The sequence below is a fragment of the Janthinobacterium sp. GW823-FHT06H09 genome, assembly GCF_058794735.1.
Genome location: NZ_JBXAHC010000007.1, coordinates 1 through 56,920 on the forward strand (window position 1 = coordinate 1; position 56,920 = coordinate 56,920).

The window sequence follows — 56,920 nt, forward strand, 5'->3', positions numbered from 1 at the left end:
TTGCCCGTACGGCTTGTCCCTATAACCTTAGCAGGTACAGAGGATAAGACGGTACAACGTTGCGTGTGTGTTGATACACCAATTCATTACCCCAATCTTTGCTTCTTCCAGATTCATGGCTTTGTCGTCCAACAGGAGACAAACGCCGGTACAAGTTATGCCTGATGACCATAGCAAGTTGGTCCCACCCCTTCCCATCCCGAACAGGACCGTGAAACAACTTTGCGCCGATGATAGTGCTGCAACCAGTGTGAAAGTAGGTTATCGTCAGGCTTGTTATTTGAAGCAACAGCCTTTGGCTGTGGTTTCTTGAGAAAAACCCGATCAGCAATGGTCGGGTTTTTTTTCGTCTGTGCTTTTGTGTCGGTGGCTGTCGGCTTACGCGCGCGGCGCTAAGCCGACCTACGCCGACCCCCATGGCGACAGCACAAGCCCCTGAGTTTGCGGCATGGAGGGTCTGACCCCGGCTGTTCATCAGCTGCCAATGCAACAGACGAAAAAAAGGCAGCGCTGCGCGCTGCCTTTGTCATTTATCAAACCAATTAAAAGTGATAAGCGACTTTGACGTTCATGTAATTGACGCCGCTGTTCGGTTTCTTGTAGCCGCCGTTCGAGAAATGCTGGATTTTCGCAGCGACTTCCCATTTGTTATTGAAGACATACCCGATGCCGATATGGTCGCCGAACTGGAAGTGGGTCGACAGGCGGTTATCGTCGTTATCGTACAGCTTGGACAGCATGTGCACGCCAATGCCGCCTTCCGCGTAGAAGCCCAGTTTATTCGTGTTTTCAAAGCGGAAGACAGGAGTAAAGCCCAGATCCCACAGTTTTTGATGCTGGCCAGGGACGTTGCGATAGCTCTTGCCATCCCAGCCGCCGATGCTGGCATCCCAGTAGCCGCTCAGCTGCGTGCCATTCGATACAAACCAGGCCTTATCCCAGTTCGAGGTCACGCCAGCACGCAACATCTGTACTTTGACGCCCTTGGCATATTCGCCGTAGACGGAGTCGATCAGTTTGTCGTCGGCGGCAAAGCCGGCGTTGGCCGCCATCAGCGCGGTAACGGCGGCGATGGATTTGAGGAGATTCTTCTTGAAGAACATAGAGGCTTTCATCGTAAAATTGGCCGTTAGGCTTGTCTTGTTTGTACAGGCACCTTGCTTTGCATGCCGCTCTCGCCACTTGTTGATCTCAGGGGTTCAATTGACATTCTCTACAAAAATCGCATTTCTTGGTATCGGTCTGATGGGGGATCCGATGGTCCGGTGCCTGCTACGCGCTGGATATTCTGTCACAATTTGGAATCGCACGCACAGCAAGGCCGAAGTCCTGCGTGCGGCAGGGGCGCAGCCGGCCGTTTCCGTGGCTGAGGCGGTCAATGGTGCGGACGTGGTCATCTCGATGCTGGAAGCCGGCCCCATCGTGGCGCAGGTGCTGCAAGAAGCGCTGCCGGCCCTGGCAACTGGCGCGATCTGGATCGACATGAGCTCCACCAGACAATCAGAAGCCCAGCAATTTCATGCCACTGTGCACGCCGCTGGCCATGGCTTCATCGATGCGCCCGTGTCGGGCGGCGTCGGCGGAGCGCAGGCGGGTACCTTGGCTATCATGGCCGGCGCCAGCGCCAGCGATTACGCGCGGGTTGAGTCGATTCTGGCGGCCATGGGACGCCCGACTCTGGTGGGGCCGGCCGGCAGCGGCCAGGTTGCCAAGCTGTGCAATCAGCTGATCGTCGGCGCGACATTGACTATCGTGGCGGAAGCCTTGCTGCTGGCCCAGGCGGCCGGCGCCGATGCGAGCGCCGTACGCGCCGCTATTCGTGGCGGTTTTGCCGAGAGCAAGATTTTGGAGGTGCATGGCCAGCGCATGCTGGAGCGCAACTTTGTTGCCGGTGGCCAGGTGAAGAGCCAGATCAAGGATATGCACAACATCCTCGCCGCGGCCGAGGCGGCCCACGTCACCTTGCCGGTGACGCAACTGGTGACGCAGCGCTATGAAACCCTCGCCACCAGCCACCCGACGGCAGACCATGCGGCGGCCTTGCTGGCCCTGGAAGCGTTGAATCCGGGTCAGCGTTTGGGCACTGGTCCGGATAAGCTGAGCTGAATCAAGCGACGGGCAGGCTCGCTTCGGCCAGCTTGACCCAGAAACTGGCGCCGATCGGCAGCAGATTGTCGTTGAAGTCGTAGCTGCCATTGTGCAAAACGCACGGACCCAGGCCGTGGCCGCCATCGCGGTGCTCGCCATCGCCATTGCCGATGAAGATGTAGCAGCCAGCCTTTTCCTGCAGGAAAAAGGCGAAATCTTCCGCGCCCATCGTTGGTTCGACATGCGCGTTGACCTTGTCCGCGCCCACTACGCTTTTCATCACGTCGACGGCAAACGCCGTTTCCTTCGCATGGTTGACCAGCGGCGGATAGTTGCGCTTGAAGTGGAAATCGACTTCGGCGCCAAATGCGGCGGCCGTGTGCACGGCGATGTCGCGCATGCGCTCTTCGATCAGGTCCAGCACGGGCGTGGTAAAGGTGCGCACGGTGCCGACCAGGCTCGCGTCATCGGGAATCACATTGGTGGCGCTGCCCGCATGGATTTGCGTGATCGACAGCACGGCCGTGTCGAGCGGACTCTTGTTGCGCGTGATGACGGTTTGCCAGCTTTGCGCGATTTGCACGGCCACCATGACGGGATCGATGCCCTTGTGGGGCTGGGCCGCATGCGCGCCCTTGCCCTTGACGGTGACGTGGAATTCATTGCTGGACGCCATCATCGGGCCTTCCACCACGCTCAGGGTGCCCGTTTCCGCGCCCGGCCAGTTGTGCATGCCGTAGATGGCATCCATGGGAAAGCGGGTAAACAAGCCGTCTGCTATCATTTCGCGCGCGCCGGCGCCGCCTTCTTCCGCCGGCTGGAAGACGAGGTAGACCGTGCCGTCGAAGTTGCGGTGTTGCGCCAGGTAATGGGCCGCACCGAGCAGCATGGCCGTGTGGCCGTCGTGGCCGCAGGCGTGCATCTTGCCCGGGTGGCGCGAGGCATGCTCGAAGGTATTCATTTCCTGCATGGGCAAGGCATCCATGTCGGCGCGCAGGCCGATGGCGCGTGTCGACGTACCATTTTTGATGATGCCGACCACGCCAGTGCGGCCCAGGCCGCGTACCACGGGAATGCCCCATTCCGTCAGTTTGGCGGCGACCACGTCCGAGGTGCGCTGTTCTTCGTAGCACAGCTCGGGGTGCGCATGCAGGTCGCGGCGGATACCTTGCAGTTCGGATTGAAACGCCAAGATCGGATCAACTAGTTTCATGGGACTCTCCTGTGGATGCTGGCACGCAGCAATGTATGGCGCGCCGGACCGCGCTTGTTTGATCAAAAACAGACGCGGCTAATAATGCATTGTAGCCCTTGTTTGCGGGGTAAATCCAGCGCACGGACCAGCTTGCCCTGACGCCAACAGCAAGCGCGCGGAATGGTTTACAGTATCGCCTTCCCCCAACGTTTTTGGATTACCCGATGACCACCACCCAAGTGCGCGCCGCCTGCCCGCTCGATTGCCCCGATACCTGCGCCTTGCTGGTCACCGTGACCGATGGCGTGGCCACCGCCGTCAAGGGCGATCCCGACCACCCGACCACGGCTGGCGTGCTGTGCACCAAGGTATCGCGCTTCACGGAACGCACCTACCATGCGGACCGGCTGCTGCATCCGCTGCGCCGCGTGGGCAAGAAGGGGGAAGGCAAGTTCGAGCGCATCAGCTGGGAAGAAGCATTGCAGACCATCGCCGCCCGATTGAAACCGATCGCCGCACGCGATCCGCAGGCGATCTTGCCGTACAGCTACTGCGGCACCATGGGCCTGGTGCAGGGCGAATCGATGTCTTCGCGTTTCTTCAACCAGCTCGGCGCTTCCCTGCTGGACCGCACCATCTGCGCCTCGGCCGGCGCCACGGGCTACCGCTACACGGTGGGCGCCAGCATCGGTACGGACCTGGAGCAGTTCCAGAACGCGAAATTGATCATCATCTGGGGCGGCAATCCCATCGCCTCGAACCTGCACTTCTGGATGCGCGCGCAAGAGGCCAAGCGCAACGGCGCCACCCTGATCGCCATCGACCCTTACCGTTCGCTGACGGCAGAAAAATGCCATCAGCATATCGCTTTGCTGCCGGGCACCGATGCGGCCCTGGCGCTGGGTTTGATGCATGTCTTGATCACCGAAGACCTGGTCGACCATGATTACATCGAACGCTACACGGTCGGCTACGATGCCTTGAAACAGCGCGCTTTGGCGTGGCCGCCCGAGCGCGCGGCCGAGGTGTGCGGCATCACGGCCACGGAAGTGGTGGAACTGGCGCGCCTGTACGGCCATGCTTGCCGTTCCGGCGAGGGCGCCGCCATCCGTGCCAACTATGGCGTGCAGCGCGTGCATGGCGGCGGCATGGCCGTGCGCAATATCGCCTGCCTGCCGGCCCTGACGGGTGCCTGGCGCCATCCGGCCGGCGGCATGCAGCTGTCGAGCTCGGGTTCCTTCCCCGTCAACCGCAAGGCCTTGCAGCGCCCCGACTTATTGAAAGGCACGCCGCGCACCATCAACATGAGCACCATCGGCGACGATCTGCTGAAAACCACGTCGCCCGAGTTCGGCCCGCAAGTCGAGGCCGTGATCGTCTACAACTCGAATCCGCTGGCCGTGGCGCCCGATTCGTCGAAAGTGGCGCAGGGTTTTGCCCGCGAAGATTTGTTTACGGTCGTGCTCGAGCACTTCCAGACCGATACCGTCGATTACGCCGACATCGTGCTGCCCGCCACCACGCAGCTGGAACATGTCGATGCGCATTCCACCTACGGCCATTTGTACATGATGGCGAACAATGCGGCCGTGGCGCCGCTGGGCGAAGCGAAGGCGAATACGGAAATCTTCCGCCTGCTGGCCCAATACATGGGCTTTGATGACCCGTGCTTCCAGGAAAGCGACGATGCGCTGGCGGCCAAGGCCTTCGATGCGACGGATGCCCGTGCCGTGCATTTCGACTGGGAATCGCTGAAACGCACGGGCTGGCAAAAGCTGGCCATGCCCGAGGCGCCCTTTGCCGAGGGTGGTTTCCCCACGCCATCGGGCAAGTGCGAGTTGTATTCCAGCGCCATGGCGCAGGCGGGACTCGATCCCTTGCCGACCTACATTGCGCCGCACGAATCGCCAGCGAGCAATCCCGCGCTGGCGGCGCGTTTCCCGCTGGCCATGATTTCGCCGCCGGCGCGCAACTTCCTCAATTCCACTTTTGTGAACGTGAAAAGCCTGCGCGCGGCCGAGGGCGAGCCGCACCTCGATATCCACCCGGACGATTGTGCCGCGCGCGGCATCGCGGCCGGCGACATGGTGCGCATCTTCAATGACCGTGGCAGCTTTGTCGCCAAGGCCAGGGTCACGGACAAGGCGAGACGTGGCCTGGTGGTGGGCTTGTCCGTGTGGTGGAAAAAGCTCGCCAGCGACGGCAAGAACGCCAATGAAGTGACGAGCCAGCGCCTGACGGACATGGGCCGCGCGCCCACCTTTTATGACACGCTGGTCGAAGTGGAAAAGGTTGCCTGACATGGCCCGCTGGCCGGCCCGGCTGCTTGTCGGCATGCTGTGCCTGCCGCTGGGCGGCTGCACGCAGCTGCGCTACTACACGCAGGCGGCGCAGGGGCAATATGCGCTGTGGTCCGGCGCGCGCCCCATCGGTGACTGGCTCGATGACCCGGCCACCGAACCGCGCCTGAAAGTGCGCCTGGCCAAGGCGCAGCAGATCCGCCGCTTTGCCGTCAGCGAACTGGATTTGCCGGACAATGGCAGCTACAAGAATTACGCCGCCCTGCGGCGCCCGTTCGTGCTGTGGAACGTGGTGGCCACGCCGGAATTGTCGCTGCAGCCGCTGCAATGGTGTTTTCCCATCGCCGGCTGCGTCAGTTACCGCGGCTATTACAGCAAGGATGAGGCGCTCGCGTATGCCGACGAGCTGCGCGCCCAGCATTACGACGTGCAGGTGGGCGGCGTGCCCGCGTATTCCACCCTGGGCTGGTTCGACGATCCCCTGCTGTCGACCTTTATCAACTACAACGATGCGGAACTGGCGCGCCTGATCTTCCATGAACTGGCGCACCAGGTGGTGTATGTGCCCGGCGATTCGGCCTTCAACGAATCGTTTGCCAGCGCCGTGGAAGAGGCGGGCGTGCAGCGCTGGCTGGCGCGCGAGGGCAATGACGCGATGCGCGCGTCGTACGCCCAGTATGCGGCGCGGCGCCAGGATTTTCTGGCCCTGCTGCTGACATACCGGGGGGAACTGGACGCCGTGTATGCGAGCGACGCCAGCGATGCGGAGAAGCGCGCGCGCAAGGCGCAGGTGTTTGCAGCATTGAAAGACGCGTATCAGGTGCTCAAGCAAAACTGGGGCGGTTTTGCCGGTTACGACCGCTGGTTCGAGCAGCCATTGAGCAATGCGCACCTGGCTTCGGTGTCTACCTACAATGAATTTTTGCCTGCCTTCAAAAAATTGCTGGAAGAAAAAAAGAACTTTCGTGCTTTTTATGCTGCAGTGCACACAATGGCCCAGCTCAAGAAGCCCGAGCGCAGGCATGCGCTGGAACAATTGTCCAGCCCCTGACCCGTAAAGATTGTCCAGTACGCCGAGGCAAGCGATTCGGTAACAGCGTATTTATCGTGCTGCAATGCAGCATAAAAAGGCCTTAGAGTTGCTGCTCGAATACTGTTGAAAGCGCTTGCATGGAAGCGCGGCGCCCGATAGCATCGCATTAGTAGCATAGAGCAATTGCTCGTCAGAATGCTCAAACTGACTGCTGGACGACAGAATCCGCAGCGATGATCCGCGTCGGCAAGATGCGCCGGCTCCCCCACGATTATTCGAGACAAGAGGCACAGGATGGAAAAAATTTGGCTGAAGTCGTATCCTCCCGGCGTCCCCGCCGACATCGATCCTGATCAATATCGTTCGCTGGTGCATTTGCTGGAAGAAGCGTTTCAAAAATATGCGGATCGTAATGCCTATGTCTGCATGGACAAATTTCTCACCTATGCCGAACTCGATACCTATTCGCGCCAGCTGGGGGCCTTTCTGCAAAGCCGTGGGCTGAAGAAGGGGGCCAGGGTGGCCCTGATGATGCCGAACGTGCTCCAGTATCCGGTCGCGATCGCGGCCGTCCTGCGCGCCGGCTACACGGTGGTCAACGTCAACCCTTTATATACGCCGCGCGAACTTGAGCACCAGCTCAACGATTCGGGCAGCGAAGCGATCATCGTGCTGGAAAATTTTGCCCATACGGTCGAGCAAGTATTGAGCAAGACGGCCGTCAAGCACATCGTCGTCGCCAGCATGGGCGAAATGCTCGGTGGCTTGAAGGGCATGATCGTCAATTTTGTCGTGCGCAACGTCAAGAAAATGGTGCCTGCGTATTCCTTGCCGAACGCCATGCGTTTCAAGCAAGCGCTGGCGCTGGGCAGCCGCATGAAGCTCACGCCCGTCGAGCTGAGCATCAACGATCCCGCTTTCCTGCAATATACGGGCGGCACGACGGGCGTGTCGAAAGGCGCGACCTTGAGCCACCGCAATGTGATCGCCAATGTGCTGCAAAGCGAAGCGTGGTCGGGCGCGGCGCTCGACCAGAACAGCAAGGAACAGATGATCGTCGTCTGCGCCTTGCCGCTGTACCATATCTTTGCCCTGACGGCCTGCGCCATGTGGGGCACGCGCGTGGGCGCCCTGAATATCCTGATCCCGAATCCGCGCGATATCCCGGGCCTGATCAAGGAACTGGGCAAATACAAGTTCAATTTGTTGCCGGCGGTCAATACGCTGTATAACGCGCTGGTCAATCACCCCGATTTCGCCAAGCTCGATTTCTCGGGCTTGAAGATCGCCAATGGCGGCGGCATGGCGGTGCAGCAAGCCGTCAACGACAAGTGGCTGCAGGTGACGGGCGTGTCCATCATCGAAGGCTATGGCTTGTCGGAAACGTCGCCCGTCGCCACCTGCAACCGCGCCGACAGCACGGCGTTTTCCGGCACCATCGGCTTGCCCGTGCCATCGACCGATATCGCCATCCTCGACGATGACGGCAAGGAAGTGCCGCTGGGCCAGACGGGCGAGATCGCCATCCGTGGCCCGCAAGTGATGAGCGGCTACTGGAACCGTCCCGATGAAACGGCCAAGGTCATGACACCGGACGGCTATTTTAAATCGGGCGACGTGGGCATCATGGACGAGCGCGGCTACGTGAAGATCGTGGACCGTAAGAAAGATATGATTCTCGTCTCCGGCTTCAATGTGTATCCGAATGAAGTCGAAGCCGTCATCGCGGCCCATCCGGGCGTGCTCGAATGCGCGTGCGTGGGCGTGCCCGATGAACACTCGGGCGAAGCCGTGAAAGTATTTGTCGTGCGCAAGGACCCGAACCTGACCCAGGCCGTGCTGGCCGCGTATTGCAAGGAGCAGTTCACGGGCTACAAGCGGCCGAAATACATCGAATTCCGCGATGAACTGCCGAAGACCAACGTCGGCAAGATTTTGCGTCGCGCCTTGCGCGATGAAACGAAGATAGCAGCATAAACAGTGTGGATGCGCCAGGAGGCGCATCCCTTTTACAGATAAAGATGAGGCGAGATGGACAAGATTTGGTTGAAGTCGTACCCGGACAGCGTGCCCGCAGAGATTGATTGCACGCAATACCGTTCCGTCACGCATTTGCTGGAAGAGTCGTTCCAGAAATATGCGGACCGCAATGCTTTCGTGTGCATGGATAAATTCCTGACCTACCGCGAGCTCGACCAGTTGTCGCTGCAGATGGGCGCCTGGCTGCAAAGCAAGGGGCTGCAACGGGGCGCGCGCGTGGCGATCATGTTGCCGAACGTGCTGCAATATCCGGTGGCCATGGCGGCGATCCTGCGCGCCGGCTACACGGTGGTGAACGTCAATCCGCTGTACACGCCGCGCGAACTGCAGCACCAGCTGGTCGATTCGGGCAGCGAAGCGATCATCGTGCTGGAAAACTTTGCCACGACGGTCGAACAGGTGTTGCCGCATACCCAAGTCAAGCATGTGATCGTCGCCACCATGGGCGACTTGCTGGGCGGCTTGAAGGGCACCATCGTCAACTTCGTCGTGCGCAAGATCAAGAAAATGGTGCCTGCGTTCTCCCTGCCGAACGCCATCAGTTTCAACAAGATGCTGGCCGAGGGTGCACGCTTGAGCCTGACGCCGGTGCAGCAGGGGCATGACGATATCGTCTTCCTGCAATACACGGGCGGCACGACGGGCGTTTCAAAAGGCGCGATGCTGTTGCACCGTAATGTGATTGCCAACGTATTGCAAAACGAGGCGTGGATGGCGCCCGTGATGACCAAGGAAATGCGCGCCACCTCGATGGGATTCATGTGCGCCTTGCCCCTGTATCACATCTATTCGCTGACGGTCAGCGCTTTGATGGGCATGCGCGTGGGCGGCTTGAACGTGCTGATTCCCAACCCGCGCGACATCCCTGGTTTCGTCAAGGAATTGAGCAAGCACAAGATCGTCGTCTTCCCGGCCGTCAATACCTTGTACAACGCGCTGCTGAACAATGCGGACTTCGCCAAGCTCGATTTCTCCAGCTACAAAGTGTGCAATGGCGGCGGCATGGCCCTGCAACGCAACGTGGCCGAACGCTGGCTGAAACTGACGGGCTGCCCGCTGATCGAAGGCTATGGCATGTCGGAAACATCACCCGTGGTGACGGGCAACCGCGTCGATATCACGGAATTCACGGGCACCATCGGCTTGCCTTTCCCGTCGACGGAAGTGGCGATTCTGAATGATGACGGCGTGGAAGTGCCGCTGGGCGAGCCGGGCGAAATCGCCGTGCGCGGCCCGCAAGTGATGGCGGGATATTGGCAGCGTCCGGACGAGACGGCCAAGTCGATGACGGCCGACGGCTACTTCAAGACGGGCGACGTGGGCGTCATGGACGAGCGTGGCTATGTGAAGATTGTCGACCGCAAGAAAGACATGATCATCGTCTCTGGCTTCAATGTGTATCCGAACGAGGTGGAAGACGTGGTCGCGTCCTGCCCTGGTGTGCTCGAATGCGCCTGCATCGGCGTGCCGGACGCCAACGCGGGCGAAGCCGTGAAAGTGTTTGTTGTGCGCAAGGACCCGAACCTGACGGTGGAGCAGATCCGCGAGCATTGCAAACATGAATTGACGGCTTACAAGAAACCGAAATACATCGAGTTCCGCGATGAATTGCCGAAGACGAATGTCGGCAAGATATTGCGCCGTCAATTGCGCGACGAAAAGAAAGTAGCTTAATTCGCCGCCAAGGCCGTGTCCGCCGCCAGGTTTCGTCCTGGCTTGGCGGGCAGGCCGAAACAGGGGCGCAGCCAGTGCACCTTGCTGATCAGCAGCGACGTCCCCAGCCAGCAAGTCGCCACCGTGCCAGCCAGTATCAGCAGCGGTTCCAGCACGGGACCCAGCTTCAGCGGCACCAGCCAGTAAGCCAGCAGGATAATCGCGCTCTGGTGCAGTAGGTACCAGGGAAACACGGCCTGGCGCGCCCATGGCAGCCAGGCAAAAGGTTGATTCAGCAAGGTGTGCGACCAGCCCAGGATGGCGCAGATGGCCAGCCACATGTATAGATTGCGCATGGGCCAGGAGCCGAACGCGGCCCAGGTCAGCAGGTTCTCCGAATATATCTGGTCGAAAAACATATACACGGCAAACGCGCCCAGGCCCAGCCACAGCGTATGCCAGCGCAAGCGCGCCAGTTCCGCCCACAATCCCTTGTCATTGCCCAGCCACCAGCCATACAGGAACAGCGTGAAATACATGGCGTGCGCATACCAGTCGCGCACCAGCGCATGGGTTTCCGGATAGCGCATTTTGAGGAAGACCATGGCCGCCAAGGGTGGCAGGGCAGGCAGGACGAGCAGATGCCAGCCGCGCAAGCGCTGGAACCGGGGGCGCAGCGCCGTCAGCAGCGGTTGCAGCGCCACCAGTACGATGATGTACAGCAGCAAGTACACGAGATACCACAGGTGGTTCCAGGTAAAGCCATATTGCCAGCCATCGAAGGCGCCTGCCGGCCAGGCATGGCCGCCAAAGTAATGCAGCAGGAACTGCCCATATCCAGGCTCGACCAGGCCCTTGCTGACCCCTTCGCAATACGGCTGGATGGGAATGATGACGGCCATGCCGAACAGCAGCGGCGGCAGCAGCCGCTTGGTCCTGCGCCATAGGAAGGCGCCGCGCGAAGCCTGCGTCATCATGGCGCACGAGACGCCGGAGATGAGGAAGACGATTTCCATGCGCCAGCGGTTGAGGAAGATCAGCGGCATGTTCAAGGCATCGGTGGCGTAGCTGCTGTGCATGTGAAAGTGCCATCCATCCATGTACAGCAGGGCAGTGTGATAGACAATCAGCAGGCTGAAGACGAGAAAGCGCAAGGCGTCGATATCGTGACGGCGGGAGGCTATGGTCATGATCGTGGGCGAGTGGTGAAGGAAACCACAGCATAGGCAGCGACGGGGCAGCGTGCCAGCGAAATGGGACCAGCGGACGGCTGGCTGGGACGAATGGATCGCCTGGGACGGGTGTGGGACCTTACAATCATGTAACTCATTCAAGCCCCCAAACCATGCACATCGCTTCCACTGACCTGTTGCAACGTTATCAACGCTGGCGCCGCGTGGCCGAGCCGGGATTCTGGATCGTGCTGTATCCGCTGCAGGCCAGCGTCAACAGCTGGCTGGTCTGGCTGGACCTGCAGCGCGCTGGCGTCAATACGCCATTCTGGGAAGTGGCCGTGTGGGAGTGGAGCAGCAATCTGGTGCTGCTGGCGCTGGTGCCCGTGGTCGTGCTGGCGGGACAGTACCGGCCGCTGCACCTGGTGTTCCAGCGCCAGAACCTGCGCTGGCACCTGGCCGCGTCGGTCGCCTACAGCCTGGCGCACGTGGCGGCCATGGTGGCCTTGCGCAAGCTGGCGTACTGGAGCGCCGGCAGCGCTTACGATTTCGGTCATTGGTGGCGCGAGTTGCCGTATGAATACCTGAAAGATGTGCGTGCTTACTTCCTCGTCCTGCTGGCGGTGGGCTTTTACCAGTTGCTGCTGATGCGCTGGCAAGGCGAGGCGACCTTGCTGGGCGAGCCCGATGAAGGACCCGCCGTGGAACCGGTGCAGCAGCCGGAACGTTTCCTGGTGCGCAAGCTGGGCAAGGATTTTCTGTTGCCTGCTCTTGAGATCGAATGGATACAAGCTTGGGGCAACTATGTGAACCTGCATGTGCGCGGGCACGATTATCCGCTGCGTTCGACCATGGCCGCCATCGAGCGCCGCCTCGATGGCAAGCGCTTTGTGCGCGTGCACCGCAGCTATATCGTCAATCTGGATTTCGTGCAGGCCATCATACCGCTGGAATCGGGCGACGCGCGCGCCGTGCTGTCCACGGGCGGCGAAGTGCCCGTCAGCCGGCGCTACCGCGACGCCTTGAAAAGCGTAGCTTAGCTGCGTTGCAGGCCCACCTTGCCGTCCTGCACGGTGAAGCTGGCCAATGTCGCGATGCCGGATGTGTTGTCGCGTACATTTTCCAGGCCCTGGAACAGAGCCGTGCTTTTTTCTGGCGTGATCTCCAGCAACATATAGCCGCGCTTGTCGCTGCGTCCGTAGCGGATGTGCGGGTTCATCGCCACGTACTGGTCGGTGCGCGCCTGCGGGCGGGAACTCGACGTGATCGAAGTGCCGCAAAACTCGGTCGCCAGCACGGGATTATCCTTGCCGGCGGGCCGCATGGCGTTGCGGCTCAGTTCCGTCGCATAAAAAGTGTGCACGTCGCCCGACAACACCAGCGGGTTGCTGGCCTTGCTGCTGCGCAAGGCGTCGAGCAGATGCTGGCGCGCCATGGGATAGCCGTCCCAGCCATCAGTCCAGACGCGCTCGTCGCCGGGCCGCACGATGGGTACCTGACTCGATTGCGCCATCAGGGTTTGCTGGGCGAGGATATTCCAGCGCGCCGGGGAATCATCGAGACCGGTTTGCAGCCAGCGCTGCTGTTCCTCGCCCAGCATCGTGCGGTCGGGCTTGAGCAAGTCGGGACAGTTGCGCGTGGTGACGGAATTGGAGCCGCCACGGCCCGGTTTGGCGCAGGCGTGGTAGGCGCGGTATTGCCGGTCGTCCAGCACGTGGAAGCGCGCCAACCGGCCCCAGTCGTAGCGCTGGTAGATGCGCATGTCGACAAAGCCGCGCCGCCCCAGCGGCAGCAGGCGCAGCGGCATGTGCTCATAAAACGCCTGGTAGGCGGCCGCGCGGCGCTGCAGGAAGGTGGGCGTGAGCAACTCGTCGCGGTCGTTGCCGTAGTCGTTGGCCACTTCATGGTCGTCCCAGGTGACGATCCACGGCGCGGCCAGGTGCGCGCCCTGCAAGTCGCGGTCGCTCTTGTATTGCGCGTAGCGGGCGCGGTACTCGTCCAAGGTAAAACTTTCATGCGTGCGCACGGCCCGGTCCGGGTGCTGCAGCTGGTACGGCCCCCACTCATAAATGTAATCGCCGAGGAAGGCCACGAGGTCGGGCGCCGCCGCCGCGATGTGCCGGTGCGCCCCATACGCGCCGAATTCCCAGTGCTGGCACGAGGCGACGGCCAGTTTCAGCGAGGCAGGCATGGAGGCGGGTTCGGGCGCCGTGCGCGTGCGGCCCACGGGGCTGACGGCGTCGCCCAGCATGAAGCGGTACCAGTACCAGCGTCCGGGCGCCAGACCGCCCGCGTCGACGTGCACGCTGTGCGCGAGGGCGGGCATGGCCGTCGCTTGCCCCTTGGCGGCGATGCGCCGGAAAGCCTCGTCTTCGGCCACTTCCCAGCGCACGTTCAGGGCGATGGCGGGCGTGGCGGCTGCGTGCAGCGGGTCGTAGCAGATGCGCGTCCACAGCACGACGGCGTCGGGCAAGGGCGAGCCGGAAGCGACGCCGAGCGCAAACGGATAAGCCGTGCCGTTCAGGCGCGTGGCGGCGCCGGCGCTGGAACCGGACAGCACAGTGCCGGCCGCGGCCAGCGCCGTGATGCGCGCAGCGCTCAGCAAGAAGATGCGGCGCTGGCTATCCATGGTGTGGAATGATTACGACAATCAAGACGCCAATAAGGTCTCGATCGGCGGCACCTTGCGCGGCTTGCGGTCGGAGTCCGTCGCCACGTAGATCAGGGTCGCTTCCGTGACTTTCACGATGCAGGCCTGCAGGCGGTTGCGCTCGGCATACACCTCGACATTGACGGTGATCGAGGTATTGCCCACCTTGACGATGTCGGCGTAGAAGGACAGAAGATCGCCGACGAAGACGGGATTTTTGAAGACAAAGGAATTGACGGCGATGGTGGCCACACGGCCGTTGGCGCGCCGCGTGGCCGGCAGGGAGCCGGCGATATCGACTTGCGCCATGATCCAGCCGCCGAAGACGTCGCCGTACACATTGGCGTCGGACGGCGCGGGCATCATGCGCAATTCCGGCATTTTTCCGGCGGGCAGGCCGGAGGCGAGGCAGTTGTCGGGACGGTCTGGGGAGGTGCTCATCTTTTATTCTCATGAAAGGCTACAATTGCTGCGATTGAACCATAAAAAGCCGACCTTCGCCATGCGCCGTTCCCAGACTCCCCCTCCGCCCCGCTCGCCAGCTTCCGCCAGCCACAGCGATTTCGCCACCATCAAGACCTTGCTGCCCTACCTGTGGGTCTACAAATGGCGAGTATTGCTGGCGCTGCTATGCCTGGTGGGCGCCAAGCTCGCCAACGTGGGCGTGCCCCTGATCCTGAAAAAACTCGTCGACGCCATGACGATCACGGCCGCGCATCCGCAAGCGCTGCTGGTGCTGCCCGTGGGCTTGCTGGTGGCGTACGGCTTGCTGCGCCTGTCGACCACCTTGTTTACGGAACTGCGCGAATTCCTGTTCGCCCGGGTCACGCAGCGGGCCGTGCGCACCATCGCCCTGCAAGTGTTCCGCCACCTGCATGCGCTGTCCCTGCGGTTCCATTTGAACCGCCAGACGGGCGGCATGACGCGCGATATCGAACGGGGTACGCGCAGCGTCGGCTCGCTCATTTCCTACACCCTGTTCAACATCCTGCCGACCCTGGTGGAAATCACCCTCGTGCTCGGCTATTTGGTCTTGCATTACGACATCTGGTTCACCGTGATCACGGCGGTGGCGCTCGTGTCGTACATCGCGTTTACCGTGCTGGTGACGAACTGGCGCACGCATTTCCGTCGCACCATGAACGACCTCGACTCGAAGGCGAATACCAAGGCCATCGATTCGCTGATCAACTATGAAACCGTAAAATATTTCGGCAACGAGGATTACGAAGCGAAGCGCTACGACGAAGGCTTGCAGCGCTACGAGTCGGCCGCCGTGAAATCGCAGACCTCGCTATCCCTGCTCAATACCGGGCAGTCCTTGATCATCGCCACGGCCGTCACCTTGATTTTGTGGCGCGCCACCGTGGGCGTGATCGCCGGCACGATGACCCTGGGCGACCTGGTGCTGGTGAATGCCTTCATGATCCAGCTGTACATTCCCCTCAATTTCCTCGGCGTCATTTACCGCGAAATCAAGCAAAGCCTGGCCGACATGGAGCGATTGTTTTCCCTGCTGAACGAGAACCGCGAAATCGCCGATACGCCGGACGCCAAGCCGCTCGTCACGCGGGGTGCGGCCGTGCGTTTCGAGCACGTGAATTTCAGCTATGAAGCCAAGCGGCAAATCCTGTTCGACGTGGATTTCCAGATCCCCGCCGGCACGACGACAGCCGTGGTGGGCCACAGCGGCTCGGGCAAGTCGACCTTGTCGCGTTTGCTGTTCCGCTTCTATGAAGTCGATGGCGGCGGCATCACCATCGATGGCCAGGACCTGCGCAATATCACGCAGGATTCCCTGCGCGCGGCCATCGGCATCGTGCCGCAGGATACGGTGCTGTTCAACGACACCATCGAATACAACATTGCCTACGGCAAGCCGGGCGCCAGCAAGGAAGCCATCGTGGCGGCAGCCAAAGCTGCATCGATCCATGATTTTATTGAAAGCTTGCCAGATGGTTACAGCTCCATGGTGGGCGAGCGGGGCTTAAAACTGTCGGGCGGCGAAAAGCAGCGCGTGGCGATTGCCCGCACCCTGCTGAAAGACCCGGCCATCCTGATCTTCGATGAAGCCACTTCGGCACTCGACTCCAAGGCCGAACAGGCGATCCAGTCGCAGCTGAAGGAGATTGCCAAAAACCGCACCACTTTGGTCATTGCGCATCGTCTGTCGACGGTGGCCGATGCCCAGCAAATCCTCGTGCTCGACCATGGCCGCATCGTCGAGCGGGGCACGCATCCGCAATTGCTGGCGGCGGATGGCCTGTATGCGCAGATGTGGCAACGCCAGCAGGCGAATAGGGACGATGAGGCGGAAGAGGACGAGTTGGCGGGGTTGGCGCCGGCAAAATAAATCAGGAATGGGAAATCAGTAGGAAAAATGCTACAGCCGCGCCGATTCAGGCGCGCGTATAGCGCCTATTTGAGGGCAATCGCAGAAAACGGCTGGTCCGGCGCTGAAAATGAAATAAAATTAATTCCATTGGTGGCGTCTGCACCACAGTTGTTTCGTTCGGAATCGATTCCGTTTGTCCGCCCAGGAGAATTTATGAAATTGACCAAAATCATCGCCACGCTGCTCAGCGTCGGTGTCATCAGCAGCATGTCGCCAGTCCAGGCTCAGGAATTGACCGGCACCTTGGCCAAGATCAAGAAAGCCGGTTCCGTCACCCTCGGCGTGCGCGACGGCTCCGTGCCCTTCTCCTATCTCGATGACAAGCAGCAATACCAGGGTTATTCGATCGACCTGTGCATGAAAGTCGTCACGGCCCTGCAGAAACACCTGGGCATGAGCGAACTGAAAGTGGTGATGAGCCCCGTCACTTCGGCCAACCGCATCCCGCTGATGGCCAACGGCACCATCGACCTCGAATGCGGCTCGACGACGAACAATCTGGAGCGCCAGCAGCAGGTGGCGTTCGCCCCCACCATGTTCGTCATCGGCAACCGCGTGCTGTCGAAAAAATCCTCGAACATCAAGACCCTGGAAGACTTGCGCGGCAAGACCCTGGTCGCCACGGCCGGCACGTCGACCATCAAGCAGATGACGATTTTGAACAAGGAAAAGAACCTGGGCATGACGATTGCCGTCGGCAAGGATCATCCCGAGTCGTTCCTGATGCTGGAAACGGGTCGCGCGGTGGCCGAAGCCAACGACGACATCTTGCTGGCGTCGCAGGTGGCCAACTCGAAGAACCCGAACGACTACGAAATCACCAAGGAAGCGCTGTCTGTCGAACCGTACGGCATCATGCTGCGCAAGGGCGATCCGGCCTTCAAGAAAGTGGTCGACGATGCGCTGATCCGCCTGTACAAGAGCGACGACATCAACCGCATTTATGCGAAATGGTTTACCTCGCCGATCCCGCCGAAAAACATCAACCTGAAATTCCCGATGCCGCCGCAACTGAAGGCCGTGTTTGCCAATCCGACCGACTCCGGTGACCCGGCCGCATATGCGGCCGTACCGGAAGCGCAGAAGACTTCGGACAAACGGAAAAAGTAAAGATTGCGTAACAAACCGGGAGGCGCAAGCCTCCCGATTTATTTGCGGGACGGGTGGCCGGCTGGCCGCTGTCCTCGGGCTGCATGCGAAGGATGATCATGAATTACAACTGGAATTGGCGCATCTTCTGGGAGATTTCTCCCGATGGCGTGGGCACGTATATGGACACCTTGTGGTCCGGCCTGGTCTGGACCCTGGCCACGGCCGGTGCGGCATGGATCATGGCATTGATATTGGGCCTGGTGGTCGGCACCATCCGCACCCTGCCGAATAAATGGCTGGTGGGCATAGCCAATGCCTACGTTGAATTGTTCCGCAACGTGCCGCTGCTGGTGCAAATGTTCCTCTGGTATTTCGTCATGCCGGAATTGCTGCCGCCGGACCTGGGCGCCTGGGTCAAGTCGCTGCCGAATGCACCATTCGTCACGGCCGTGCTGTGCCTGGGATTCTTTACCTCCTCGCGCGTGGCCGTGCAGGTGACGACGGGCATCGAGGCGCTGCCGCGCGGGCAGAAACTGGCCGGCACGGCGCTGGGCCTGACCCTGCCGCAAACCTACCGTTTCATTTTGCTGCCGATGGCCGCGCGCGTCATCCTGCCGCCGCTGACCAGCGAATTTTTGAACATCATCAAGAACAGTTCCGTGGCGCTGACCATCGGCCTGATCGAGCTGACGGCCAGCGCGCGCGCCATCCAGGAGTTTTCCTTCCAGGTGTTCGAGGCGTTTTCGGCCGCCACCATCATCTACGTCGTCGTCAACCTGCTGGTCGTGGTGCTGATGCACCTGATCGAGAAAAAGGTCGCCATCCCCGGCTTCATCGTCGCCGGCGCCAAGACGGGAGGACACTGATATGTTCGGTAATTTCGATTTCGATGTCATCTCCCGCTCGTGGGTCTATCTGTTCCAGACCGGCATGGTGTTTACCCTGAAACTGACGGCGCTGGCCATGGTGGGCGGCATCGTGCTGGGCACCTTGCTGGCGCTGATGCGCTTGTCCAGCAACCGCATCATCTCCGGCGTGGCGTCGAGCTACGTCAACCTGATACGCTCGATCCCGCTGGTGCTGGTGATCTTCTGGTTCTACTTCCTGGTGCCGTATATCGCCGCCTGGATCATCGGCGCCAACGAGCCCGTAAAAGTGGGCGCGTTTTCTTCCGCGCTGATCACCTTCATCATGTTCGAGGCGGCCTATTATTGCGAGATCATGCGCAGCGGCATACAGTCGATTCCCCGCGGCCAGGTGTGGGCGGGACAGGCGCTGGGCATGAACTACCGGCAAACCATGGGCAGCATCGTGCTGCCGCAAGCGTTCCGCAACATGATCCCCGTGCTGCTGACGCAAACCATCGTGCTGTTCCAGGACGTGTCGCTCGTGTACGTGCTGTCGATCCCCGATTTCGTCGGCGCCGCCTCGAAAATCGCGCAGCGCGACGGCCGCCTGGTGGAAATGTACGTGTTTGTCGCCGTCGTGTATTTCGTGCTGTGCTATGCCTTGTCGTTCCTGGTAAAACGCCTGCAGAAACGCGTCGCCATCATTCGCTAACCGTAAAAGAAAGAACAAGATGATTGAACTCAATAACGTCAGCAAATGGTATGGCCAGTTCCAGGTACTGACCGATTGCACCACCAACGTCGCCAAGGGTGACGTGATGGTCATTTGCGGCCCGTCCGGCTCCGGCAAGTCGACCCTGATCAAGACCGTCAACGGCCTGGAACCGATCCAGCAGGGGCGGATCATCGTCGATGGCATCACCGTCAACGATCCGAAAACGAATCTGTCGAAACTGCGCGCGCGCATCGGCATGGTGTTCCAGAATTTTGAGCTGTTCCCGCATCTGTCGATCCGCGAAAACCTGACCATCGGCCAGATCAAGGTGCTGGGCCGCAGTGCCGACGAAGCCAATGCCAAGGGCTTGAAATACCTGGACCGCGTGGGCCTGCTGTCGCAGCAGGACAAGTTCCCCGGCCAGCTGTCGGGCGGCCAGCAGCAGCGCGTGGCCATCGCCCGCGCGTTGTCGATGGACCCGATCGCCATGCTGTTTGACGAGCCGACATCGGCGCTCGACCCGGAGATGATCAACGAAGTGCTCGACGTGATGGTGGGCCTGGCGCAGGAAGGCATGACGATGATGGTCGTCACGCACGAAATGGGTTTTGCCCGGCGCGTGGCGAACCGCATCGTCTTCATGGACCAGGGCAAGATCATCGAGGATTGCAGCAAGGATGACTTCTTCAACACGACGCGCTCGGACCGCGCGCGCGATTTCCTCGCCAAGATCATCCATTAACCTGCCATCACCTTGAAGTTGAGTACGCATGCCTGACATGAAACACATCGCCGGCGCCATGCTGGCGCTGGGCTTGCTGGCCCATGCCCACGCGGCCGACAAGATCGCCGTCGACATCGCCTTGCGCGACGCCACCCTGATCGACGTTGCCGCCGGTAGCAGCGTCAACGGCAAGACCGTGCTGCTCAAGGGCGACAGCATCGTCGCCGTCGTCGATGACGCGCAGCTGCGCAGCTACGCGCCGAAGCGGACCATCCGCCTGCCCGGCAAATATCTGATGCCGGGTCTGTGGGACACGCACGTGCATTTCGGCGGCGGCCCGGAACTGATCGACGAGAACAAGCAGCTGCTGCCTTTGTACCTGGCACACGGCATCACCACGGTGCGCGACTGTTCGGGCGACTTGCCCGACACGGTGCTGGCATGGCGCCGGCAGATCAACGCGGGCCAGCTGGAAGGTCCGACGATCTTTACCTCTGGCGCCAAGCTCGAAGGCCTCAAGCCGCTGTGGAAGGGCACCATTGAAGTGGGCACGCCGCAGGAAGTGACGCGCGCGCTGGACGGCCTGCAGGCGCAGCAAGTGGACTTCGTGAAGATCACGGAAAACACCCTGAAGCCGGAGCTGTACCTGGAAGCGCTGCGCCAGGCGCGCGAACGGGGCATGCGCACTTCGGGTCATATCCCCGTGCAGCTCACGTTGGAGCAGATGGCCGATGCGGGCCTGGGCACGATCGAACATCAATCCTACCTGCTGCGTGCCACCACGCCGCGCGAACAGGAGCTGACGGAGAAGGTGGCCGCCGGCACGATGACGGGCAAGGAGGCCATGCGCGAAAGCCTGCAAAGCTACGACGAGCCGACGGCGCGCAAGGCCTTCAGCTACCTGGCCGCGCGCGGCACGGCCATCGTGCCTACCCTGTGGGGTTCGCGCGTAACGGCGTATCTGGACCGCGAAGACCACACGCACGATCCTGCCCTGCAGTACATCGGCAAGGGCTTGCGCGCCACCTACGACTGGCGCGTGCAGCGCGCCGCCAAGGATGGCCCGGATGCGATCGCCCAGCGCCACGCGCAGTTCGAGCAATCGGCCAAGCTGCTGCCCATTTTGCAGCAGCAGGGCGTGAGCATCATCGCCGGCACCGATGCGGGCTTCTTGAATTCCTTCGACTATCCGGGCCAGGCCCTGCACGATGAAATCGGCCTGTATGTGCAGTACGGCCTGACGCCGCAGCAAGCCTTGCAGTCGGCCGTCATCAACGGTCCCCGCTTCCTGGGCAAGCTGGAGCGCTACGGCAGCGTGGCGGCCGGCAAGGCGGCCGATTTGCTGGTGCTCGACGCGAACCCGCTGCAGGACATCGGCGCCACGCGCCGGATCCGCCTGGTGGTCAGCCGTGGCCAGGTATACGACCGCGTCAAGCTGGACCAGATGCTGGCCGAGATCCGCGCCTGGGTGGCGAAGCAGGAGACGGCATCGGCCAAGTCCTGATGCTCTTCATTCTTTTAGTTAAAACGGCCGGGTGATACCGGCCGTTTTGCCGTTTCCCCGCCAGCATGCGCGGGCTCTCCCGGCCGGCGGGACGGTCCTGCGGCTGGTAAAATGGCGCTATCCGCAATGACCGCCTGAGAGCAGCCGCCATGTCCACACTCGATCACACCCCAGATTCCATCACCATCACCCGTCCAGACGACTGGCATTTGCACCTGCGCGACGGCGCCGTCATGGCCAGCGTGCTGCCGCACAGCGCGCGCCAGTTCGGCCGCGCCATCGTCATGCCGAACCTCAAACCCCCGGTTACCACCACGGCCGATGCCAGCGCCTACCGCGAGCGCATCCTGGCCGCCGTGCCGGAAGGCGTGAACTTCGATCCGCTGATGGTGCTGTACCTGACGAACAACACCTCGCCCGACGAAATCCGCCGCGCGCAGGACAGCGGCATCGTGCAAGCCGTGAAACTGTATCCGGCCGGCGCCACCACGAATTCCGACCTGGGCGTGACGGATTTGAAGAATTGCTACAAGGTGCTCGAAGTGATGCAGGAAGTGGGCATGCCCTTTCTCGTGCACGGCGAAGTGACGGATCCGGAAATCGACATTTTCGACCGCGAAGCCGTCTTCATCGAGCGCGTGATGCGCCCGCTGCGCAGCGCCTTCCCGGCACTGTCCGTCGTGTTCGAACACATCACCACCAAGGATGCGGCGCAGTACGTGGCCGAAGCGGAAGGCCCGATCGCCGCCACCATCACCGCGCACCATCTGCTGTACAACCGCAACGAGATTTTCAAGGGCGGCATCCGCCCCCATTACTACTGCCTGCCCATCCTCAAGCGCGAAGAGCACCGTTTGGCGCTGATGACGGCCGCCGCCAGCGGCGACGAGCGCTTCTTCCTCGGCACCGATTCGGCGCCGCACGCGCAAGGCGCCAAGGAAATGGCTTGCGGCTGCGCCGGTTGCTACACGGCCCTGCACGCGATGGAAATGTATGCGGAAGCGTTCGAACGGGCCGGCGCGCTGGATAAACTGGAAGCGTTCGCCAGCTTCCACGGACCGGCCTTCTACGGCGTGCCGCGCAACACGGACACCATCACCCTGCGTCGCGAAAGCTGGACCTTGCCGGCCTCGCTGCCGCTGGGCGACAGCCATGTGATTCCGCTCAACGCGGGCGAACAGATCAACTGGAAAATGGTCTAAGCGTTCATGCTGCCATCGATAGACTGGACCCGCCCCTGGTTTGCCACGGTGCTGCCGGCGCGACGGCAGCTGGACCTGCAGCGCGACACGGTGATCGCGGCGCTGAACGGACGGGCGCGGGCGCTGGACTTGCGCAATCCCACCGGCTTGCCGCTGGCCTTCGTGCCGCAAGCGGACCTGCCCGAAGGCGTGGCCTACGAGGAGTTCATCGGCGCCACGGGCGGCGTGCCCACGCGTGACAATCTGCACGACTTTTTCAATGCGCTCGTGTGGCTCACTTTCCCGCGCATCAAGCGGCAGTTGAATGCGCTGCAGGCGGCGCAGATCGCCCTGTCCGGCGTGGGAAAATCGCGCGGTCCCGCGCGCGACGGCGCGACGATTTTCGATGAAAATTCCGCCTTGCTGGTGCTGCGCGACAGCGATGCGGGGCGCGCGCTCGAAACGGCACTGCGCGGACATGACTGGCGCAGCGCATTTATCGCGCAGCGCGCGAAGTTTGGCGCGGGCGGCGACGCCGAAGTCTGGCTGTTCGGCCACGCGCTGATGGAAAAACTGGTGGCGCCGCGCAAGGCCATTACGGCGCACACGCGCGTGATCTTTGCCGGCGACGCCTATTTCACGCTGGACGATGTCGCACGCCGCGCCTGGCTCGACGAGCGGGTGGCGCAAGACCTGGCGCAGCAAGGCCTCACGACGGCCGACTTCACGCCGCTGCCGGTGCTTGGTTTGCCCGGCTGGTGCGAAGGCCAGGACGACGATTTTTACAATGACGCGGCGGTGTTCCGCCCGAAGCGCAAGGCAGCAGGCGCAGAAAGAGAGTAGAGCATGGAGCATACCGTCCGCTGGGGCATCCTCGGCACCGGCAAGATCGCCCTCGCGATGGCCAATGGCTTGCGCGACGCGCCTGGTGCGCAGCTGGTGGCGGTCGCCTCGCGCAGCAGCGCCGGCGCGCAAGCATTCGGCGCCGAATTCGGCATCGAGCGCTGCCACGGCTCCTACCAGGCGCTGGCGGACGATCCTGGCGTGGACGTGATCTACATCGCTACGCCGCACACCCTGCATGCGGAAAATGCCCTGATGTGCCTGGCCGCCGGCAAGCACGTCGTGTGCGAAAAGCCGTTCACGATGAACGCGCGCGAAGCGCAGGCCGTGGTCGATATGGCGCGCGAGAAAAAACTTTTCTTGATGGAAGCGATGTGGAGCCGCTTTCTGCCCGCCGTGCAGGAAGCCAAACGCATCATCGCCAGCGGCGAAATCGGCGTGCTGCGGCAGGTGCAGGCCGATATCGGCTTCGTTGCCCATTTCCCGCCCGAGCACCGCATGTTCAATCCCGAACTCGGCGGCGGCGCGCTGCTCGACGTGGGCATCTATCCGCTGTCGATGGCGGCCTTCTTCCTCGGCCCGGTATCGCAGGTGCAGGCGCTGGCCGAGATGGGCGCCACCGGCGTCGATGAACAGGTGGTGTTTTCGCTGCTGCACGCGGGCGGCGGCACCTCGTCCTGTGCCTGCAGCCTGCGCGCGCAGACGCCGACGGAAATGACGATTTCCGGCAGCCTGGGCCGCATCCGCCTGCCCAGCCGTTTTTACAAGCCCGACCACCTGATCTTCGAAGCGATGGATGGCGCACGCCGCGTCGTCGCCGCACCGCACCTGGGCAACGGCTACGCGCACGAGGCCATCGAAGCGATGCGCTGCATCCGCGCCGGCCTGCTGGAAAGCCCCGTCATGCCGCACGCCGACAGCGTGGCGCTGATGCACAACCTCGACACCATGCGCGGCCAGATCGGCCTCGTCTACCAAGCCGACCAGGCGAGAACAGGAACCCCATGACATCGCACGCATCGCGTCCCAGCCTGAAAACCGTCCTCATCGCCAGCGGCGTCGTGCTGACCCTGGCGATGGGCGTGCGCCACGGCCTGGGCTTCTGGATGCAGCCGATCTCGCAAGCGAACGGCTGGACGCGCGAAACGTATTCGCTGGCGCTGGCCATGCAAAACCTGATGTGGGGCGTCTTCGGCCCGTTCGCCGGCATGGCGGCCGACCGTTTCGGCACCATGCGCGTCGTCATCGTCGGCGCCATCAGCTACATGGCCGGCCTCGTGTGGATGGCGCTCGTGACGCAGCCCACGCTGTTCATCGTCGGCTCGGGCATCTTCATCGGCCTGGCGCTGGCCTGCACGGCCTTTGGCGCCATCAGCGGCATCATCGGCCGCAGCGCGCCGCCCGAGCAGCGCTCGTGGGCCTTCGGCATTTCGTCGGCGGCCGGCTCGTTCGGCCAGTTCCTGATGATGCCGGTGGAGCAGCAGCTGATCTCCGCCGTAGGCTGGCAAAACGCCTTTTATGTGCTCGCCGCGCTGGTGCTGCTGGCCATGATCCCGATGGCCTTCTACCTGCGCGAGCCGCCCGTCTCGCACGCCAGCGGCCCGCAGCAAAGCATCGGTGCCGCCTTCAGCGAAGCCATCGCCAGCCGTTCGTTCTGGCTGCTGCTGGCCGGCTATTTTGTTTGCGGTTTCCAGCTGGTCTTCATCGGCGTGCACTTGCCGGCCTACCTGAAGGACCAGGGCCTGATGAACCCGAACATCGCCGTCACGGCGCTGGCCCTGATCGGCCTGTTCAATATCGTCGGCTCCTACTACGCGGGCAAACTCGGTGGCAAGATCGCCAAGCGCTACCTGCTGTCTGCCATCTACGTGACGCGCGCCGTGGTCATCACCGTGTTCCTGCTGGCGCCATTGTCGGCATGGTCCGTGTACCTGTTCGCCGCCGGCATGGGCGTGCTGTGGCTGTCGACCGTGCCGCTGACGAACGGCATCATCGCCGGCATCTTCGGCGTGAAGCATCTATCGATGCTGGCCGGGATGGTGTTCTTCTCGCACCAGGTGGGCAGTTTCCTCGGCGCGTGGCTGGGCGGCTACCTGTACGAGCACCAGGGCAGTTACCACGTCGTGTGGATGATCACCATCGGCCTGGGCTTGCTGGCCGCGTTGATCAACCTGCCCATCGACGAGCGCGCCGTCAAGCGCGTGGCGGTGGCCGCGTAATGGCCAGCTGGCGCACATGGCTGTGGCGCCTGGCTGGCGCCGCGCTGCTGGCCATCGTCTTCCTGGCCTATCTGCGCCCCGACTTCATGCTCGACCTGGCAAACCGCTTCTGGATGTGCATGTAGGCTGCGCGGGCGCAAGGCCGATTGCGAAAAGCGGGATTACGCTGGAAGTCGGATTACGCTACGCTAATCCGACCTACCCGACTTATTGCGGTGCTTTTTCGCGTAGGTCGGATTAGGCCGAAGGCCGTAATCCGACAACACCCGAAAATAAACAATACCAACGGCGCTTAGGCCGAAGGCCGTAATCCGGCAACACCTTGAAACCATGCGATACCGACGCGCATCCCAGCCTGGCGGCAGTTTTTTCTTCACGGTGGTGACGGCATGCCGCCGGCCCGTCTTTACTTCGGAAATTGCCGTGGCTTTGCTCAGGGACGCTTTCCGCGCCGTGCGCCAGAAGCGGCCATTCGCTATCGACGCCATCGTCATCTTGCCCGATCACCTGCACTGTATCTGGACCTTGCCTGAAAACGATGCCGATTTCATGACGCGCTGGCGATTGATCAAGACGAGGTTCAGCAAGCGCTGCGATCTTGAAAATGTCTGGCAGCAGCGGTATTGGGAGCATGTCTTGCGCGATGAGCGCGACTTCGCCAAGCATGTCGATTACATCCATTACAACCCCGTCAAGCATGGTCTTGTGAGCAAAGCCATCGATTGGCCGTATTCCAGTTTTCACCGGTATGTAAAGCAGGGATGGTGTGCTGCGGATTGGGGCGGCGATGGTGTGGATGTGGCGGGTGTTGGGCGGGAGTAGGCGGGGTCAACAATGTTGTCGGATTACGCTACGCTAATCCGACCTACCGTTTGCGTCATGAGTAGGTCGGATTAGCGCAAAGCGCGTAATCCGACATGCAATGTAAGACCTACACCTTCAAAAATTCCTCTTTCCCACCCAGCCAGCGCGCCAGGTGCGCTTCCACGGTGGCTGCGGCGGCCGCCGTGGTGGCGTGCAGCAGGTCGTGCGCCACGTCGCGGGCCTGGTCGACCAGCCATTGGTCCGTTTCCAGGTCGGCGAAGCGCAGCATGGCCTGGCCGGACTGGCGCGCGCCGAGGAATTCTCCGGGTCCGCGGATTTCCAGGTCGCGGCGGGCAATTTCAAAACCGTCCGTCGTCTCGCGCATGGTCATCAAGCGCTGGCGCGCCACGCCGCCCAGCGGTCCCTGGTACAGCAGCAGGCAGACGCTGGCTGCCGAGCCGCGGCCCACGCGGCCGCGCAGCTGGTGCAGCTGCGACAGGCCGAAACGCTCGGCGTGCTCGATCACCATCAGCGAAGCGTTCGGCACGTCGACGCCCACCTCGATGACGGTGGTGGCCACCAGCACGTGGATATGGCCGGCGATGAAAGCGTCCATCACTTCCTGCTTTTCCGCCGGTTTCAGGCGGCCGTGCACGAGGCCCACCTGCAGCGCGGGCAGGGCTTCGGCCAGCATCATGTAGGTATCGGTGGCCGTCTGCAGCTGCAGCGCTTCCGATTCCTCGATCAGCGGGCAGACCCAGTACACCTGCCGGCCTTCCAGCGCGGCCGCGTAGACGCGGGCGATGACTTCGTCGCGCCGGTTCTGGTCGATGGCGCGCGTGACGATCGGGCTGCGGCCGGGCGGCAGCTCGTCGATCACCGACACTTCCAGGTCGGCGTAATACGTCATGGCCAGGGTGCGCGGGATGGGCGTGGCCGACATCATCAGCTGGTGCGGCACGGCCGCGCTGTCGCCCTTGTTGCGCAGGGTCAGGCGCTGGCCCACGCCGAAGCGGTGCTGCTCGTCGACGATCACCAGGCCCAGTTTCGCAAACAGCACGTTATCCTGGATCAGCGCATGCGTGCCGATCACCAGCTGCGCTTCGCCTGATTCGATCAGGGCCAGCGCCGCCGTTTTTTCCTTTTTCTTCAGGCTGCCCGTCAGCCACGCCACCTTCACGCCCAGCGGCTCCATCCAGGCGGCGATCTTGCGGAAGTGCTGCTCGGCCAGAATCTCCGTGGGCGCCATCAGCGCGGCCTGGTAGCCGCTGTCGATCGCCTGCGTGGCGGACAGGGCCGCCACGACCGTCTTGCCGCTGCCGACGTCGCCCTGCAACAAGCGCTGCATCGGATACGGCTGGCGCAGGTCGGCGCGGATTTCCTCGAGCACGCGCGCCTGCGCGCCCGTCAGCTTGAAGGGCAGGGCGGCGCCGAAGGCTTCCGACAAGGTGCCGACGATGGGCAAGGACGCCGCGCCTTTCGAGCGGCGCGCGCGCTGGGCGCGTTTGAGCGACAGTTGCTGCGCCAGCAGTTCATCGAACTTCATGCGCACCCAGGCCGGGTGCGAGCGGTCCATCAGCGCGCTTTCATCGATGTCCTGCGGCGGATAGTGCAGCAGGTGCACGGCGGCGCGGAATGGCGACAGCTGCATCTGGCGCAACAAATCGTCCGGTAAGGTGTCCTGCCAGTCGATGCGGCGCATGGCGTCCGCGATTTCGCGGCGCAGCACGTGCTGCGACAGGCCTTCGCCGGACGGATACACGGGCGTGAGCGCCGTGGGCAGCGGTGCGCCTTCGTTGACCACCTTGTACGTCGGGTGCACCATCTCGGCGCCGAAAAAGCCGTGCTTGAGTTCGGCGCGCGCGCGCACCCGCGTGCCTTCGGTCAACTGTTTGACCTGGCTGCCGTAGAAATTCATGAAGCGCAGCAGCAAATTGCCCGTTTCGTCGGCGATTGTCACCAGCAATTGCTTGCGCGGCTTGAAATTGACTTCGCACTTGGTGACGATGCCTTCCACTTGCCACGACTCGCCGCCGCGCAGGCAGGCGTCGCGTATCGTGTAGACCTTGGTTTCGTCCTCGTAGCGCATCGGCAGGTGCAGCACCAGGTCCATATCCGTGCGCAAGCCCAGTTTGGCCAGCCGGCTTTCCGTGCTGACCACTTTTTTGGCGGCTTTCGGCTTCGCGGCCGGCTTGGCTGAGGGCGGAAGATCGGGCTTGGGTTCGGACATATCGGAGATTTTTGTGCCGCTAGCGTAAAATAGAGGGTTGTCCGGCACACCCTGTGCGTACCGCAGTCGTAGTTGTTGCGGCGGATTATTGTAATGCCTGTATAGGCGCACAGTATAGTGCCAGATGTTCCATTGCGCACTCCTAATCATTTTTGACGTACTTTTGAAGCAAAACGCATGTATTCGCTTTCCGATTTCGATTTTAATTTGCCGCAAGAAAACATTGCGCAAACTCCGTTGGCCGAGCGCAGCGCCTCGCGCCTGTTGCATCTGGACGGCGAGACCGTGGTCGACCGCCAGTTCGCCGACATCGTAGGACAGCTAGCCGCGGGCGACCTGCTGGTGATGAACGATACGCGCGTGCTCAAGGCGCGCTTTTTTGGCGTCAAGGAAAGCGGCGGCAAGATCGAGGCGCTGGTCGAGCGCGTGCTCGACGACCGCACCGTACTGGCCCAGGTGCGCGCGTCGAAGTCGCCGCCGCCCGGTTGCCGCATCCGCCTGGCCGACGCCTTCGACGTGACGGTCGGCCAGCGCGCCGGCGAATTCTTTACCTTGCACTTCGAGGCCGACGTGTTCGAGCTGATCGAGGCGCATGGCCGCTTGCCGCTGCCGCCCTACATCGAGCACGATGCGGACGAATTCGACGAAACGCGCTACCAGACGGTCTTCAACAAGGTGCCGGGCGCTGTCGCCGCGCCGACGGCGGGCCTGCATTTCGACCAGGCCCTGCTCGACCAACTGAAGGCCAAGGGCGTCAACTTTGCCTATGTCACCCTGCACGTGGGCGCCGGCACCTTTCAGCCCGTGCGCACGGAAGTGCTGGCCGAACACAAGATGCATACCGAGTGGTACACCATGCCGCAGGAAACCGTCGACGCCGTGCGCGCCGCGCAGCAGGCCGGGCGCGACGTGGTGGCCGTCGGCACGACCAGCCTGCGCGCGCTGGAATCGGCCTCGCAAAGCGGCCAGCTGGTGGCGGGCAGCGCCGATACGGCCCTGTTCATCACGCCCGGCTATGCGTTTAAAACGGTGACGCGCCTGATCACCAACTTCCATTTGCCGAAGTCGACCCTGCTGATGCTGGTGTCGGCCTTTGCCGGCTATGAGCCGATCCGCAACGCCTACGCGCATGCGATCGCGCAGAACTACCGTTTCTTCAGCTATGGCGATGCGATGCTGCTCACCACGCAATCGCGCGCCGCACTGAACCTTGATACTCCCGTGAAAGACTGACCATGCTGGAATTTACATTACTCAAGACCGACACGAGCGGCCTGACCAAGGCACGCCGCGGCACCTTGAAACTCAACCATGGTGTCGTGCAGACGCCGATCTTCATGCCAGTGGGCACTTACGGCTCGGTGAAAGCCATGTCGCCGCTGGAACTCAACGAGATCGACGCGCAGATTATCCTGGGCAACACTTTTCACCTGTGGTTGCGTCCAGGCAACACCGTCATGGAAAAATTCGGCGGCTTGCACGGTTTCATGGGCTGGAACAAGCCGATCCTGACGGATTCGGGCGGCTTCCAGGTGTTTTCGCTGGGCGCCATGCGCAAGATCACGGAAGAGGGCGTGCATTTCAATTCGCCCATCAACGGCGATAAGCTGTTCCTCTCGCCGGAAGTGTCGATGCAGGTGCAGCGCGTCTTGAATTCCGATATCGTCATGCAGTTCGACGAATGCACGCCGTACGAAATTCAGGGCCGCCCGGCCACCATCGAGGAAGCGGCCAAGTCGATGCGCATGTCCTTGCGCTGGGCGCAGCGCTCGAAGGACGAGTTCCACCGCGGCGAAAACCCGAATGCGCTGTTCGGCATCGTGCAGGGCGGCATGTTCGAGATGCTGCGCGACGAGTCGCTGGCCAAGCTCGAAGAGATCGACTTCCCCGGCATCGCCATCGGCGGCCTGTCCGTCGGCGAACCGAAGGAAGACATGATGCGCATGCTGGCCCACGTGGGCCCGCGCCTGCCGGCCCACAAGCCCCATTACCTGATGGGCGTGGGCACGCCGGAAGACCTGGTGGCGGGCGTGTCGAACGGCATCGACATGTTCGACTGCGTCATGCCGACGCGTAACGCCCGCAATGGCTGGCTGTTCACCCGTTTTGGCGACATCAAGATCAAGAATGCCAAGTACAAGGAAGACCAGGCGCCGCTGGACGAAACCTGCAGCTGCTACGCCTGCCGCAACTTCTCGCGCGCCTACCTGCACCATTTGCACCGCTCCAAGGAAATCCTCGGCGCGCGCCTCAATACCATCCACAACCTGCATTACTACCTGGACCTGATGCGCCAGATGCGCGAAGCGCTGGACGAAGACCGTTTCCACGCGTTTACGCTGCAATTCCACGCGGAACGCGCAAGCGGAACTTAAGAAAACCTTAGCTTGCGCTCTGGCGGCAGCATGGCCGGAAGTTTTGTGTATTGGTGCTTGGACGGGGGCGAGAAAGCATTGCATAATGCCTTTTTAGCCCCATTTGAAGCTGCCATGCCTGCAATTGGGGGCTTGGCGGATTGCCAATGCTAGAATACAGCGCTATTTTTTCAAACTGATTAGAACTGGAGTCACCGTGTTTTTCATTTCCAACGCTTATGCGCAAGCCCCAACCGAAGCCCTGGGCCTCGGCGGCAACCTGACCAGCTTCCTGCCGCTGGTATTGATGTTCGTGGTCATGTATTTCCTGATGATCCGTCCACAGCAAAAACGCGCCAAAGAACAACGGGCGATGATGGACGCGCTGGCCAAGGGTGACGAAGTCGTCACCGCCGGCGGCATGCTGGGCCTTGTTGTCAAGGTAGTGGACGCTTACGTCACCATCGAAGTGGCGACCGGCACCGAAATCACGGTGCAAAAGAGCTCCATTACCACCTTGCTGCCTAAAGGCACCCTGAAGGCGCTGTAATTCCTCGCTGTCATTGCCAAAGCAATGATTGAACGGGGCGGCTACCCGCCGCCCCTCGCGACGCCTCCGACGCTCAACACTGAACGCTGAATCAATATGAATCGCTATCCTGCCTGGAAATACATCATCATCGTCGTCGCCTTATTGCTGGGCGCACTCTATACGGCACCCAATTATTTCGGTGAGTCACCGGCGCTGCAAGTAACCAGCGGCAAGTCGACCGTCAAGGTGACGGGCGAGCTGATGACGCAAGTCGAGCAAATATTGACGAAAGAGAACGTCAAGTCGGAAGGTGTCACCATGGATGGCGCCGGCAACCTCGCCTCCGTGCGCGTGCGTTTCGCCGATCCCGATACCCAGTTCAAGGCGAAACTGGTGCTGGAAAAGGACCTCAATCCCGATGCCAGCGATCCCGCGTACATCGTGACGGTCAACCTGCAAGCCAATACCCCGATGTGGATGCAAAAATTGCATGCCTTGCCCATGTTCCTGGGCCTGGACTTGCGCGGCGGCGTGCACTTCCTGATGCAGGTCGATGCAAAAGCAGTACTGAACAAGAAAGTCCAGGGCGTCCAGTCCGCCGCGCGTAGCGTGTTGCGCGACAAAAATATCCGCCATGCGGGCATCGAGCGCGTGGGCGACAGCGTGCAGATCAACTTCCGCGACGCGGAAACGCGCCTGAAGGCCAAGAATGTGCTGTCCGACCAGATGTCGGAACTGGCTTTCGCCGATGCGGGCGAAGGCAGCGATTTGAAATTGAACATCACCCTGAAGCCGGCCGCCCTGAAGGCGACCATCGACGAAGGCGTGAAACAGAATATCTCCACCCTGTCCAAGCGCGTCAACGAGCTGGGCGTGGCCGAGCCGCTGATCCAGCAGCAAGGTCCCGACCGCATCGTGGTGCAATTGCCTGGCGTGCAGGACGTGGCCCGCGCGAAAGCCATCATCGGCCGCACGGCGACGCTGGAAGTGCGCCTGGTCGATGAAACCATCGTGCCTGGCACCGAACTGTCGAGCGCCATCCCGTTCAACTCGGAACTGTTCACCGTCGGCAAGGGCGTACCTGTCGTGCTGGCGAAAGACGTGATCCTGACGGGCGACTATATCTCCAGCGCCACGGCCAGCTTCGACCAGAACCAGCAAGCGGCCGTGTCGATCGACCTGAACGGCGACGGCGGACGCAAGATGCGCGAAGCGACGCGCGAACGCGTGGGCAAGCGCATGGCCATCGTGCTGTTTGAAAAGGGCAAGCCGGAAGTGCTGTCGGTGGCGACCATCCAGCAGGAACTCGGTTCGCGCTTCCAGATCACGGGCATGGGCGGCGCGGAAAACGCGAATGAACTGGCGCTGCTGCTGCGCTCGGGCGCCCTGTCCGCACCGATGACCGTCATCGAGGAACGCACGATTGGACCGCAGCTGGGCGCGGAAAACATCGCCAAGGGCTTCCACTCGACCTTGTACGGCTTCATCGCCATCGCCATCTTCATGATCGCCTACTACATGCTGTTCGGCGCCTTCAGCGTGCTGGCCCTGGCCACCAACCTGCTATTGCTGGTCGGCTTGCTGTCGATGATCCAGGTGACCTTGACCTTGCCAGGTATCGCCGCTATCGCGCTGGCGCTGGGCATGGCGATTGACGCCAACGTGCTGATCAATGAACGTATCCGTGAAGAGCTGCGTGCCGGCAATACGCCGCAAGCGGCGATCGCCGCCGGCTTCGACCGCGCCTGGGCCACGATTCTGGACTCGAACGTGACGACCCTGATCGTCGGCCTGGCGCTGCTGGCTTTCGGCAGCGGTCCCGTGCGCGGCTTCGCTGTCGTGCATTGCCTGGGCATCCTGACCTCGATGTTCTCCTCCGTGTTCGTGTCGCGCGGCGTGGTCAACCTCTGGTATGGCCGCAAGAAAAAGCTGACGACCTTGTCGATCGGCACGGTGTGGGTGCCGGGCACCAGCAAATAAGCGACGGCCCAGCCTTACCCAATAGCGACAACAGCGATCGCGTCCGGTGGCCCAGCCGCCGGACGCACAGAATAGAACTCAGAGGATTTCATGGAATTTTTCCGGATCAAAAAAGATATTCCCTTCATGCGCCATGCGTTGATTTTCAACGTGATTTCGGCCGTGACCTTCCTTGCCGCCGTCTTCTTCCTGGTGCACAAGGGCTTGCACCTGTCCGTCGAATTCAAGGGCGGCACGCTGATGGAGGTGAAATACCCGAAGGCGGCCAATCTTGAAGGCATACGCGGCACCCTGATCGCCATGGGCTATGAAGAGCCGGGCGTGACCAGCTTCGATACGGCGCGCGACGTGATGATCCGCCTGCCGGTGGAAAATGGCGTCAGCGCCGCGAACACCTCGCAGCGCGTGTTCGAATCGCTGTGCAAGGCCGAGCAGGGCACGACCAAGGCCATCGACACCGTCACCGCCAAGGGCGAACATGTGCTCAAGAGCGCGTGCATGGACACCGCCGGCAATGAAGCGGTGGTACTGCAGAAGGTTGAATTCGTCGGCCCGCAAGTGGGCGAGGAACTGGCGCAGAACGGCTTGAACGCGCTGGTGGTGGTGATTATCGGCGTGATGATCTACCTGGCCATCCGCTTCGAATGGAAATACGCTGTCTCGGCCATTATCGCCAACTTGCATGACGTGGTGATCATCCTGGGCTTCTTCGCCTTCTTCGAATGGGAATTCTCGCTGACGGTACTGGCGGCGATCCTGGCGGTGCTCGGCTATTCCGTCAACGAATCGGTGGTGATCTTTGACCGTATCCGCGAAAACTTCCGCAAGCAGCGCAAGGCTTCCGTGCATGAAGTGATCGACAACGCGATCACCAGCACCATTTCACGTACCATCATCACCCACGGCTCGACCCAGATGATGGTGCTGTCGATGCTGGTCTTCGGCGGCCAGACCCTGCACCACTTTGCACTGGCGCTGACCATCGGTATCTGCTTCGGTATTTATTCGTCCGTGTTCGTCGCTGCCTCGATCGCCATGTGGCTGGGCGTCAAGCGCGAAGACTTGATCAAGCCGATCAAGGAAAAAGACGAAACCGACGGCGCCGTGGTGTAAGCACAGGTTTTTTGCAGGTCGAATGAGGAACGATCACCGTTTGCGGTGGTCGTTTTTTTTATGGTGGATGACAATGAAGCGTTTGATAGTGATGGGCATCATGGCAGGCATCGGCACCTTGGCCAGTGCCGCGCAATTGAGCCGCGCGGATAGCGGCGCCATCGCCCTGCGCGGCCCGATTGCCGAGGGCGACGTGGACAAGCTGCGGCTGCTGGCCGTGCCGGGGACGACGCTGTTGCGCGTCAATAGCGACGCAGGCGAGCCGCGGTCGGCCATGTTGCTGGGACGCCTGGTGCGCCAGCTACGGCTCGATATTGCCATCGACACGGTGTGCGCGGGCAGCTGCGCCCTGTATGTTTTCCCGGCAGCTTACCGCAAGCACATTCCCGCAGACGCCGTGCTGGCGCTGCAGGAATCGGCATTCCAGCGTGCGCAGGCGAGCCCGGCACAGATGCGCCGCACCCTGGCCGAGGCGGGCGTGGCGGCTGAGGACATCGGCAGTGAAACGGCGGCACTGGCGGCCCGATTGGCCGACACGGCGGCGCAGGAAGCGGCGTTTGCCGCGGAACTGGGCATTGCTCCCGCCTTTTACCGCGATTTTCCGCAAGTGGCGGCGCAGGCCGAGAGCGTGCGCCGGCGCTTTCCCGACCAGGAGGCCGCCGTCCACTGGTGGCCGGCCGCCGCCCGCCTGCAGCGCTGCTACGGCATCGCCGGCGTGGACGAGGGGCCGCGCGCGGTTCGCCTGGCGCCCGACGGTTATCTGTACGTGCCGGCCCTGTCGGCCCTCGTCATGGGCGACCAGGCCTTGCAGGACTGTCCATGAGCCGCAGCGGCCGCTTGTTCCTGCTGATGGACGCCATGCGCGCCAGGCGCGTGCCCGTCACGGCGGCCCAGCTGGCGCAGCAGCTCGGTGTTTCCGAGCGCACGATCTACCGCGATATCCAGACCCTGGCCGAACTGGGCGCGCCCCTGCAGGGCGAGGCGGGCATCGGCTATGTGCTGCGCCGCGGCGCCTTCTTGCCGCCGCTGATGTTCGGTGCCGATGAGCTGGAAGCGCTGGTGCTGGGCGCGCGCTGGGTGCGCCGGCAGGGCGATGCGGGCCTGGCGCAGGCGGCCAGCAATGCCCTGGCCAAGATCGCGGCCGCCTCGCCGCGCGATTTGCGCGACAGCATGGCCGAGACCAGCCTGTGGGTGCCGCTGGGCCGTCCCGCCGATGGCACGCAGCCGGCCGACCCGGCCGACCGGTATGTGCAGCCCGTGCGCGAGGCGATCCGCTACGAACAGAAACTCACGCTCGCCTATCAGGATGAGTATGGCAGCGCCACCTCGCGCACGGTGTGGCCGTTTGCCCTGGCCTTTTTCGAAGGTAAGCGTCTGCTGGCCGCCTGGTGCGAGCTGCGCGGCGATTACCGGCATTTCCGCATCGACCGCATCGCCAGCGTGCAGCAGCATGAGGAGCGCTATCCCACGCGCCGCCACGCCTTGCTCGATACCTGGCGCAAGGCCCACGATATCGATCCCGAATCCTGATATTCGCTCCTGACAAAAACTGTCAGTGCCCGGCCCTACGATGGTGGCTTCTTCACTCACCGGAGCCATTTATCATGCGCCTGTACCACCACCCCATGTCTTCGAATGCCCGCCGTGCCCTGATGACGGCGATCCACCTCGGCCTGTCTCTGGAGCTGGCCGAAGTCGACCTGATGAATGCGGACGACCGCCGCCGCCTGGCCGAACTGAACCCGAACGGCAAGGTGCCCGTGCTGGCCGATGGCGCTTTCCTGCTGTGGGAATCGTGCGCCATCATGCAATACCTGGCCGAGCAGGTGCCGGGCCAGACGCTTTATCCGCAGGCGCCGCAAGCGCGCGCTGACGTCAACCGCTGGCTGTTCTGGGCCGCGCAGCACTTCGCGCCCGCCATCAGCGTGCTGGCCTGGGAGCGCGCCTGGAAAGGCATGACGGGCAATGGTCCGGCGGACCCGCTGGAAGAGGCGCGCGGCGAGCGCGATCTGCATGAATGCGCCGTCGTGCTGGACGCGCATCTGGCGGCGCGCAATTGGCTCAGCGGAGACGATGTGACCCTGGCCGATTTCGCCGTGGCCGCGCCCCTGATGTACAGCGAGGCCGTGCGGCTGCCGCTGGCGCAGTACCGGCATATCGAGGCGTGGTTCGCCCGCGTGCGGCAGCTGCGTGCCTGGCAGGAAACGGAGGTGGAACTGGTGCCGGGATAATGTGCGCGCTAAGTGTGTCAACGCACGGAGCCCGCGCGGCGTACCGCATAAGATAGGGCTGTCTCTTTCAGGACATCCCTAGCTTTGGACTTTACCCGCTTTCGAGCGGGTTTTTTTTTGAATAGCGGCTTGATAAATTGATAATCGCTGCACAGATGGGGCGCATCCCACTTCCAGCAGGTACGCCATGTTCATGCCACGCCATCCGAAACCCCTGTTGAGTACGAAGGCGGTTGCCACGCAGGTCGTCCAGCAGAAGCAGGGGACGCAGCCCATGGACAAGCATGTGCTGATCGTCGAGACGGTCAAGCCGGCGGCACCGCCGCCAGCGGGCAAGAAGCCTGCAGGCTAGTGCACGAGCACCTTCAGCAGCGACTGCACTTCATCGTCCGATTCTTCCATGATGCTCGACAAGGTCGCATCGTCGCCGATCAGGCAATCGATGCTGCGCGCGGCGCGCGCTGCCCGTACTGCAATGGCGGCCGGGCTTTCGTTGAGGGGCGACGAGACGGGCGCCAGATCATTTGCCAGCAGCAGGGTGTCGCCCAATGATTCGGGCGGGATGGCGCGCAAGCCCTCCCACAGCGCATCGATGGCGCCCCGCACCGCTTCCGGCACCTTCAGTTTGGCCAGGACGCCGTGGCCGATGGCCTGTTCGCCATGTTCGACCCAGTCCTCGGGTTCGCCATCGAGGATGCCGGGGAATTCGGCCGCGCGCGACAGCAGATAAAACCCGCCCACTTCATGCATGATGCCGGCAAACAGGGCCGTATCGGGATCGACCCTGGTGACGCGGCGGGCCAGCACCTGCGACAGGGCCGCCACATGGGCCGTATGTTCCCATAGCTGGTTGGCCTTCGCCTGCAGCGCGGGATCGGTGATGGTGCTGCCCAGCTGGCGCACGATCAGCGATGCCACCACCGATTGCAAGGTACGCACGCCGAGCCGCTGCACGGCGTTGCGCACGCTGGTGATTTCATTGCCGGAACGGTTGAACGCCGCCGAATTGGCAATGGCCACCGTGCGCGCGGCCAGCAGCGGGTCTGCCTGCACCAGCTTGGCGGCGGCCTCGATATGGCAGTCGGGATCGGACAGCGCCTCTTGCAGCTTGAGCGAAGCGTCCACATTGGCAGGAAAGGTCAGCTCGCCACGAGCGGCTTGTGCGGCGATGCTTTTAAAGGCGTCGAGTCTGTTCATTGAAAAAATTATACTCGCAATATTTCCGTACGGAACTTTTTAACCATGATCTTTTCGCAAACAGCTTAGCAAAAGGCAAGCAAAGCCCCGTAAACGCAAAATGGGCACGCGTACAGTCGACGCGTGCCCATTTTGAACGACGAAATTCCGAACGCTTAACAAAACCATTGCGAGCGGATGGGATTTGTGGCTAAGAAGCGCAACCGTACTTTAGTACGGGGGCGCCGAGCCGGTGAGCATCGCAGGCCGCAAAGCGCACCGCGCAGCAGGTTTTGTTACGCGTTGTTAGAGAGATTCGCTGAAGATCGCGTCGCAGCCTTCCACCAGCTCGTCGCTGTCTTCCAGTTCATCGGTCAAGCCCAGGTCGAACAGTTCTTCGACGGCATTCATGAAGCTGTTGTGCTTGGTGGCGCCGATCAGGCGGTAGATTTCGCCGTCTTCGTTGCGCACGCCGATGATCAGTTTTTCCTGGCGCACCAGTTCCGGCGTGCTGGCGTTGAGCAGCAGGTTGCCGATGATGTGTTTATCGAAATGTGCGGGCTTTTTGCCTTCGAGCAGTGTGGTTTTCAACTTGGTTTCCTTTGTCTTGTTTGAATGTCTGTGCTTGGTGAATGGTCAGCCGTGGCCGTTGGCGATGGCGTGCTTCAAGCCCGCCAGGGTAGTTTCCAACCGCATGAAATCGTCTTCGGTATAGCCGTCGAATAGCTGTTGGCCCTGCTTGGTCAGCTTGGGGAACACGTCATGGAACACCTGTTCGCCCTCGCAGCTCAGGCGCACATAATAGGAACGCTTGTCGCGTGGACAACGTTCGCGTATCACCAGCCCCTTTTGTTCCAGCCGGTCCACCACGCCCGTCAAAGTCCCCTTGGTAATCAGGGTTTTCTGGCCCAGTTCCTTGTAGGACATGCCGCAGGTGTTGCCGAGCGTGGCAATGATGTCGAATTGCGCATGCGTCAAGCCGTACTGGCGCACGAAGTCGCTAGAAAACCGCTCGAAGCCTTGCATGCATTCGGCCAGCAGCCGGATACTTTTTAAATATCGTTCACCCATGGCAGTGATTATATCCTTCCGCTCCGCTTTTTTCCGCCGCGCCAGGATGCGCCCTTGCATGAGGGGCTCGATGGGGCGGAAGTCCGGTATCATGTGGGCAACTCAGCCCTTGCCCCGATCCCGCCCGCCGATGTCCTTCGCTAATCTTTCCCGTATCGGCCTCGACAAACCGTTGCGTTTGCTGCTGGTGCATGCCGGCGATGCCGAGTCGATCACGTGGGCCGGCCTGGTGCAGCCGCTGCGCCTGTGCGCGCGGGCGCTGGGGCCGCAGGCGTTCCAGCTGGACGTGCGCACGCCGGAACAGGTGGCGGCGCAGGGCGGCCACTGGCATATCGCGCTGCTGGTGGCCGATGAAACGCAGGCGCCGCTGCGCAACGAGCTGTGCCGGGCCGTGATCGAGCGCTGCCGCTCGGCGCCGTTCTGGGGCGGCGTGGGGGCGGCCGTGCTGTGGCTGGCCGACGCGGGCGTCATGGATGGCGTGCGCATCGCCTTGCCGTGGGCCTTGTATGCCGATGCGGAAGCGAAGGCGGAACGGGCCATCCTGACGCCGCATTTGTTCGACATCGACGGCCCGCACCTCACCTGCTGCGGCGGCGCGGCCAGCATCGACTTTTCGCTGACCCTGATCGAAACCATCTTTGGCGCCGACGTGCAGGCGCTCGTCAAGGAAGCCTTGTGCGTGGACAAGGTGCGCGGCAAGGAAGAACGCCAGCGCGTTGCCCTGCAGGCGCGCTTCGGCGTGTTGCAGCCGAAACTGTCCGAAGCGGTGACCTTGATGGAAGCCAATATCGAGGAGCCGCTGTCGACGGACGACATCGCCAGCCTGGTGGGCCTGTCGCGGCGCCAGCTGGAGCGGCTGTTCAAGCAATACCTGGGCAGCCTGCCGTCGCGCTACTACCTGGAGCTGCGCCTGCAGCGCTCACGGCAACTGTTGCTTGATACACATTATTCCATCGTGCAAGTAGGCCTGATGTGCGGCTTTTCCTCCGGTTCGCACTTTTCCACGGCGTTCGGCACCCTGTTTGGCAATACACCGCGCGAAGAGCGGCAAAGAAAGCTCATGCCCCCGGTTTGATTAAGGCAAGCCCGGCTGTGATGAATTGTGAAAATCCTTGTCGCAGATTCAAAAGAGTTTTAGCATCCCGCTTTTTATAATGCAGTACACACGTAGCTGTCGTAGCTGCGGAGTACCTAACATATTGATGGGGAAATGCTATGAATGCCAAGCTTGATTCGACCGTAACGGCTCGTCCAGTCACCCGGGAAACCTTTGACCAGGTCCTCGTTCCTACCTACGCTCCTGCAGCCATGGTGCCCGTGCGCGGTTCCGGACTGGATCTGTGGGACCAGTCAGGCAAGCATTACCTCGACTTCACCTCCGGCATTGCCGTCAACAGCCTGGGCCACTGCCATCCGGCCCTGGTCGACGTGCTGACCAAGCAAATCAATAATTTGTGGCATTTGGGCAACGGCTATACGAACGAGCCTGTGCTGCGCCTGGCGCTGGCCCTGACGGAAGCGACCTTCGCCGACCGCGCCTTCTTCTGCAACTCGGGCGCGGAAGCCAACGAAGCGGCCCTGAAGCTGGCGCGCAAGTACGCGCACACCAAGTTCGGCGCGCACAAGTCGCGCATCATCTCGTGCTTCAGCTCTTTCCACGGCCGCACCCTGTTTACGGTGTCCGTCGGCGGCCAGGCCAAGTACACGGAAGGCTTCGAGCCGCTGCCGCCGTCGATCGACCACATCGCCTACAACGACATCGAAGCGGCGCGCGCCGCCATCGGCGATGACGTGTGCGCCGTGATCGTCGAGCCGGTACAAGGCGAAGGCGGCGTGGTGCCGGGCAATCCGGAATTCCTCAAGGAGCTGCGCGCCCTGTGCGACAAGACCGGCGCCCTCTTGATTTTCGACGAAGTCCAGAGCGGCATGGGCCGCACTGGCGCGTTGTTCGCCTACATGGGCTACGGCGTCACGCCGGATATTCTGACGGCCGCCAAGGCGCTGGGCAACGGCTACCCGATCGGTGCCATGCTGACCACGAATGAACTGGCGCAAACGCTGGCCGTCGGCACCCACGGCACCACCTACGGCGGCAATCCGCTGGCCGCCACCGTGGCCCTGACCGTGCTCGACACGATCAACACGCCAGCGTTCCTGGCGCGCGTGAAAGAAGCGAGCGTCAACACCATCGCTATGCTGCAAGGCTTGATTACGGATTACCCGCAAGTGTTCTCCATCGTGCGCGGCAGCGGCTTGCTGCTGGGCCTGGTCGTCAGCGATGCCTTCAAGGGCCGCGCGAAAGACATCCAGAAAGCGGCCGAAGCGCAAGGCTTGATGGTGCTGATCGCCGGCATGGACGTGGTGCGCCTGGCACCGGCCCTGATCGTCTCGGACGAGCAGATCGCCGAAGCGGGCCGCTTGCTGCGCGCCGCCATCGACGGCATGCTGAAAGCCTGAGGCTAGCCTCGCTCCCTGTTTGATCACCGGCCCGCCGCTTTGCTGCGGGCCGGCTTGGTTCTGCCCCCAGCATCGTCAGCATTGAAGGAGTACCCATGTATGTTGTCCGTCCGGTAGAAATTGCGGATATTGCAGCCCTCGAAGCGCTGGCCGCGGTAACCATGCCGGGTGTCCATACCCTGCCGAAGACGCGCGAGAAAATCGCCGCCTCCGTCGAGCGCTCCATTGCCTCGTTTGCCGCCCATGTCGACATCCCCAGCGAAGAGTCGTACCTCTTCGTGCTTGAATCCCTGCTCGACAAGAGCATTGCCGGCACGGCCGCCATCTTCGCCTCGGCCGGCTCGAACGGCACCTATTTTTCCTTTCGCAACGACGTCATCCAGCAAGTCTCGCGCGACCTGAACATCAGCCACAGCGTGCATGCGCTGACCCTGTGCTCGGAGCTGACGGCGTACTCGCAGCTGTCCGGCTTCTTTGTGCGCAATATGGAGCAGGCGGGCCTGGAAGCGGCCCTGCTGTCGCGCGCGCGGCTGCTGTTCGCCGTGCTGGCGCCGCACCGCTTCGGTGACCGCTTCTTCGTGCCGCTGGCCGGCATCACCGACGCCAACGGCCAGTCGCCGTTCTGGGATGCGCTGGGCCGCAAGTTCTTCCAGATGGATTTCCTCGATGCCGAAAAAGTCATCGGCGGTGCGCGCAACCGCACCCTGATCGTCGAACTGATGCCGCACTACCCCGTGTACGTGCCGCTGCTGCCCGGCGACGCGCAGGCGGCCATGGGCCAGATCCACCCGAGCGGCGAACTGGCGTTCAATCTGCTGACGGAAGAAGGCTTTGAAGCCGACGATTACATCGACATCTTCGATGGCGGCCCGATCCTGCAGGCGCACAAGCATGCGCTGCGCTCGTTTACGGGCTCGCTCACGCGCCGCGTCGTCGCAGGCGTCACGCCCAGCCGCACGGGCCTGAAAGTCAATTACGCGGTCGCCTCCGGCGCCGAGCGCAATTTCCGCGCCGTGACCTTTGCCTGCGATGCGCTCGAAGCGCAGGACAGCATTGGCTTGCCGGCCGACCTGCTCGAGGCGCTGGCCGTGGCCGAAGGCGACAGCGTCATTTGCGTGCGTATCTAAGGGAGTTAATTTTATGCTAGTAGTACGCGCCATCAACGCCAATGACCTCGATGCCCTGTATGGCCTGGCCAGCCAGGTCGGCACGGGCATGACCACCCTCAAGCCGGACATGAAAATGCTGGGCGACCGCCTGGCGATTGCCTGCGCCTCGTTCGCCGAAACCATCGCGCCCGAAAAGCGCGACTACATGTTCGTCATGGAGGATACGGATACGGGCCGCCTGGCCGGCGTATGCGCCATCAAGGGCGCCGTGGGCCTGGACGAACCGTTCTATAACTACCGCATCGGCACCCTGGTCCATTCCAGCCGCGAACTCGATGTGTTTACGCGCATGGAAACCTTGTACCTGTCGAACGACCTGACGGGCAGCACGGAACTGTGCTCGCTGTTCCTGCACCCCGATTATCGCAGCGGCAACAACGGCAAGCTGCTGTCGAAAAGCCGGTTTCTGTTCATCGCCCAGTTCCCGCACCTGTTTACGGAAAAGCTGATCGCCGAAATGCGCGGCTACCAGGCGCCGGACGGCAGCTCGCCGTTCTACGAAGGCCTGGGCCGCCACTTCTTCAAGATGGATTTCCACCACGTCGACGATCTGACGAGCCTCGGTAAAAAATCCTTCATCGCCGAACTGATGCCGCGCCAGCCCATGTACGTGGCCTACCTGCCCGACGAGGCGCAGGAAGTCATTGGCAAGGTGCATCTGAGCACGGCGCCCGCGCGCCGTTTGCTGGAACAGGAAGGCCTGCACTTCGAGGGCTATGTCGACATCTTCGACGCCGGTCCCGTGCTGCAGGCGCGCGTGTCCGAACTGCGCGCCATGCGCGACAGCATGCCGGCCGTGCTCGACGCCGGGGCTGCGCCGGAAGCGTGCGGCGACGCCGCCCAGGACGAGCCTTACCTGGTGTCGAACACCGACCTGAAAGATTTCCGCATGATCGTCACCAGCGCCAACCCGCACAGCGGCAAGATCGCGCTCGATGACGCTGAACTGCATCTGCTGCGCTGCCGCAACGGCGACACCGTGCGCACCTTGTCACTCAACCCGAGGAAGCATCCCCATGTCTAATGTGAATACCACGCAATCGAACTTCATCAACGGCGCCTGGCTGCCGGGCACGGGCCGCGAACTCGTCACCATCGATCCGTCGAACGGCAAGCAGACCTGGGCCAGCCTGGAAGCGACGCCAACACAGGTCGAAGAGGCTTGCCAGGCCGCCCGCGCCGCCTTCGAAGCATGGGCCGATACGCCCGTCGAGGAACGCATCGCCATCTGCGTGCGCTTCCGCGAACTGCTGAAAGTTCATGCCGAAGCGCTGGCGCTCTTGATCTCGGAAGAAGTGGGCAAGCCGCTGTGGGAGTCGCGCACGGAAGTGGCCACGATGGCCAACAAGATCGATATCTCGGTGCAGTCGTACCACGCGCGCACGGGCATCACGCAAAGCAGGATCGCCGATGGCGACGCCGTGCTGCGCCACCGTCCGCATGGCGTGTTCGGCGTCTTCGGCCCATACAATTTCCCCGGCCACCTGCCGAACGGCCATATCGTGCCGGCCCTGATCGCCGGTAACACCATCGTCTTCAAGCCCAGCGAATATGCGCCGCGCACGGCCATCAAAACCGTGCAGCTGTGGCAGCAGGCCGGCTTGCCGAATGGCGTCGTCAACCTCGTCAACGGCGGGCGCGACACGGGCGTGGCGCTGGGCGCCAATGCCTTGCTCGACGGCGTACTGTTTACGGGTTCCTGCCAGACGGGCATCAGCCTGCACCGCCAGTTCGGCGGCCAGCCGGGCAAGATGCTGGCGCTGGAAATGGGCGGCAACAACGCCCTGGTCGTATGGGATGTGAAGGACGTGGACGCCGCCGTGCACCACGCGATCTTCTCCGCCTTTGTCTCGGCCGGCCAGCGCTGCACCTGCGCGCGCCGCCTGGTGGTGCAGGATAATGCCGCCGGTGTTGCCTTCGTCGCGCGCCTGGTGGAAGTGGCCGCGAAACTGGGCATCGGCGCATCCGACGCCCAGCCGCAGCCGTTCATGGGTCCAGTGGTGTCCAGTGCCGTGGCCGCGCGCCTGGTGCAGGCGCAGGCCGACATGGTGGCCAAGGGCGGCACGGCCCTGCTGCAGATGCGCCAGTTGAATCCCGAGGCGGGCTTTGTCACGGCCGGCATCGTCGACGTCACCGCTGCCGTCGGCATCCCCGACGAGGAATGGTTCGGCCCTCTGCTGCAGGTGATCCGCGTGGCCGATTTCGATGCGGCCCTGAAGGTTGCCAACGCCACCGAATTTGGCCTGGCCGCGGCGCTCTTGTCCGACGATGCGGCCCTGTGGCAAACGTTCCAGACGCGCGCGCGCGCCGGCATCATCAACTGGAACCGTCCGACCACGGGCGCGGCCAGCACGGCGCCGTTCGGCGGCATCGGCAAGTCGGGCAACCACCGTCCGAGCGCCTATTACGCGGCCGATTACTGCGCCTATCCGGTCGCGTCGATCGAGAACAGCGTATTGGAACTGCCGGCCAAGCTGTCGCCCGGCCTGAATTTCTAAATTTTAAGGACATGCCTCCCATGCACAGCACGCGCGAATACAATTTTGACGGCCTGGTCGGGCCATCGCATAACTATGCCGGACTCTCGTTCGGCAACGTGGCCTCGTTCAGCAATGTGAAAAGCGCCTCGAATCCGAAGCAGGCCGCCTTGCAGGGCCTGGCCAAGATGCGTGCGCTGGCCGCGCGCGGCTTTGCGCAAGCCTTGCTGCCGCCGCAGGACCGGCCGAATTTCCGCCTGCTGCGCTCCATCGGTTTCACGGGCACGGACGCCGAGGTGCTGGCGCGCGCCTACCAGGAGTCGCCCGTCATCCTGGCCTGCGCGTACTCCGCCTCGCCCATGTGGACGGCGAACGCCGCCACGGTCAGCCCGTCGGCCGATACGCACGATGGGAGCGTGCATTTTACGGCCGCCAATCTGAATAACAAGCTGCACCGCGCCTTCGAGCACGCGCAGTCGGCGCGCAGCCTGCGCGCCATTTTCAGCGACGAGCAGCACTTCGCCGTGCACGACGCGCTGCCGTCGACGCCCGCCTTCGGCGACGAGGGCGCGGCCAACCACACGCGTTTGGGCGCCAGCCACGGCGCGCCGTCCGTTGAATTGTTCGTGTATGGTCGCGTGGAGTTCGATCCTTCCGCGCCGTCGCCGAAGCGCTATCCGGCACGCCAGACCCTGGAAGCGTCGCAAGCCGTGGCGCGATTGCACGGCCTCGACGCGAAGCGCACCGTGTACGTGCAGCAGAATCCGGAAGTGATCGACCAGGGCGTGTTCCATAACGATGTCATCGCCGTCGGCAATGGCAACGTGCTGTTCTATCACGAACAGGCGTTTGCCGATGAAGAGGAAAGCCTGTCGCAGCTGCGCCGCGCCGTTGCCGCCACGGGGGCGGAACTGCAAGCCTTGCGGGTGGACACGGGCCAGGTGCCGATCGCGGACGCCGTCAGCAGCTATCTGTTCAACAGCCAGCTGCTGACGAAAGAGGGCGGCAAGATGGCGCTGGTGATCCCGCAGGAATGCCAGGAAAACCGCGCCGTGTCGCGCTACCTGGAAGGCCTGGTGGCGGGCGGTGGACCGATTGATGAACTGATTCATTTCGACCTGCGCCAGAGCATGCGCAACGGCGGCGGGCCCGCCTGCCTGCGTTTGCGCGTGGCCCTGACGCAAACCGAGGCGCGCGCCATGCACCAGGGCGTGATCATGACGGAAACGCTGTACCATCGGCTGGTGCAGTGGGTGGAAAAGCACTACCGCGACCATCTGGAGCCGGGCGACCTGGCCGACCCGCAGCTGGCGCTGGAAGTGCATGCGGCGCTTGAAGAATTGACGATCATCCTCAACTTACCTGGATTGTACGACTTGTAGGCGATAGAAAAACACACAGAAAAAATCCGAGACAAACTATCCGTAGCACAGAATTGGACGGGCGACCCCCGTCTCTTGACACCGCTGCCGCCCAGCCACAAGCCCGAACGACAGCGTTGGACATTCACATTACCGTAATGGAGATGCAAGATGAATCACACGCCACAAGATTTGCGTACACAAACGCTGGAGCTGATTAACGCGGCAGGCAATGCGGGCAAGGCGGCAGCGCCTGTCGTGCAGCTGGTGCAGGCATGGCTCGACTCGCTCGACGCCGAAGACCTGGCTGACATCGCGCCCGGCAGCCTGGCGCCCGTGCTGGTCGACGGCTTCACGCAAGCGGCCAAGCGCACCGGCAGCGGCTGTCAAATCGCCACCCTGCGTTATGCGGATGGCCGTGGCGGCATGGCGAGCGCCTTGCTGATCCTGAACGAAGACATGCCTTACCTGGTCGACTCCATCGTTATGGCCATGCGCCGCCAGCACCTGGCCGTGCGCGGCGTGATGAATACCGTGCTGCCGGTGCGCCGCGCTCTTGATGGCAGCGTCGAAGCGGTGCGCCAGCCGGGCGATCCGCTCGAATCGTATGTGCTGGTGCTGCTCGACGAAGAGCTGGCGCCGGAAGCCCTGGCCGCGCTGGTCGCCGCCCTGGAGACGGTCGCGCGTGACGCTGCCGTCGTGCGCCGCGATGCCGCCGCCATGAGCGAGCGCCTGGCCGCCGTCGCCACGGCCGCAGCGCAGCATGGCGAAGAGGGCGCGGAAGTGGCCGCCTTCCTGGAATGGGCCCGCAGCGGCGGCTTTGAAGTGTTCGGCTATGCCTACTACCGCGTCAAGCCGGGCGTGCGCGAACTGGAACGCGACATCCCGAGCCGTGTCGGCGTGCTGCAGGATACGGCGCACCCGGTCTACGGCACCTGCCTGGCGAATATCCCCGGCGACTTCGACACCCTGGCCAAGCGCGACTCGGCGCTGTCCATCGTCAAGGCCGACGTGGCGGGCACTTTGCACCGCGACCAGCAGCTCGACTTCATCGGCGTGCGCGACATGGATGCGCAAGGCGCGATCCTGGGCGAGCATTGCTTCGTCGGCCTGTTCACCCGTGCCGGCAATTCCACCCCGCTGGCGGCGCTGCCGTTTGCGCGCGGCCGCGTGGCCAAGGTACTGAGCCTGGCCGGCGTGCGCCAGCAAGGCTTCCGTGCCGAGAAATTCCGCGAAATCCTCGAATCGCTGCCGCGCACGGAAGCGCTGGAAGCGGACCTCGACTGGCTGGCGCAAGTGTGCGGTTCCGTCGTTTCGCTGTACAAGCAGCCGCGCACCAAGGTCTTCGCGCGCCGCGACGTGTACGCGCGCCACCTGAACGTGCTGGTCTACCTGCCGCGCGAGCGCTACAGCGCCAGCGTCGCATCGAGCCTGGCAAAAGCCCTGCAAGCCAGTTCCGGCGCCACGCACGTGAGCACGCAGACCCTGGTGGCCGACGGCCCGCTGGCGCGCGTCTACCTGATCGCCCACGCCGCGCGCTACCCGCTGGACCTGGAAACGGATATCGAACAGCCGCTGCTGGGCGTGCTCGATGGCTGGCATAACGGCTTTGCCGCCGTGGCCGACGCCGTGCCCGACGTGGCCCTGCGCACCAGCCTGCGCAAACTCTGCGCCACGTTACCGCTCGATTACGTGGCCGCCACCGCGCCGGCCGTCGCCTTCCGCGACCTCGACACCATCCTGCGCAATACCGATCCGGCGCACGTGGCGGTGCGCATCGAGACGGGCTTTGTGACCACGATTCGCCTGTACTCGGCCAACAAGGTGCCGCCGCTGTCGACCATCCTGCCGGCACTGCACAATGCGGGCGTGGCCATCGACCGCGAACAGGCGTATTCGGTTTCGCTGTCCGACGGCACGCGCTATTTCGTCACCAGCCTGACGGTCGATGCCGCCAGCGCGGCGAAACTGGCGCAGCCATCCGTCGTCGCCGTGGCGCAGGAACTGTTTGCCGCCCTGTTCAACGACACGGCCGAAGATGGCCGCCTGAATGGCCTCGTCATCGAAGGCGGCTTGTCGACGCGCGAAGTGCAGCTGGTGCGCGCCTACACCAGCTACTGGCGCCAGACGGGCAGCCGCTTCTCGGTGCGCTACATCGCCGAGAGCCTGCGCAAACAGCCGGCCCAGGTCAAAGCCCTGGTCGAAGCCTTCCTGCAGCGCTTCGACCCAGCGCTGTCCGATGCGCAGCACGCGGCCGCCCTGGAGGCAATCGCCGCCATCAAGGCGGGCCTGCCATCCGTGAACCATGCCGATACCGAGGAAATTCTCGGCGCGCTGGCCGACCTGATGGCAGCCACCCTGCGCACCAGCTACTTCCAGAACAACCAACAAGGCGACAAGATCATCTTCAAGTTCGACACCAGCAGCCTGGCGCTGGTGCCGGAACCGCGTCCTTACCGCGAGATATTTGTGTTCTCGCGCCGCTTCGAAGGCGTGCACCTTCGCGGCGGCCCTGTCGCCCGCGGCGGCTTGCGCTGGTCCGACCGCATGGAAGACTACCGCACCGAAGTGCTGGGCCTCGTCAAGGCGCAGATGGTCAAGAACGCCGTCATCGTGCCGGCCGGCGCGAAGGGCGGCTTTGTCTGCAAGATGATGCCGAAGGACGCCGTGCGCGAAACCATCGCGGCCGAAGGCGAAGCCGTCTACCGCCTGTTCATTTCCAGCCTGCTGGAAGTGACGGACAACCGTTCGCTGGGCAATATCGTCCCGCCAGTCGATACCGTCTGCTTCGACGACGCCGACCCGTACCTGGTGGTCGCTGCCGACAAGGGCACGGCCACGTTCTCGGACATCGCCAACGGCATCGCCGTGCAGCGCGGTTTCTGGCTCGGCGACGCGTTCGCCTCGGGCGGCTCGAACGGCTACGACCACAAGAAACTGGGCATCACGGCCAAGGGCGCATTCGAAGCCGTGAAGCGCCACTTCTATGAAATGGACCACGACCTGAACACCACCCCGATCACCATGGTCGGCGTGGGCGACATGTCGGGCGACGTGTTCGGCAACGGCGTATTGTTGTCGCGCCAGCTGAAACTGGTGGCCGCATTCGACCACCGTCATATCTTCCTCGACCCGACACCGGATGTCGCCGTCTCGTTCGAGGAACGCGCGCGCCTGTTCGCCTTGCCGCGCTCGTCGTGGGACGACTACAACAAGGACTTGATCTCGGTAGGCGGCGGCGTGTATCCGCGTTCCGCCCGCACGATCGAACTGTCGCCGCAGATCCGCGCCGCGCTCGATATCGCCGAGACCTCGCTGGCGCCGGAAGAACTGATGCACCGCATCCTGAAATCCCCGGTGGACCTGTTCTACAACGGCGGTATCGGCACCTACATCAAGGCCTCGACCGAGACGCACGCACAGGTGAAGGACCGCGCGAATGACCATATCCGCGTCAATGGCAATGAGCTGCGCGTCAAGGTCGTGGCCGAAGGCGGCAACCTCGGTGCGACGCAAGCGGGCCGCATCGAGTTCGCGCTGGCGGGCGGACGCATCTTCACCGATGCGATCGACAATTCGGCCGGCGTCGATTGCTCGGACCATGAAGTGAACGTGAAAATCTGGCTGGACGTGGAAGTCAATGCGGGCAAGCTGACGGAAGCGGAACGCAACCGCGAGCTGTATGCGATGACGGACGACGTCGAGCGCCTGGTCTTGCGCGACAACACGCAGCAGACGCATTTGCTGGTGCGCGAGCTGCAGGCGCAAGGCGAGAACGCCGTGCAGGATGGCTATGCCGCCCTGATCGCCAGCCTGGAAGAAGAGGGCGCCCTGTCGCGCGAACTGGAGCAACTGCCGTCGGTGGCCGAACTGGCGCGTCGCAAGGCAGATGGCCGGGGCCTGACCACGCCGGAACTGGCGGTGGTGATCGCCAACGTGAAGAACCGTTTCAAGCGCATCCTGTCCGCCCTGCCGCTGACGGACGAAACGTGGGCCGAGCCGGTGCTCAAACCGTACTTCCCATCCTTGCTGGTGGCAACCCGTTCGGCGCTCGACCACCCGCTGGCCAACGCCATCCTGGCGACCGTGCTGGCCAATGAAGTGATCAACCGCTGCGGCCCGCTGATGATCCGCAACCTGGCGGCGGAACACGGCGTGGACGAGTCGGCCGTGATCCTGGCCTGGGGTCAGGCATGGGTGGCGCTGAACCTGGCGCCCGTGTTCGACGCGCTCGATGCGGATGCCCTGACGGTGCCGCGCGACGTGTCGATCAAGGTCGATGCGCAAACGCGCGTGCTGCAGCAAACGATGATCGCCGGCGTGCTGTCCGTGCCGGCCGAGCAGTTGCGCGGCGCGGGACTGGCCGAACTGACGCGTTTATTCGGCGCGGAATCGAAGCGCGAGCTGCTCAAAGCCGTCGGCATCAAGTCGGAAGCGGCGCTGGTGCCGGGCTTGACGCCGGCCTTCGTGCAGGCGTGGGATGCGGTCGATGCGCTGGAAGTCGTCGCCGGCTTCCTGTTCCCGGCCCTGTCCGTGCCGCGTCCTGCCTCGATGGACCTGGCCGCGTTCCTGCAAGTGGGCCTTGCCCTGCGCAGCCAGGCGGGCATCGACACCTTGGAGCGTGGCCTGAAGCTGGCTGCGCAAGGCAAGTCGCAGGAACAGTTGCGCAACTATGCGCAGCAAGCCCTGCGCCGCACGCAACAGCGTCTGCTGACGCAGGTGCTGGCGCGCGCCGAGCAAGGCAATGCAGGCCAGGCCGTCGATGCGGTGACGGGCGCGCTGGGCCTGTCGGCCTATGTGGCGGCGACGGAACTGGAGCAAGCCATGCTGGACGTGTGGACCTTGTCGGAAGCCGTGAATAAAATCACGGCGAAAACCCCAGCGGAAGCGGCGGTGTAATGACGCAAGATGCAACACAGCTAGTAGAGGGCGCTGGCGGCTTGCCGCCGGCCGTGCAGGCGCTGGCGCAGGCCGATTTCAGCGGTGTGGCCCAGCTGTTCGCCGACGCCGGTTTCACGGTGGCCTTGCCGGCGCCCGGCATGCTGCAAGTGGTCAAACCGGGAGCAGGCCGCGCCAGCGTGGCCGTCTCGGTGGGCGTGCATGGCGACGAGACGGGGCCGATCGAAGTGCTCGCGCATCTGCTCGACGCCCTGTCGCGCGATGCGTCGCAGCTGGCCGTCGATTTGCTCGTCTGCGTGGGCAATGTCGACGCGATCCGGGCCGGCAAGCGTTTCATCGACGCCGACCTCAATCGCATGTTTCGCCCCGTGCGGGGCAGCCTGGCGCAAGCGGCGGAAAGCGCGCGCGCCGATGAAATGATCGCCGCGACCAAAGCGTTCTTTGACGCGGCCGGTCCCGCGCGCTGGCACCTGGATTTGCACACGGCCATCCGGCCTTCCGTGTACCCCACGTTTGCCATCGTGCCGGACCTGGTGGCCGAAGACGCCAAGGCGCAGCTGATCGATTGGCTGGGCCAGGCGGCCATCGGCGCCATCATCATGAACCCGCAGTCTGCCGGCACCTACAGTTATTATTCGGCCGAGCATTGCGGCGCGGCCGCCAGCACGGTGGAGCTGGGCCGCGTGGGCACCCTGGGGCAGAACGATTTATCGCTGTTCGACGACGTGTCGCGGGCGCTGGACGGCCTGTTGCGCGGCCTGCCTGCGCAGCCCGTCAAGGCGCAACCGCACGTGTTCAAGGTGGCGCAGGAAATCATCAAGCACAGCGAGGAGTTCCGCATGGCCTTCGATCGCGGCACGCAGAATTTCACCTCCCTGCCGCAGCACGCCGTGATCGCCAGCGATGGCGACCACGTCTACACGGTGCAGCACGCGGAAGAGCTGGTGGTGTTCCCGAACCCCGATGTGCGCGTGGGCTTGCGCGCCGGTTTGATGGTGGTGCGCGTGGCTTGATCGTCCAGTCCTCACACAGCATTTGGCGCCAGCCGGGGAAACTCGCCTGGCGCTTTTTTCATAAAAAATGCCGCACAGAAATAATTATCCATTAAGCAATTGATTGGTTTAAAATATTTACCCTTTGCAATTTTTTGGACCAATCATGTTGAAACGCCTGCTGACAGCCTTGCTGTGCCTGACCCTCTCCGGCCTCACGGCTGCCGCCCCTGCCGATGAGAAGGCGGCCGCACCGGAAATGACGGCCGAGCAATTCCTCGCCCAGCTGCACCTGCAGCGCGGCAAGATCACCTTGCCGGGCGGCATCGCCACCCTGGATTTGCCCGCCAACTTCCGTTACCTGTCGCCGACGGACGCCGAGCGCGTGCTGGTCGATGCCTGGGGTAATCCACCTGGCATGGAATCGCTGGGCATGATCGTGCCCGCCAAGACCAGCGTGCTCGAGCGCGATAGCTGGGGCGTGATCGTCACGTATGAAAAGGAAGGGCACATCAAGGATGACGATGCGGACAGCATCAAATACGACGAATTGCTCAAGGATATGCAGGCGTCCGTGCTGGAAAACAATGCGGAGCGCAAGAAGCAGGGCTATCCCGGCATCCATTTGATGGGTTGGGCGGAAAAACCCAGCTATGCCAAGGATACGCACAAGCTGTACTGGGCCAAGGATTTGATGGTCGATGGCGGCGAGCACTCGCTGAACTACAACGTGCGCGTGCTGGGGCGCGAAGGCGTACTGAACCTGAACGCGATCGCCAGCATGCAGCAGATCGAAGCGATCAAGAAAGAGATGCAGCAAGTGACGGCGTTCACGGAATTTACCGACGGTAACCGCTACACGGATTTCGACAGCAAGACGGACAAGGTGGCCGAATACGGCCTGGCGGCGCTGGTGGCCGGTGGCGTGGCCAGCAAGCTGGGCCTGTTCGGCAAACTGCTGGCGCTGCTGCTGGCCTTCAAGAAAGTGCTGATCCTGGCCGTGGTCGGCGCCGGTGCGGCCATCGTCAAGTTTTTCGGCGGCAAGCGCAAGGACAAGCCGCAGCCGCAGCCAGCACCGCAGCTGGAACCTGCGGAACAGCCCGGTCATGCGCCCGATGGCAAGGTGAATCTGGAAAAGTAGGATGAACTGAGCCGCTCGGTGCGCCGGCGCACATGCGCGCCCTGTCCGAAAACAGCGCCTCGGGTACACTGACTCATCGTTCACTATCAGGAGTCAGTCATGTCCGTGTCCATGTATCAGGCAACCATCCCCGTCTTCATCCGCGGCTTGCGGGTCGTCTCGGCCCTGCTGGAAAAAGCGCAAGCGCATGTCGAGGAAGACGGCATCGTGCCCGAGATTTTGCTGGGCGCGCAGCTGGCGCCCGACATGCTGGACTTGACGGCGCAGGTGCAGCGCGCCAGCGATACGTCGAAGATGTCGGTCGAACGCCTGAGCGGCGTGCCGGCGCCGAAGTTCGAGGATAATGAAGCGTCGTTCGAGCAGTTACAGGAACGCATCTCCAACACCATCGCCTATATCGACAGCGTCAATGCGGGCCAGATGGCGGGCAGCGCGCAGAAGGAAGTGGTGCTGAACTGGACTGACGAGGGGACAAAATTCTCGGGCGACGATTACCTGCTCAGCTTTGCCTTGCCGAATTTCTATTTCCACGTCTCCATGGTCCACGCCATCCTGCGCAACAATGGCGTGGCCGTGGGCAAGCTCGATTATCTTGGCCCGTACGACTGAGACTGATTATTGCTGCGGTTGCTGCTGAACCTGGTTTTGCACCGCATTGCCCAGCATGCCGCCGCCGATCACGCCGGCCACCGTCGCCAGCGCCTTGCCGCGGCCGCCACCGACCTGATTGCCGATCAAGCCGCCGATGACGGCGCCCGTGCCGATGCCCACGTAGTTGGGCTGGGCGGGCGCAGGCACCGGTTGCGGCTGGCGGACCGGTTCGCGGTAGGCCGTCTCGCGGTAGCCGTCATTGTTGTCACGGTAGGCAGGACGGGCCTGCGCCACTTGCGTGTGGTGCACGACGCGCTTGTGCACGACGGGTGCCGGCGCCGGAGCGGGGGCGGCTTGTGCCACCACGGGAGCGGCCACGGGCGCTGCCAGGGCTGCCGCGTTGGCCGGCGTCATGGCGGCCACGTCGGCAGGCACGGCTGGCACGTTCGCCCGCGAATTGGGCAGGATGCCGGCGATGGACGCCGCGCCCACTAGGCACAGGACCGTCACGGAAATGGCGGCGCCGGCCATCAAGGGGTGGATGCGGCTGGCGGTGGTCGTCGTGTTCATGTGTTCTCCTGGGTGTGGTATTGCGGGTGTTGTTGATGTGTCCAGATTAGCGGCCCCGCCTGCCCAAGGCTAGCCCTTGCGCTGTATCAAACGTAAGCAGGTGTAAGCCGTACTTTCCAAAGCACAGTAGAATCGGTGCTTCCCCTTTTCCGAAAGTCCGCCATGAGCCAGCTATTCACGCCGTTTGCATTGGGGCCGCTGCACGTGGCCAACCGCATCGCCATTGCGCCCATGTGCCAGTACTCGGCCGACAACGGCAACGCCACCGACTGGCACATGATCCACCTGGGCCAGTTGGCCCTGTCCGGCGCGGGGCTGCTGATGACGGAAGCGACGGCCGTCTCGCCCGAGGGACGCATCTCGGCCGACGACCTGGGCCTGTGGTCGGACGCGAATCAAACCGCGCTGGCCAAGGTGGTGCAGGCGATCCGCCGCCACGCGCCGATCCCGCTGGTGGTGCAGCTGGGCCATGCGGGACGCAAGGCATCGAGCCGTGCGCCGTGGCAGGGCGGCACCTGCGTGCATCTGGCCGAGGGCGGCTGGCAAACGGTGGCGCCGTCGGCCATCGCCCACGCGCCGGGTGAAACGGTGCCGCTCGCCCTCGACGAGATGGGCTTGCTGCAGATCAAGGGAGCGTTTGTCGCCGCGGCCCAGCGCGTGCATGCGCTCGGCATCGAGGGCATCGAATTGCATGCGGCGCACGGTTATCTGCTGCACCAATTCCTGTCGCCCCTGTCCAACCAGCGCAGCGATGCGTATGGCGGCAGCCTGGACAATCGCATGCGCTTTCCGCTGGAAGTCTATGAAGCCGTGCGCGCCGCCGTGCCGGCCAGCATGGCCGTGGGCGTGCGCCTTTCCGCCACCGACTGGGTCGAGGGCGGATGGGAAATCGAACAAAGCGTGCGTTTCGCGCAGGAACTCAAGCAGTTGGGCGCCGATTTCATCCATGTCTCCAGCGGCGGCATTTCGCCGCAGCAGCAGATTCCCGTGGGACCCGGCTACCAGGTGGCGTTTGCCGAACGCATCAAGCGCGACAGCGGCTTGCCGACAATCAGCGTGGGTTTGATTACGGAAGCGCAGCAGGCCGAAGACATCATCGCCAATGGCCAGTCCGATATGGTGGCGCTGGCGCGCGCCATCCTGTTCGATCCCCGCTGGCCCTGGCATGCGGCGGCCCAGCTGGGCGCGCAAGTGTCGGCGCCGCCGCAGTACTGGCGCTCGCAGCCGCGTGAGTTCAAGAACCTGTTCGGCGACACGACTCTGGGCCAGCGCTAACGTGTCTCGTCTGCTACACTGACGCTTCTTTCCCATTTCTCCAGGACGCTTCGACATGCGCCATTGATACTGCCGTGCTGTGCACGGCCTCGCCCATCCCGCCAGCGCGCCATTGTGCCGCGCGGGTTCGCCAGCCTTGCTCAAGGAGTATCCATGCCCGCATTACTACAACTCGACCGTCTTTCCTTTGTGCTGCCCGATGGCCGCGCCCTGTTTTCCGATCTGCAATTTTCTTTTGCCCCGCAACGTATCGGCCTCGTCGGCGATAACGGCGTGGGCAAGAGCGTGCTCGCGCGCCTGCTGGCAGGCCGGGCGCAGCCGTCTTCTGGCGCCGTGCGCTGTGACGGCAGCGTGCATTACGTGGCGCAGGAGCTCGATCCGGAGCGCTATCGCACGGTGGCGGCGCTGGCCGGCATGGACGACTTGCTGGCCGCGCTGGCGCGCATCGCCGCCGGCAGCATCGACGAGGCCGACTATGCACTGGTGGGCGAACGCTGGGATGCCCAGGCCCGATTGCGCCAGGCGCTTGATGCGCTCGATTTGCGCCATGTCGATGCCGATACATCAACGGCCAGCCTGAGCGGCGGCGAACGCCAGCGCATCGCGCTGCAGGGCGCCTGGCTGTCGCAGGCGGACTGGCTGGTGCTCGATGAACCGAGCAACCACCTTGACACGCGGCAGCGCGCCCGCCTGGTGGCGCAGATGGCGCGCTGGCCGGGCGGCTTGCTGCTGATCAGCCATGACCGCGGCTTGCTCGAGCACGTCGATGCAATCGCCGAGCTGTCGCCGCAGGGCTTGCGCAGCTATGGCGGCAATTACGCGCTGTATGCGCAGCAGCGCGCGCT

Annotated in this window: 49 protein-coding genes and 1 rRNA gene (1 of these 50 cut by a window edge); 40 read left to right on the forward strand and 10 right to left on the reverse strand. The window is 62.8% G+C overall.

Annotated features, from left to right (window positions below):
* The first annotated feature begins 160 nt into the window (after positions 1-160).
* Positions 161-273, forward strand: a 5S ribosomal RNA gene (gene rrf / locus AC1Q6X_RS13020).
* Between the two features lie 269 nt (positions 274-542).
* Here the strand turns inward: rrf and AC1Q6X_RS13025 are convergent.
* Entirely contained in the window at positions 543-1,115 is a 573-nt protein-coding gene (locus tag AC1Q6X_RS13025; RefSeq protein WP_227742064.1) for an acyloxyacyl hydrolase, read from the reverse strand.
* 88 nt (positions 1,116-1,203) lie between these two features.
* Here AC1Q6X_RS13025 and AC1Q6X_RS13030 point away from each other — a divergent pair, with 88 nt between their 5' ends.
* Positions 1,204-2,106 (forward strand): NAD(P)-dependent oxidoreductase, encoded by a 903-nt coding sequence (locus AC1Q6X_RS13030; protein ID WP_492402358.1) that lies wholly within the window; start codon positions 1,204-1,206, stop codon positions 2,104-2,106.
* A 1-nt stretch (position 2,107) separates the two neighbouring features.
* On the opposite strand, the gene AC1Q6X_RS13035 is transcribed toward AC1Q6X_RS13030, so the two are convergent.
* Complete coding sequence (locus tag AC1Q6X_RS13035; protein WP_492497464.1) at positions 2,108-3,301, reverse strand: M20 aminoacylase family protein; 1,194 nt, start codon at positions 3,299-3,301, stop codon at positions 2,108-2,110.
* Positions 3,302-3,507: 206 nt separating this feature from the next.
* Here AC1Q6X_RS13035 and AC1Q6X_RS13040 point away from each other — a divergent pair, with 206 nt between their 5' ends.
* The 4 genes from AC1Q6X_RS13040 to AC1Q6X_RS13055 all read left to right on the forward strand — a co-directional run bounded on the left by AC1Q6X_RS13040 (position 3,508) and on the right by AC1Q6X_RS13055 (position 10,330).
* Complete coding sequence (locus AC1Q6X_RS13040; RefSeq protein WP_492497466.1) at positions 3,508-5,583, forward strand: molybdopterin-containing oxidoreductase family protein; 2,076 nt, start codon at positions 3,508-3,510, stop codon at positions 5,581-5,583.
* A gap of 1 nt (position 5,584) precedes the next feature.
* Positions 5,585-6,634 (forward strand): aminopeptidase, encoded by a 1,050-nt coding sequence (locus AC1Q6X_RS13045; RefSeq protein ID WP_230506880.1) that lies wholly within the window; start codon positions 5,585-5,587, stop codon positions 6,632-6,634.
* Between the two features lie 276 nt (positions 6,635-6,910).
* Entirely contained in the window at positions 6,911-8,593 is a 1,683-nt protein-coding gene (locus AC1Q6X_RS13050) for a long-chain fatty acid--CoA ligase (RefSeq protein ID WP_070220716.1), read from the forward strand.
* 54 nt (positions 8,594-8,647) lie between these two features.
* Positions 8,648-10,330, forward strand: coding sequence for a long-chain fatty acid--CoA ligase (locus tag AC1Q6X_RS13055; protein ID WP_121670647.1), 1,683 nt, complete (start codon positions 8,648-8,650; stop codon positions 10,328-10,330).
* On the opposite strand, the gene AC1Q6X_RS13060 is transcribed toward AC1Q6X_RS13055, so the two are convergent.
* On the reverse strand, positions 10,327-11,499 hold the full coding sequence (locus AC1Q6X_RS13060) for an acyltransferase family protein (protein ID WP_492497469.1): 1,173 nt from the start codon (positions 11,497-11,499) through the stop codon (positions 10,327-10,329). The two genes, AC1Q6X_RS13055 and AC1Q6X_RS13060, sit on opposite strands and share 4 nt — an antisense overlap.
* A 155-nt stretch (positions 11,500-11,654) precedes the next feature.
* Between AC1Q6X_RS13060 and AC1Q6X_RS13065 the strand changes: the two genes are divergently transcribed.
* On the forward strand, positions 11,655-12,521 hold the full coding sequence (locus AC1Q6X_RS13065; protein ID WP_230506882.1) for a LytTR family DNA-binding domain-containing protein: 867 nt from the start codon (positions 11,655-11,657) through the stop codon (positions 12,519-12,521).
* Here AC1Q6X_RS13065 and AC1Q6X_RS13070 read toward each other — a convergent pair.
* Positions 12,518-14,110, reverse strand: a complete 1,593-nt coding sequence (locus AC1Q6X_RS13070; RefSeq protein ID WP_230501653.1) for an alkaline phosphatase D family protein — start codon at positions 14,108-14,110, stop codon at positions 12,518-12,520. The genes AC1Q6X_RS13065 and AC1Q6X_RS13070 overlap by 4 nt on opposite strands.
* A gap of 21 nt (positions 14,111-14,131) precedes the next feature.
* A complete protein-coding gene (locus tag AC1Q6X_RS13075) occupies positions 14,132-14,497 on the reverse strand; it encodes an acyl-CoA thioesterase (RefSeq protein WP_226939493.1) in 366 nt (121 codons plus the stop codon).
* A gap of 136 nt (positions 14,498-14,633) precedes the next feature.
* Between AC1Q6X_RS13075 and AC1Q6X_RS13080 the strand changes: the two genes are divergently transcribed.
* The 12 genes from AC1Q6X_RS13080 (at position 14,634) to AC1Q6X_RS13135 (ending at position 26,474) form a co-directional block, all read left to right on the forward strand.
* Positions 14,634-16,484, forward strand: a complete 1,851-nt coding sequence (locus tag AC1Q6X_RS13080) for an ABCB family ABC transporter ATP-binding protein/permease (protein ID WP_230501655.1) — start codon at positions 14,634-14,636, stop codon at positions 16,482-16,484.
* Between the two features lie 195 nt (positions 16,485-16,679).
* A complete protein-coding gene (locus AC1Q6X_RS13085; RefSeq protein WP_070220709.1) occupies positions 16,680-17,636 on the forward strand; it encodes an amino acid ABC transporter substrate-binding protein in 957 nt (318 codons plus the stop codon).
* Between the two features lie 98 nt (positions 17,637-17,734).
* Positions 17,735-18,484, forward strand: coding sequence for an amino acid ABC transporter permease (locus AC1Q6X_RS13090; RefSeq protein ID WP_070220783.1), 750 nt, complete (start codon positions 17,735-17,737; stop codon positions 18,482-18,484).
* Position 18,485: 1 nt separating this feature from the next.
* A complete protein-coding gene (locus AC1Q6X_RS13095; RefSeq protein ID WP_070220707.1) occupies positions 18,486-19,178 on the forward strand; it encodes an amino acid ABC transporter permease in 693 nt (230 codons plus the stop codon).
* A 19-nt stretch (positions 19,179-19,197) separates the two neighbouring features.
* Positions 19,198-19,923 carry an amino acid ABC transporter ATP-binding protein gene (locus AC1Q6X_RS13100; protein ID WP_070220705.1) on the forward strand — a complete coding sequence of 242 codons (726 nt, stop codon included), beginning with the start codon at positions 19,198-19,200 and terminating at the stop codon, positions 19,921-19,923.
* A 28-nt stretch (positions 19,924-19,951) separates the two neighbouring features.
* Complete coding sequence (locus AC1Q6X_RS13105; protein WP_492497473.1) at positions 19,952-21,409, forward strand: amidohydrolase family protein; 1,458 nt, start codon at positions 19,952-19,954, stop codon at positions 21,407-21,409.
* 149 nt (positions 21,410-21,558) lie between these two features.
* The gene (gene pyrC, locus AC1Q6X_RS13110) at positions 21,559-22,611 is read left to right on the forward strand and encodes a dihydroorotase (RefSeq protein ID WP_070290804.1); all 1,053 of its coding nucleotides are present in this window, start codon (positions 21,559-21,561) and stop codon (positions 22,609-22,611) included.
* Positions 22,612-22,617: 6 nt separating this feature from the next.
* Positions 22,618-23,433, forward strand: coding sequence for a DUF3025 domain-containing protein (locus AC1Q6X_RS13115; RefSeq protein WP_492419620.1), 816 nt, complete (start codon positions 22,618-22,620; stop codon positions 23,431-23,433).
* Positions 23,434-23,436: 3 nt separating this feature from the next.
* Positions 23,437-24,441, forward strand: coding sequence for a Gfo/Idh/MocA family protein (locus AC1Q6X_RS13120; protein WP_492497476.1), 1,005 nt, complete (start codon positions 23,437-23,439; stop codon positions 24,439-24,441).
* Positions 24,438-25,652, forward strand: coding sequence for an MFS transporter (locus AC1Q6X_RS13125; protein ID WP_070220695.1), 1,215 nt, complete (start codon positions 24,438-24,440; stop codon positions 25,650-25,652). Before AC1Q6X_RS13120 ends, AC1Q6X_RS13125 begins: the two co-directional genes overlap by 4 nt.
* Positions 25,652-25,777, forward strand: coding sequence for a hypothetical protein (locus tag AC1Q6X_RS13130; protein ID WP_257620246.1), 126 nt, complete (start codon positions 25,652-25,654; stop codon positions 25,775-25,777). The genes AC1Q6X_RS13125 and AC1Q6X_RS13130 overlap by 1 nt, the downstream gene beginning before the upstream one ends.
* A 205-nt stretch (positions 25,778-25,982) precedes the next feature.
* The gene (locus AC1Q6X_RS13135) at positions 25,983-26,474 is read left to right on the forward strand and encodes an REP-associated tyrosine transposase (protein WP_492497478.1); all 492 of its coding nucleotides are present in this window, start codon (positions 25,983-25,985) and stop codon (positions 26,472-26,474) included.
* Between the two features lie 109 nt (positions 26,475-26,583).
* Here AC1Q6X_RS13135 and recG read toward each other — a convergent pair whose 3' ends face one another.
* Positions 26,584-28,686, reverse strand: a complete 2,103-nt coding sequence (recG, locus tag AC1Q6X_RS13140) for an ATP-dependent DNA helicase RecG (protein ID WP_492419622.1) — start codon at positions 28,684-28,686, stop codon at positions 26,584-26,586.
* Between the two features lie 177 nt (positions 28,687-28,863).
* On the opposite strand from recG, the gene queA reads away from it, so the two are divergent.
* From queA to AC1Q6X_RS13185, 9 genes are all read left to right on the forward strand, one after another.
* Positions 28,864-29,919 carry a tRNA preQ1(34) S-adenosylmethionine ribosyltransferase-isomerase QueA gene (queA, locus tag AC1Q6X_RS13145; RefSeq protein ID WP_070220691.1) on the forward strand — a complete coding sequence of 352 codons (1,056 nt, stop codon included), beginning with the start codon at positions 28,864-28,866 and terminating at the stop codon, positions 29,917-29,919.
* 2 nt (positions 29,920-29,921) lie between these two features.
* Positions 29,922-31,061 carry a tRNA guanosine(34) transglycosylase Tgt gene (gene tgt, locus AC1Q6X_RS13150; RefSeq protein WP_492497480.1) on the forward strand — a complete coding sequence of 380 codons (1,140 nt, stop codon included), beginning with the start codon at positions 29,922-29,924 and terminating at the stop codon, positions 31,059-31,061.
* 196 nt (positions 31,062-31,257) lie between these two features.
* A complete protein-coding gene (gene yajC, locus AC1Q6X_RS13155; RefSeq protein ID WP_492497482.1) occupies positions 31,258-31,590 on the forward strand; it encodes a preprotein translocase subunit YajC in 333 nt (110 codons plus the stop codon).
* A 96-nt stretch (positions 31,591-31,686) separates the two neighbouring features.
* On the forward strand, positions 31,687-33,552 hold the full coding sequence (gene secD / locus AC1Q6X_RS13160; protein ID WP_070220688.1) for a protein translocase subunit SecD: 1,866 nt from the start codon (positions 31,687-31,689) through the stop codon (positions 33,550-33,552).
* A gap of 90 nt (positions 33,553-33,642) precedes the next feature.
* Positions 33,643-34,665, forward strand: coding sequence for a protein translocase subunit SecF (gene secF, locus AC1Q6X_RS13165; protein ID WP_070220687.1), 1,023 nt, complete (start codon positions 33,643-33,645; stop codon positions 34,663-34,665).
* 73 nt (positions 34,666-34,738) lie between these two features.
* Positions 34,739-35,488, forward strand: coding sequence for a hypothetical protein (locus tag AC1Q6X_RS13170; protein WP_492497485.1), 750 nt, complete (start codon positions 34,739-34,741; stop codon positions 35,486-35,488).
* Positions 35,485-36,195, forward strand: a complete 711-nt coding sequence (locus AC1Q6X_RS13175) for a helix-turn-helix transcriptional regulator (protein ID WP_070220685.1) — start codon at positions 35,485-35,487, stop codon at positions 36,193-36,195. Before AC1Q6X_RS13170 ends, AC1Q6X_RS13175 begins: the two co-directional genes overlap by 4 nt.
* Positions 36,196-36,269: 74 nt before the next feature.
* Complete coding sequence (locus tag AC1Q6X_RS13180) at positions 36,270-36,896, forward strand: glutathione S-transferase family protein (RefSeq protein ID WP_121670643.1); 627 nt, start codon at positions 36,270-36,272, stop codon at positions 36,894-36,896.
* Positions 36,897-37,083: 187 nt separating this feature from the next.
* On the forward strand, positions 37,084-37,248 hold the full coding sequence (locus AC1Q6X_RS13185; protein ID WP_162995790.1) for a hypothetical protein: 165 nt from the start codon (positions 37,084-37,086) through the stop codon (positions 37,246-37,248).
* Here AC1Q6X_RS13185 and AC1Q6X_RS13190 read toward each other — a convergent pair.
* From AC1Q6X_RS13190 to AC1Q6X_RS13200, 3 genes are all read right to left on the reverse strand, one after another.
* Complete coding sequence (locus tag AC1Q6X_RS13190) at positions 37,245-38,093, reverse strand: HDOD domain-containing protein (RefSeq protein ID WP_070220681.1); 849 nt, start codon at positions 38,091-38,093, stop codon at positions 37,245-37,247. The genes AC1Q6X_RS13185 and AC1Q6X_RS13190 overlap by 4 nt on opposite strands.
* Before the next feature lie 285 nt (positions 38,094-38,378).
* Positions 38,379-38,663, reverse strand: coding sequence for a hypothetical protein (locus AC1Q6X_RS13195; protein WP_070290811.1), 285 nt, complete (start codon positions 38,661-38,663; stop codon positions 38,379-38,381).
* A gap of 45 nt (positions 38,664-38,708) precedes the next feature.
* Complete coding sequence (locus AC1Q6X_RS13200; protein ID WP_070311522.1) at positions 38,709-39,143, reverse strand: MarR family winged helix-turn-helix transcriptional regulator; 435 nt, start codon at positions 39,141-39,143, stop codon at positions 38,709-38,711.
* Positions 39,144-39,273: 130 nt separating this feature from the next.
* Here AC1Q6X_RS13200 and AC1Q6X_RS13205 point away from each other — a divergent pair, with 130 nt between their 5' ends.
* From AC1Q6X_RS13205 to AC1Q6X_RS13250, 10 genes are all read left to right on the forward strand, one after another.
* Positions 39,274-40,218 carry a GlxA family transcriptional regulator gene (locus AC1Q6X_RS13205; RefSeq protein WP_070311521.1) on the forward strand — a complete coding sequence of 315 codons (945 nt, stop codon included), beginning with the start codon at positions 39,274-39,276 and terminating at the stop codon, positions 40,216-40,218.
* A gap of 140 nt (positions 40,219-40,358) precedes the next feature.
* On the forward strand, positions 40,359-41,600 hold the full coding sequence (gene astC, locus AC1Q6X_RS13210) for an acetylornithine/succinylornithine family transaminase (protein ID WP_070220673.1): 1,242 nt from the start codon (positions 40,359-40,361) through the stop codon (positions 41,598-41,600).
* A 95-nt stretch (positions 41,601-41,695) separates the two neighbouring features.
* On the forward strand, positions 41,696-42,727 hold the full coding sequence (locus tag AC1Q6X_RS13215; protein ID WP_070220671.1) for an arginine N-succinyltransferase: 1,032 nt from the start codon (positions 41,696-41,698) through the stop codon (positions 42,725-42,727).
* 13 nt (positions 42,728-42,740) lie between these two features.
* Positions 42,741-43,793 carry an arginine N-succinyltransferase gene (gene astA, locus AC1Q6X_RS13220; RefSeq protein WP_492497490.1) on the forward strand — a complete coding sequence of 351 codons (1,053 nt, stop codon included), beginning with the start codon at positions 42,741-42,743 and terminating at the stop codon, positions 43,791-43,793.
* Positions 43,786-45,267 carry a succinylglutamate-semialdehyde dehydrogenase gene (gene astD / locus AC1Q6X_RS13225; RefSeq protein ID WP_230501680.1) on the forward strand — a complete coding sequence of 494 codons (1,482 nt, stop codon included), beginning with the start codon at positions 43,786-43,788 and terminating at the stop codon, positions 45,265-45,267. The genes astA and astD overlap by 8 nt, the downstream gene beginning before the upstream one ends.
* A gap of 20 nt (positions 45,268-45,287) precedes the next feature.
* The gene (astB, locus tag AC1Q6X_RS13230; RefSeq protein ID WP_230501682.1) at positions 45,288-46,628 is read left to right on the forward strand and encodes an N-succinylarginine dihydrolase; all 1,341 of its coding nucleotides are present in this window, start codon (positions 45,288-45,290) and stop codon (positions 46,626-46,628) included.
* 150 nt (positions 46,629-46,778) lie between these two features.
* Positions 46,779-51,506 carry an NAD-glutamate dehydrogenase domain-containing protein gene (locus AC1Q6X_RS13235; protein WP_492497493.1) on the forward strand — a complete coding sequence of 1,576 codons (4,728 nt, stop codon included), beginning with the start codon at positions 46,779-46,781 and terminating at the stop codon, positions 51,504-51,506.
* Positions 51,506-52,519: a succinylglutamate desuccinylase gene (locus AC1Q6X_RS13240; RefSeq protein ID WP_492497495.1), complete on the forward strand. Its 1,014-nt coding sequence runs from the start codon at positions 51,506-51,508 to the stop codon at positions 52,517-52,519. The genes AC1Q6X_RS13235 and AC1Q6X_RS13240 overlap by 1 nt, the downstream gene beginning before the upstream one ends.
* A gap of 145 nt (positions 52,520-52,664) precedes the next feature.
* Complete coding sequence (locus AC1Q6X_RS13245) at positions 52,665-53,639, forward strand: DUF2167 domain-containing protein (RefSeq protein ID WP_492497497.1); 975 nt, start codon at positions 52,665-52,667, stop codon at positions 53,637-53,639.
* Between the two features lie 99 nt (positions 53,640-53,738).
* Positions 53,739-54,248, forward strand: coding sequence for a DUF1993 domain-containing protein (locus tag AC1Q6X_RS13250; RefSeq protein WP_230501688.1), 510 nt, complete (start codon positions 53,739-53,741; stop codon positions 54,246-54,248).
* Between the two features lie 6 nt (positions 54,249-54,254).
* Here AC1Q6X_RS13250 and AC1Q6X_RS13255 read toward each other — a convergent pair whose 3' ends face one another.
* Positions 54,255-54,800, reverse strand: coding sequence for a glycine zipper 2TM domain-containing protein (locus AC1Q6X_RS13255; RefSeq protein WP_070220660.1), 546 nt, complete (start codon positions 54,798-54,800; stop codon positions 54,255-54,257).
* Between the two features lie 162 nt (positions 54,801-54,962).
* Here AC1Q6X_RS13255 and AC1Q6X_RS13260 point away from each other — a divergent pair, with 162 nt between their 5' ends.
* Both AC1Q6X_RS13260 and AC1Q6X_RS13265 read left to right on the forward strand, forming a co-directional pair.
* Positions 54,963-56,075, forward strand: coding sequence for an NADH:flavin oxidoreductase/NADH oxidase (locus tag AC1Q6X_RS13260; protein WP_492497500.1), 1,113 nt, complete (start codon positions 54,963-54,965; stop codon positions 56,073-56,075).
* 153 nt (positions 56,076-56,228) lie between these two features.
* Positions 56,229-56,920, forward strand: partial view of an ATP-binding cassette domain-containing protein gene (locus AC1Q6X_RS13265; protein WP_492497502.1) — the beginning only. The gene runs 892 nt beyond the window's last position; the window shows 692 of its 1,584 coding nt (coding positions 1-692); the start codon lies at positions 56,229-56,231; its stop codon lies beyond the right edge, outside the window.

What these genes read in the sequence shown, in the direction of transcription:
- AC1Q6X_RS13025 (WP_227742064.1), bottom strand. Translation starts at nt 1,115, where the DNA reads ATGAAAGCCTCTATGTTCTTCAAGAAGAATCTCCTCAAATCCATCGCC.
- AC1Q6X_RS13035 (WP_492497464.1), bottom strand. Translation starts at nt 3,301, where the DNA reads ATGAAACTAGTTGATCCGATCTTGGCGTTTCAATCCGAACTGCAAGGT.
- AC1Q6X_RS13040 (WP_492497466.1), top strand. Translation starts at nt 3,508, where the DNA reads ATGACCACCACCCAAGTGCGCGCCGCCTGCCCGCTCGATTGCCCCGAT.
- AC1Q6X_RS13045 (WP_230506880.1), top strand. Translation starts at nt 5,585, where the DNA reads ATGGCCCGCTGGCCGGCCCGGCTGCTTGTCGGCATGCTGTGCCTGCCG.
- AC1Q6X_RS13050 (WP_070220716.1), top strand. Translation starts at nt 6,911, where the DNA reads ATGGAAAAAATTTGGCTGAAGTCGTATCCTCCCGGCGTCCCCGCCGAC.
- AC1Q6X_RS13055 (WP_121670647.1), top strand. Translation starts at nt 8,648, where the DNA reads ATGGACAAGATTTGGTTGAAGTCGTACCCGGACAGCGTGCCCGCAGAG.
- AC1Q6X_RS13060 (WP_492497469.1), bottom strand. Translation starts at nt 11,499, where the DNA reads ATGACCATAGCCTCCCGCCGTCACGATATCGACGCCTTGCGCTTTCTC.
- AC1Q6X_RS13065 (WP_230506882.1), top strand. Translation starts at nt 11,655, where the DNA reads ATGCACATCGCTTCCACTGACCTGTTGCAACGTTATCAACGCTGGCGC.
- AC1Q6X_RS13070 (WP_230501653.1), bottom strand. Translation starts at nt 14,110, where the DNA reads ATGGATAGCCAGCGCCGCATCTTCTTGCTGAGCGCTGCGCGCATCACG.
- AC1Q6X_RS13075 (WP_226939493.1), bottom strand. Translation starts at nt 14,497, where the DNA reads ATGATGCCCGCGCCGTCCGACGCCAATGTGTACGGCGACGTCTTCGGC.
- AC1Q6X_RS13080 (WP_230501655.1), top strand. Translation starts at nt 14,634, where the DNA reads ATGCGCCGTTCCCAGACTCCCCCTCCGCCCCGCTCGCCAGCTTCCGCC.
- AC1Q6X_RS13085 (WP_070220709.1), top strand. Translation starts at nt 16,680, where the DNA reads ATGAAATTGACCAAAATCATCGCCACGCTGCTCAGCGTCGGTGTCATC.
- AC1Q6X_RS13090 (WP_070220783.1), top strand. Translation starts at nt 17,735, where the DNA reads ATGAATTACAACTGGAATTGGCGCATCTTCTGGGAGATTTCTCCCGAT.
- AC1Q6X_RS13095 (WP_070220707.1), top strand. Translation starts at nt 18,486, where the DNA reads ATGTTCGGTAATTTCGATTTCGATGTCATCTCCCGCTCGTGGGTCTAT.
- AC1Q6X_RS13100 (WP_070220705.1), top strand. Translation starts at nt 19,198, where the DNA reads ATGATTGAACTCAATAACGTCAGCAAATGGTATGGCCAGTTCCAGGTA.
- AC1Q6X_RS13105 (WP_492497473.1), top strand. Translation starts at nt 19,952, where the DNA reads ATGCCTGACATGAAACACATCGCCGGCGCCATGCTGGCGCTGGGCTTG.
- pyrC (WP_070290804.1), top strand. Translation starts at nt 21,559, where the DNA reads ATGTCCACACTCGATCACACCCCAGATTCCATCACCATCACCCGTCCA.
- AC1Q6X_RS13115 (WP_492419620.1), top strand. Translation starts at nt 22,618, where the DNA reads ATGCTGCCATCGATAGACTGGACCCGCCCCTGGTTTGCCACGGTGCTG.
- AC1Q6X_RS13120 (WP_492497476.1), top strand. Translation starts at nt 23,437, where the DNA reads ATGGAGCATACCGTCCGCTGGGGCATCCTCGGCACCGGCAAGATCGCC.
- AC1Q6X_RS13125 (WP_070220695.1), top strand. Translation starts at nt 24,438, where the DNA reads ATGACATCGCACGCATCGCGTCCCAGCCTGAAAACCGTCCTCATCGCC.
- AC1Q6X_RS13130 (WP_257620246.1), top strand. Translation starts at nt 25,652, where the DNA reads ATGGCCAGCTGGCGCACATGGCTGTGGCGCCTGGCTGGCGCCGCGCTG.
- AC1Q6X_RS13135 (WP_492497478.1), top strand. Translation starts at nt 25,983, where the DNA reads ATGCGATACCGACGCGCATCCCAGCCTGGCGGCAGTTTTTTCTTCACG.
- recG (WP_492419622.1), bottom strand. Translation starts at nt 28,686, where the DNA reads ATGTCCGAACCCAAGCCCGATCTTCCGCCCTCAGCCAAGCCGGCCGCG.
- queA (WP_070220691.1), top strand. Translation starts at nt 28,864, where the DNA reads ATGTATTCGCTTTCCGATTTCGATTTTAATTTGCCGCAAGAAAACATT.
- tgt (WP_492497480.1), top strand. Translation starts at nt 29,922, where the DNA reads ATGCTGGAATTTACATTACTCAAGACCGACACGAGCGGCCTGACCAAG.
- secD (WP_070220688.1), top strand. Translation starts at nt 31,687, where the DNA reads ATGAATCGCTATCCTGCCTGGAAATACATCATCATCGTCGTCGCCTTA.
- secF (WP_070220687.1), top strand. Translation starts at nt 33,643, where the DNA reads ATGGAATTTTTCCGGATCAAAAAAGATATTCCCTTCATGCGCCATGCG.
- AC1Q6X_RS13170 (WP_492497485.1), top strand. Translation starts at nt 34,739, where the DNA reads ATGAAGCGTTTGATAGTGATGGGCATCATGGCAGGCATCGGCACCTTG.
- AC1Q6X_RS13175 (WP_070220685.1), top strand. Translation starts at nt 35,485, where the DNA reads ATGAGCCGCAGCGGCCGCTTGTTCCTGCTGATGGACGCCATGCGCGCC.
- AC1Q6X_RS13180 (WP_121670643.1), top strand. Translation starts at nt 36,270, where the DNA reads ATGCGCCTGTACCACCACCCCATGTCTTCGAATGCCCGCCGTGCCCTG.
- AC1Q6X_RS13185 (WP_162995790.1), top strand. Translation starts at nt 37,084, where the DNA reads ATGTTCATGCCACGCCATCCGAAACCCCTGTTGAGTACGAAGGCGGTT.
- AC1Q6X_RS13190 (WP_070220681.1), bottom strand. Translation starts at nt 38,093, where the DNA reads ATGAACAGACTCGACGCCTTTAAAAGCATCGCCGCACAAGCCGCTCGT.
- AC1Q6X_RS13200 (WP_070311522.1), bottom strand. Translation starts at nt 39,143, where the DNA reads ATGGGTGAACGATATTTAAAAAGTATCCGGCTGCTGGCCGAATGCATG.
- AC1Q6X_RS13205 (WP_070311521.1), top strand. Translation starts at nt 39,274, where the DNA reads ATGTCCTTCGCTAATCTTTCCCGTATCGGCCTCGACAAACCGTTGCGT.
- astC (WP_070220673.1), top strand. Translation starts at nt 40,359, where the DNA reads ATGAATGCCAAGCTTGATTCGACCGTAACGGCTCGTCCAGTCACCCGG.
- AC1Q6X_RS13215 (WP_070220671.1), top strand. Translation starts at nt 41,696, where the DNA reads ATGTATGTTGTCCGTCCGGTAGAAATTGCGGATATTGCAGCCCTCGAA.
- astA (WP_492497490.1), top strand. Translation starts at nt 42,741, where the DNA reads ATGCTAGTAGTACGCGCCATCAACGCCAATGACCTCGATGCCCTGTAT.
- astD (WP_230501680.1), top strand. Translation starts at nt 43,786, where the DNA reads ATGTCTAATGTGAATACCACGCAATCGAACTTCATCAACGGCGCCTGG.
- astB (WP_230501682.1), top strand. Translation starts at nt 45,288, where the DNA reads ATGCACAGCACGCGCGAATACAATTTTGACGGCCTGGTCGGGCCATCG.
- AC1Q6X_RS13235 (WP_492497493.1), top strand. Translation starts at nt 46,779, where the DNA reads ATGAATCACACGCCACAAGATTTGCGTACACAAACGCTGGAGCTGATT.
- AC1Q6X_RS13240 (WP_492497495.1), top strand. Translation starts at nt 51,506, where the DNA reads ATGACGCAAGATGCAACACAGCTAGTAGAGGGCGCTGGCGGCTTGCCG.
- AC1Q6X_RS13245 (WP_492497497.1), top strand. Translation starts at nt 52,665, where the DNA reads ATGTTGAAACGCCTGCTGACAGCCTTGCTGTGCCTGACCCTCTCCGGC.
- AC1Q6X_RS13250 (WP_230501688.1), top strand. Translation starts at nt 53,739, where the DNA reads ATGTCCGTGTCCATGTATCAGGCAACCATCCCCGTCTTCATCCGCGGC.
- AC1Q6X_RS13255 (WP_070220660.1), bottom strand. Translation starts at nt 54,800, where the DNA reads ATGAACACGACGACCACCGCCAGCCGCATCCACCCCTTGATGGCCGGC.
- AC1Q6X_RS13260 (WP_492497500.1), top strand. Translation starts at nt 54,963, where the DNA reads ATGAGCCAGCTATTCACGCCGTTTGCATTGGGGCCGCTGCACGTGGCC.